Raw genomic sequence first — 57,671 nt, forward strand, 5'->3', positions numbered from 1 at the left:
CGCCCCCGGCCCCCAGCGCCCCCCGGGGCCCCCCCCCCCGCGGCGCCCCCCGCCCCGGGGGGGCGGGGCCGCGACTGGGTGCTGCGGGAGGTCAGCCCTCCTGGGACTCCTCGGCCGGCGCGGAGCCGCCCTCGGCGCCGGCGGTGGCACCGGCCTCGGCGGCCGCCTCGTCCGCCTCGAGGTCCTCGGCGGAGGCGCGCGGGACGGAGATCACGACGACGACGGACTCGGCGTCGTCCTCGATGGAGGCGTCGGCCGGGCGCGGGATGTCGGCGACGCGGACGATCGTGCCGTCCTCCAGCCCGTCGATCGAGATCGTGACGACGTCCGGGATGCGGGTCGCCGGCACCGTGACCGTGAGGGTCTGGAGCTCGATCTGGTGGATGGTGCCGGGGGCCGACTCGCCCTCGATGTGCACGGGCACCTCGACGGTGACGCGCTCGCCCGCGCGCACGATGACGAGGTCCAGGTGCTCGATGTGGCGCTTGACCGGGTCGCGCTGGATGTCCTTGACGAGCGCGGTCTGCTCCTTGCCCTCGATGTCGAGGGTGACCAGCGCGTTCGCGTGGTTCTTCACCGCGAGGAAGGTGTCGTGCGAGGGCAGCGCGAGGTGCTGCGGCTCGGCGCCGTGGCCGTACAGGACGGCGGGGATCAGGCCGGCGCGGCGGGTGCGGCGGGCGGCACCCTTGCCGAACTCGGTGCGCGGGGTAGCGGTCAGCTTGGCGGTGTCGGCCACGGTGTTCTCCTTGGGGGACGGTGCTTCTCAGTGGGCGGTGGGCCTCAGCGTGGGACGTCGTACGGACGGCGCGACTGGGCACCACCGCGTCGATCACGGAAACCGGGGGCGTCGCACGCGTCGGACACGCGCGCCACCCGTGCCGGGCCACCTGGGCCCGTCCGGCGTCCCTCGCCGAGGCAACCTGAGCATCTTAGCCACAACTCCGGTCGAGCGACAGCCCGGCCCCACGACGCATCCCGCACTCGTCGCGCACCGGGCGCCCCCCTTAGACCTCCTGGCGGCACCCCCCTCACTCCCCTCGCGTGGTCCGTCACCCTGGGTACCACCCCGGGCGTTCATCTCGTGTTCGCCCCCCGCGGGCCTGTGTGAACGGAGCGCTGACGCTCTGATGAACGGACTGAGAACGGGCCACCGAGACCGGCAGCAGCCGGGAACCAGGGGGAGAGAACGCCATGAGAGTCGGGATCGTCGGTCTGGGCTACGTGGGCACCGTCACGGCCGCCTGCCTCGCGGAGAGCGGCCACACGGTCGTGGGTGTGGACGTCAGCACCATCAAGGTGGAGCAGATCAACAGCGGCGTGAGCCCGGTCAGCGAGCTCGGGCTGAGCGAGCTCGTCGAGAACAACGTCGACCGCGGAAGACTCAGCGCGACCACTGACGGCCCGGGGACGGTGGCCTCCTCGGACGTCATCCTCGTCACCGTCGGGACGCCGTCGGGCCGGAACGGCGACGTTCACCTCGACGACGTGTTCAAGGTCATCGGCAACATCGGTGCCGCGATGGCCGACGACGACACCTGGCGCCTCGTCCTCATCACCTCGACGGTCCCTCCCGGAACGGTGGAGCGCGACCTCGTGCCGCTGCTCGAGCAGACCTCCGGCAAGCGCGCCGGGCAGGACTTCGGGGTGGCGTTCTCTCCCGAGTTCCTGCGTGAGGGCACCGCCGTCGCCGACTTCCTCTCCCCTCCCAAGACGGTCGTCGGGGCCGACGACGACCGCTCGGCCAAGGTGGCGGCGTCCCTCTACCGGCCGTTCGCGGGCGACGTCACCCGCACGTCCGTCGCCGTCGCCGAGATGGTGAAGTTCTCCGACAACGCCTGGCACGCCCTGAAGGTCGCGTTCGCCAACGAGATCGGGCGCGTCGCGGAGGCCCACGGGGTCGACAGCCACGCCGTGATGGCGATCTTCAAGTCCGACACCCGGCTGAACATCTCCAGCCGCTACCTCACCCCGGGGTTCGCCTTCGGCGGCTCGTGCCTGCCGAAGGACCTCCGCACGCTGACCTACCGCGCCCGCCGCAACGGGGCGAGCGTGCCCGTGCTCGAGTCGATCCTGCCGAGCAACCGGGCGCACCTCGACCTCGCGCTCGGGAAGATCGAGGCGGTCGGCGCGAAGCGGGTGGCCATCCTCGGGCTCGCCTTCAAGGCGGGCACCGACGACCTGCGGGAGAGCCCGTCGCTGGAGCTCGCCGAGCGCCTGCTCGGCAAGGGCTACGACGTGCGCATCCACGACGAGCACGTCAACCTCCGCAAGCTCATCGGCGCCAACCGCGCGTACGTCCTCAGCGTCCTGCCCCACATCGCCGAGCATCTCGACGACGACTTCGACCGGGTCACCGGCGAGGCAGAGGTGATCGTCGTGACGCAGAACAACCCCGCCTACTCGCGGGTCGCCGACGAGTCCCGGGCCGAGCAGACCGTGCTCGACCTGTGCGGCGTCGCGCGCCCGCACAACGGGGCGACGAACTACGTGGGGCTGACGTGGTGAGCCCGCGTCGTGGTCACGTGCCCGATCTGCTCCGGGTTCGCCGCCCGCGGCAGGACGCCGAGCTCCCTCCGCGCGTGCTGATCCTTGTGGAGAACCTGGCGGTGCCGTTCGACAAGCGGGTGTGGCAGGAGGCGCGCACGCTCCGCGACGCCGGCTACGACGTCAACATCATCTGCCCGCGATCGGCGCAGCACCCGGCGGCCCACGAGGTGCTCGAGGGCGTGAACATCTACCGGTACGCGAGCCCCTTCGAGGCGCGGCGCGCGGCGGGGTACCTGCTCGAGTACCCGCTCGCGCTGGCCGCCCAGCTGGCCCTGGCGCTGAAGGTGCACCGGGCCGGGCGCCTGGACCTCATCCAGGCCTGCAACCCGCCGGACCTGCTCTTCCTGGTGGCCCAGCCCTTCCGGCTCCTCTCCGGCACCCGGTTCGTCTTCGACCACCACGACGCGTGCCCCGAGCTGATGATGGCCAAGGGTCGGCGGCCGGGCAGCTTCCTGGTCCGGCTCATGGAGCGCCTGGAGCGGTGGACGTTCTCGACTGCCGAGGTGTCGATCGCCACCAACGAGAGCTACCGGCGGATCGCCGTCGAGCGGGGCGGCATGGCGCCCGAGGACGTGTTCGTGGTCCGGTCCGCCCCGACCGTCAGCCGGTTCGCGTCCGCCCGGGAGGATCCGGCGGTGCGGCGCGGCAAACGTCATCTCGTCGCCTACGTCGGCGTGATGGGGATCCAGGAGGGCATCGACTACCTCCTCGACGCCGCGGACCTCCTCGTGAACCGGCGGGGACGGCGGGACATCCAGTTCTCACTGGCCGGATCCGGGCCGGAGTTCGCCCGCCTCGTGGCCCGCGTCGACGAGCTCGGCCTGCAGGACAACGTGACGTTCCTCGGGCGGATCAGCGACGAGGACCTCGCCACCCTCCTGGCCACGGCTGACGTGTGCGTAAACCCCGACGAGGCCAACGAGATGAACGACATCTCCACGATGAACAAGATCATGGAGTACATGGCGCTCGGGAAGGCCGTCGTGCAGTTCGACCTGACGGAGGGCCGGGTCTCCGCCGGCGATTCGAGCCTGTACGCCCGCCCTAACGACGCGGGGTCCCTGGCCGACTGCATCGCCGAGCTGCTCGACGACCCCTGGCTGCGCGCCGACATGGGCGAGATCGGTCGTCACCGCTTCATGAGCCGGCTCTCGTGGGAGCACTCCGTCCCGCACCTGCTCGCCGCCTACGACCGGGCGTTGGGTCGTCCCGCCAGCCCCGTCCCTGTGCCTGCGCCGGTGCCGGCGATCCCGCTACGCATCGACCGACGGCAGCGGCAGCCCGACCTGCTGCACCAGCGGCCTCTCGCAGGGGTCGTCGAGGAGCGGAGCGCCTGAGCGCCTACCCCTCGCGCGGCGGGGCGAGCCTGGCCTCGAGGGCCTCGCCCGCCCGCTGGAGCGGCGGCAGGGTCCACGGCCGGTAGCGGCGCCGCGGCTGCCCGTAGGTCATGACGCGGTCGAGGTAGACGATCGCGGCCGCCTCGAGCGGACGGAGATCGCCCAGGAGCGCGCGGGCCCGCCCCGCGGTCAGGCCGTCCGTGGTGCCGTCGACGAACGCGAGCAGCGCCTCGGCGAACGTCCCGCGGTACGCGGCCCGGAACTCCTCGGCCGCGGCGAACACGCCGTCGAGCAGCAGCGGGTTGTTCGCCTCGAACCGGTTCCAGTCGACGAGCCGCGGGCCGCCCGTGACGGGGAGCAGGACGTTGCCGGCGTGGAGGTCGCCATGGGTGGGCCCGACCGGGACGGTCGCGTCGGCGCACGTGGCCAGCACGTGCTCGCGCACCGCCCGGGCGCGGGCGCCGGCGGCGTCGGCCTCGCCCCGTGGCGAGACGAGCCGCGCCCAGAACACCGTCTCGCGCAGGAGCGCGTCCTCCCCGCCACCGACCTCCCGGAGGACCTCCTGGAGCGCCGCCCGTGCGGCGTGCAGGTCGGCGGACGGACGAGGCGTCACCACCGGGTACACGGCGTAGGCCACCGCTCCCCAGCGCTCCACGCGCGCGCCGTCCAGCGTGAAGGCACCCAGCGCCGTGCCGGCCGCCTGGTGCGTCTTGCGCACCTCGGCGGCGACCGCCTCCTGCTGCTCCGCGGAGAGCGGCACCTTCAGGAAGTCCCGGGCCCCGTGCACCGCCACCCGGGCGTCGCTCAGCGCCATCGTCACCGGCGCGGGCTGCTCGCTCGTGCCGGCCAGCACCTCGCCGAGGGTCCGTGGCCTGGCTCCCGCGGCTGTCCGGCGCGCCAGGAGGAAGTAGTCGCGCGCCAGCCAGGGGGCGCCACCCGCCGCCGCCGCCAGCCGCACCGCCCGTCGCCTCGGGGACGACGGCTGGAGGTGCGCCCGCAGGTGCTCCCTGAGTCGCTCCTGGGGCACCAACCACCGCCACGCCTCCCGCGTGGGCAGGGCGACGATCACCCGTGCCGTGCGGAGCCCCGCCGCTCGCAGGGCCGTGTCGCCCCACGGCGACCGGAGGGCGGCCCACAGCTCCCGGGCACGCGTCCGCCGCCGGGCCGCGAGACCGCGTGGACCGGCAAGGTCCGACAGGGGGTTGTGCGTGCGAACCACCGCTACGCCGTCGGCCGCGAGCACCCGGCGCACCTCGGTCAGCACGCCACCGAGGACCGCGTCCGCGTCCGAACGATCGCCGAGGAGGCTGCGGACCTCGGCGGTGTCGACGAAGACCGCGTCGAAGGTCTCGTCGGGCCACGGCAGCGGGCGACCGAGGTCGAGGTGCAGCGCGCGGCCCGCGGGCGCGTCGTTCATCAGCGCCTCGAGACGCAGCCGGGCGTAGACCCAGTCGGCGCTGGTCACCTCGGCGCCGAAGGTGCTCAGGGCACGGGCGAGGGTGCTCCACCCGGTGCCGAGGTCGAGGACGGCCGAGCCGGGCGTGAGCGGCACCAGCGTCGCGGCGGCCCCGCCGGCCGGGTGGAGCAGCCGGCGCAGGACGTCGCCCGGCCACGGCTCGTCGCCGTCGACCATCTCCGCGACGAGGGCGTCCGGGCCGGCGGCGCGCAGCGCGGCGTCCCGCACGTACGCGGGGACGTCGTGCCAGGGCTCGTCCCCCTCGGCGAGACGGAGGATGCCCACCTCGTCACCCCACCGGCGCCCGCACGCCGGGCACACGGGGTCCCGGGCCGCCGGGCTCCACCGGCCGCCGCACGGGCACCGCAGGGCGGGCGCGTCCTTGTCGGCCATGGCCGCTCACAGTACCCAGGACGCCGCGGCCCCGGACCGGATCGGAGCCCCCGCCCGGGGGTCCTGCCGGCGGGTCACCCGCGCGCCGGCCTCCAGGTGCCCAGCTCGACGTTGGAGTCGTCCCAGACCACGTTCGGCCCGAGGTTCGCGGCGGCGCCGTAGCGGCTGTCGGTCTGGAACGCGTTGTCGCGGAACTCGCAGGCCGCGCCCTCAGTCCCGCTGCCGCCGCCGTTGACCGTGTAGTTGCCGCCGTTCAGCAGGTTGCCCTCGACGAGGCAGTTCGAGACCGGCCCGGAGTCCTCACCGAACATGAAGGCGGCGTTGCCGTAGCTGCCGGTCTTCGGGTTGAACGCCTGCAGGTTGTTGCCGCGCACCACGATGTTGTCACCCTTCATGACCTGGATGACGTCGGTGTGGTTGTCGCCCCGCTGGACGACGTCGTGAATGTAGGAGTCCTCGATCGTGACATCGTCGCCCGCGACCCGCGGACCCTCGGCGACGTTGTAGATCCGCACGCGGCGCAGCGTGTAGCCGTTGAAGGCGACGGCCGGGTTCGCGCGGCCCTGCCCGTCGATCTCGCTGTCCTCCATGAGGAAGTTGTCGCCCTCCACGCGGATGGCGATCTTGCCCGAGGTCATCACGACGCGGGAGTTGCGGATGACGACGTCGTCGGCCTCGACGACCACGTGGCCGAAGATCTCGAGACCGTCGATCACGGTCCCGTCCTCGGTGATCTTGAGCTTCTCGCTCCGCTCCAGGCTCGTTCCCGCGGGCACGCCGGTGCTCGTCTCGTCGGGGAAGTCGGTCAGCTGCGGCGGCGGGGGCGTCGGGGACGGCGTCGGCGACGGCGCGGCCGTGGGGGGCTCGGTGGGCGCGGGCTCCGGCGGCTCGTCGGAGCACCCGACCACCAGGGAGAGGACGGCCGCGACGACGGCCAGGAGAGTCACCCACGCGCGCGGCCGTCTGCGGGGCGGGGCGCTCGACGTTGCGGACATGAGGCTCCACTCGGACGTTGTTCCTGATCGTCCAGCGTAGGGTCGGGCGGGCCGTCCTGACCTCGGTTCGGGGTGCTCCCCGGCCGGCGGCCGGCGCCGGTGCGCGCGGACCGCCGATCGCCTGTCCGGGCGGGCGGGCGTGGCTACCCTTCGGAGGATGAGCCACACCGTCGTGAGCGTCGTCATCCCGGCGCTGAACGCCGCCGGGACGCTCCCGGCGCAGCTGGAGGCGCTCGCCCGCCAGGACGTCGACGTGCCGTGGGAGGTCGTCGTCGTCGACAACGGCTCGACCGACGGCACGCTCGAGGTCTGCCGGTCCTACGAGGGCCGGGTGCCCGGGCTGCGCACGATCGCGTGCGCCCGGCCCGGGACCAGCGCCGCCCGCAACGCCGGGGCGGCGGCGTCGTCGTCCGAGCTGCTGCTCTTCTGCGACGCGGACGACGAGGTCGCGCCGGGCTGGGTGCGCGCGATGGTGGCCGCGCTGCGCACCTCCGACGCCGTGGGCGGGGCCATCGAGAACGACAAGCTCACGACCGGCCAGGCGCCGTACATGCCGCGGCACCCGGACCACCTGCCGGTGGTGGCCGGGTTCCTGCCGCGGGCGATCACCGCGAACCTGGGCGTGCGCCGCCAGGTCTTCGACGACGTCGGCGGGTTCGCCCCGGACTACGACTACGGGGGGCCGGACACGGAGTTCTGCTGGCGGCTCCAGCTGGCCGGCCACCGGCTCGCCTACGCGCCGGACGCGGTGGTGCACTACCGGCACCGGCACACCCTGCGCTCGGTGGCGGTCAAGGCGTTCCGCACCGGGATCTCGCGCGGTCGGCTCTACCGCGACTACGGCCCCCGCGGGATGCCGCGCCCCCGGCTGGCGGGCGTGGCGGTGCGCTGGGCCGGTCTCGTGCTGGGCGCCCCGGCCGCCGCGGTGTCCCCGGCGCGGCGGTGGCGCTGGGTGGAGCAGGCGGCCGGCGCGGCCGGACGGGTGCGGGGCAGCTGGCGCTTCCGGGTGCTGTACCTCTGACCGGATCCTGACCGGACCCGGTCAGGGGCGCTCCCCCGCCTGCCAGCCGTGGCGCCACTGCGCCCGACGACGCCAGGCGTCCCGCCACGCGTCCACCCCCATGGCGGGGCGGCCGCCGGGGCGGCGCAGCCCGGCGGCGAGCGCCCGCAGCCCGGTGCCGGCCACGAGCAGCTCGCCCGCGACCCGGCCCCACGGCCGCGGCAGGTTCTTGCGGTACGTCGTCACCCGCCCGCGCAGCACCAGGGGCAGCCGGTTCGACCCGGCCGACGACGCGCCGACCCGGTGGCGGAACCGCGCCTCCGGGCACACGCGCGGTGCCCAGCCGGAGCGGCGGGCGCGCAGGCTCAGGTCCGCGTCCTCGCCGTAGAGGAAGAAGTCGCGGTCGAACCCGTCCAGGGCGTCCCACACGTGCCGCTCCACCAGCATCAGCCCGCCGCTGACCACGGCGACCTCCCGCGCCTCGCCCCGCCAGCGGTCGGAGGACTCGGGGTCGAGCAGCCGGGATCCGGGGAAGACGCTCGACAGGCCCGTCGCGAAGCAGACGGCGGACCACAGCGTCGGCCGGCCGAACCAGGACCGCGCGTCGGTGCCGCCCCGGTCGGTCACCGAGCGGCCGCCGACGATGCCCGCCACCGGGTGCCGCTCCGCACAGGCGAGCAGCGCCGCCACCGCGCCGGGGTCCACCACGGCGTCGGGGTTGACGAACAGCAGCCGGCGGGCGTCCGAGCGCGCGGCGCCCGCGTGGCAGCCCGCCGCGAAGCCGTCGTTGACGTCGCGCAGCACGAGCTCCAGCCGGTCGGACACGCCGTCCACCGCCGCGACGAGGTCGTCGCCCGAGCCGTTGTCGACCACGATGATGCGCGCCCCCGGGACGCGGGTCAGCGCGGCGTCCAGGGCCTCGAGGCACTCGCGCACGTAGCCGGCGCTGCGGTAGGTCAGCACGACGACGTCGACCGGGGCGGCCGGGACGGACGGCGGGCGCGAGGCGGCCGGCGGGCGCGAGGCGGCCGGCGAGCCCGAGGTGACGGGCGGGGCTGACGCCGCCGGCGCCGGCGGGGGCGACGGCGACGCGCCTCCACGCCGGTCGTCCCGGCCCCAGGTGACCGTGCCGCGGCGCACCGCGATGCCCGCGGAGACCTTGGCGACGGCGGTCACCACGCTGAAGGTGGCGAGAGCGGGCAACAACGCCGGACGCGCCAGGACCGCGCGGGCGAGACCGGCGATCCGCTCGGACCGGCCGGCGTCGTGCGCCGGGCCGTCCACCAGCTGGTTGGCGGCGTAGACCCGGCGGCGGACCTTGAGCACCTCGCGCACGCGGCCGGGCGGGCGCACCACGACCGGCTCCGGCACGATCACCGCCCGCTCGCGGCGCACCCGGGTGGTGGCGAAGCGGTCGTCGGCGATGCCCTCCGGGAAGGCGCCGAAGGTGTCGCGCGCCTCCCGGCCGAGCGTGTAGGCGCCCCGGCCGGCGAGCTGCTCCTGCACCCAGGGCAGGGACGCCCAGCCCTCGTAGTAGGCCCGGGCGGCCGGGCCGGCGGACGCGGTGTCGAGCACGCGGCGGGGTACGGCCACGGCCGCCCCGTCCCGCACGGCCGCGATCATCGCCCGGGCGGTCGCCGTGGGGCAGCGCACGTCGGCGTCGAGGTAGATGCGCGGGAAGCCCGGGGCGATCTCCTCCGCGGCGCGGATGGCGGCGATCTTGGAGGCCTCCGCGAGCGCCAGCACGGTGACGTCGTGCCCGAGCGCGGCCGCCGCCTCCCTGGCCCGGTCCGCCGTGGCGTCCGTGCACCCGTTGCAGGCGACGACCACGTCGAGCTCACCCGGGTCGGCGTCCGCGAGCAGGGCGCGGAGCCCGTCCGCGACGACCGCCTCCTCGTTGTGGGCCGGGACGATGACGGCGGGTCTCGGCGGGCCGCTCATCGCGTGCCGCCGACCGTGCTGGGGACGCGGCTGCGCGCCCAGGCGCGGTACGCCGTCGCCGCGGTGCGCCGGCCCCTGCGCGCCGCCCGGAGCCCGACCCGCCCGACGCGGCGGACGGGCTCGCTCGAGCCGGTGACCGTCCGGGTCAGTCTGAACGCGCCCCGTCGCAGATGCTGCAGCCAGGCCGGGTCGTGGAGGAGCGCCTCCATCGGCAGGCCGACGTACGGGAGCCAGCGCAGGTCGTAGGAGAGGTCGTCGACGAACGGCAGATCGCCGTCGAAGTCCTCCGGCACGCCCACGAACCCGTACAGGTGCGTGAACTCGGGCGGCTCGCCGTCGTACCGGTGGAGGAACTCGAGGTCGATCAGCCGCAGCCCGTCCGGGTCGAGGAGGAAGTTCTGCGGCTTGGCGTCGATGAGGTCGTACCCGCGGGCGTGGACGCGCCGCAGGACGTCGACCATCCCGCGCGCGGCCCGCAGGGGGACCAGGCGGCCGCCGGGTCGGTCCCCGATGTTCAGCCGGTTCGGGTGGAAGCTCGTGAGGAGCCAGTTCGGGCCGGTCGCGAGCAGCGCGGGCACGGGCACGTGGGGGGCGAGCTCGCGCAGCCCGTGCAGCTCGCGCTCCTGGTGCGCCCGCGCCGGGCGGGCGAAGGTCTTGCGGACGGCGAGCCCGCCGTCGTGCTCGACGACCTCCACCTTGGCGCGGCGGCCGCGGCTCAGCACGGCGACGACCGGGGCGTCCGTGGCGTACTCCTCGCGCCGGCGGCGGACCTCGGCCCTGAGCGCCTCGGCCTCGTCCGGGACCGCCAGCTCGACGTACTCCCACGCCTCCGGCTCGTTGTCCGAGGAGTGCACGGGGTTGAAGCGCTCGCCGTCGACCACCCGGGCGGCGACGAGGTCACGGATCCGCGTCTTCGCCAGGTACACGTCGGTGTTGGACAGCCACGGGTACTGCTCGCGCAGCGCGGGACCCGGTCGCCGGGGGCCGTGGTGGAGCACGACGACGGCGACGGCGGGCCCGCCTCCCGAGCGCGGGAACGGGCCGCGGCTCCAGTTGCCGCCACGCATGGACTCGGCGCACCGCCGGCGCGCGTCGTCGTCGAGCACCCGCTCGAGCACGATCTCGAAGCCGAGGGTGCCGAGCACCCGGCGCACGTCGTCCATGGTCAGGACGTCCAGGGTCCGCTCGCGCACGAGGAACACCGACGGCTCCGGGACCTCGGCGGCGTCCAGGTCCGGCGGGCGGATCCACGGGTTGGTCGCGGCGAGGCGCCGCAGGGTGTCCGGCGGCGGCTGCCAGCCCACGGTCGTGAGGTACTCGTCCACGCCCTCGAGGGTCGGCTCCAGCGCCACCCCGAGGCGGCCGGCGAGGTCCTCGAGCACCGCGGTGTAGTCGTGCTCGGGGTCGGGCTCGCGCCAGGACGTGCCCCGCGAGGCCAGTCCCGAGCTCGGGCCCTTGTGGTACACGGCGTGGTAGGCGAGCGAGTGCAGGTGGTCGAGGGGGGCGGGCACGCGGCAGCCGCTCGGGTGCAGCACCGCACGGCCGAGGAGCTGGCGGGCCAGCGCGGGCGGGTAGTAGGCCATGCCGTGGTAGTCCGTCCCGGTCTGGCCGGACTCGCTGTACAGGTCCACCGGGATGGTCCCGGGCTCCTCGTCGAGGAGGGCCTCCACGGCGGCCAGGTCCTCGTCCGCGACCAGCAGGTCCAGGTCCTCCCCCGGCTCGAGCTCCGGCAGGTTCTCGAACCACCGCAGGGCGGCGTACCGCACGCCGCGCTCCTGGAGCCGCTCGACGAGCCCCGGCACGCCCCAGTACGGGGAGAGATAGCGGCGCGCCCGGCGCCGGCGGGCGCCGGCGAGCTCGAGGACGTCGAACTGCCGCCCGCCGCACGTGAACCGGCCGCGCGGGGTGGCCCGGCCGCGCAGCCGCGGCAGCAGCTCCGCCAGCCGCGCCTCCACGGCGCGGAGACCGGCCCGCCGCTCCACGGCGACCAGACGGGCGTGGCTCAGGTCCCGGAAGGTCCAGAGGTAGGGCGCGAGGTCGGCCCGCAGGATGACGACGTCCGCGCTGCTCCGCGCCACGAGGGCGGGCTCGAGGGCGACGAACCGGCCCGCGAGCTCCCCGGCCCGGGCCCGGACGGCGTCGAGCCTGGCGGGCGGGACGAGCCCGAGGTAGCGCTCACGGCCCGCGGCGGCGAGCGCGGCGGCGACGTCGGCGCCGTCGGCGCCGACATCGATGACCCGGCTGCCGGGCTCCAGCAGCGTGGCGAGCTCCACAGACCGCACTGTAGGCCGCGCTCCGCGCGCGGTGTCCGGATTCACCGGACCGGTTTCGGGCGACCCTGCCGCCCCGGGGAATCACCCTGACCGCGGTTTCCCGGCGGGTGCGAAAGAGCCCGCATTCGCACCCGCCGCACGGTCCGCGCGGCTAGCGTTTGCCGAGCGCGGGCCCCGCCGCCCGGCCGGACGGAGCGAAGGGAGCACTGTGCCGTCGAAAGCAGATGTGCCCCCGCCGAGAGGGCGCTCCAACCCGATCACGGTCGCCCGCAAGGCCCGCGCGGCCTGGCGGCGCCTCGCGCCGTTCTTCCAGACCTCCCGGCTGAAGATGTTCCTCCTCGTGGCCGGGTCCGTGCTCGCCGGTGTGGCCGAGGCGGCGCTGCTCGCGGTCGTCGGCGCCATCGCCGGCGCGCTCAGCAACGGCGTGACCGACGTGACGCTGAAGCTCGGGCCGGTGGGCCTGAGCGAGCCGCTCGACGTCATGTTCGCCGCCGGCGTGGGGCTGGCGGTCGTGCGCGGGGCCCTGCAGATGATGCTGGCCTACCTGCCGGCGAGCATGTCGGCCCACGCCGTGGCGAACCTGCGCCGCCTCCTCTTCGACTCCTTCACCCGGGCCGCCTGGCCGGTCAAGGCGTCGGAGCGCGACGGGCAGTTCCAGTCGCTGATGACCACGCACGTCAACGCGACGAGCTACGCGATCATCACCCTCGGCACCGGCATCTCCGCCGCCCTGGTGTTCGTCACCCTGCTGGTCTCCGCGTTCGTGCTGAGCCTGCCCGCCGCCGTGATGCTCAGCGTCGTCTCCACCGGGATCTTCCTGATGCTGCGACCGGTGTCCAGGCGCCTGCGCCGGCACGCCGCCGCGCTCAGCACGGAGAACATCGAGTACTCCAAGGGCGTCCAGGAGGTCGTCCTGATGGCGGAGGAGACGGAGGTCTTCGGCGCCTCCCCCTCGTACCTCGACGCCTTCCACCACCGGATCGACGGGATCCGCCGGCCGATGCTGCGGACCCGCTTCCTCGCCCAGGGCGTGCCGGCGCTGTACCAGAGCATCGCGCTGCTGCTCCTCGTCCTCGCCCTCGGCGTCATCGCCCTGGTCGGCATGGGAGAGATCGCCAGCCTCGCCGCCGTCGTGCTGATCCTCCTGCGCGCGCTGACCTACGGGCAGCAGGTGCAGACGGCGGTGACCGGCCTGGACGAGCGCGTGCCCTTCATGCACCACCTCGCCGACGCCGTCGAGCGCTACACCGCCAACCCCCGCCAGGACGGACCCCGCCACCTGCCCGAGGTCGTCGAACGCATCGGCATGCGAGGCGTGCGCTTCGGCTACGGCCCGGACACGGAGGTCCTCAAGGGCCTGACGTTCTCGGTGGGGCGGGGCGAGGCCATCGGCATCGCGGGCCCGTCAGGCGCCGGCAAGTCCTCGCTGGTCCAGCTGCTGCTGCGCCTGCGCATCCCCACCGCCGGCGCCCTCGAGGTCAACGGCACCGACGCCCGCGAGTTCCGGCGCGACGAGTGGCAGCGACGCGTCGCGTACGTGCCGCAGACGCCGCAGCTCGTCTGGGGCACCGTGGCGGACAACATCCGGTTCTACCGGCCTCACCTCACGCAGGAGGACATCGAATCGGCCGCGCGCCGGGCCCAGATCCACGACGAGATCATGAGCTGGGAGAACGGCTACGACACGGTGGTGGGCCAGCGGGCCGCGGCGGTCTCGGGCGGCCAGCGCCAGCGGATCTGCCTGGCCCGGGCGCTCGCCGACCGGCCCGAGATCCTCGTCCTCGACGAGCCCACGAGCGCGCTCGACGTGCGCTCGGAGTCCCTGGTGAAGAACTCGCTGCACGAGCTCAAGGGCTCCATCACGCTGTTCATGGTGGGGCACCGGCTCTCGACGCTGTCCTTCTGCGACCGCATCATGGTGGTGGCCGACGGCCGGCTCGAGGCGTTCGCGCCCCCGCACGAGCTGATGGCGACGAACAGCTTCTATCGCGAGGTCACCGAGCTCACCCGCCAGCAGAGCGGGAGCTGAGCCGGCGCCCTGCCCCGCCGCGGGCCGCTGCTGAGTGGTGCCTCGCCGGCGGTCCGGCAGCCGCTACCAGCTCCCGCGCCCCCGGACGAGCTTCTCCAGGCGCCTGCGCGCGCCGCGCCGCTTCGCGCGCCAGCCGGAGTACTCGCGCAGGTCCAGCGACGCCCTCTGTACGGCGACGGCGGACTCGTGCTCCTGGCGCGCCCAGTCGGCCACCGAGGTGATCCCGAGCGCCTGGGCCGTGAGCGGCATGCGTCGCCGGAAGTCCTCGTCGTCCTTGAACAGGGTGTTGGGCGACCGAGGGTCGTCCAGGTTGTCCTCGCGGATGAACGGGTACGCCCAGCCGTTCACGGCGCCGCGGCGCGCGAGGTCGAGGCAGTACTGGGTGAACGACTGGCCCTGCCGCAGCGGGCCCTGCCGGGTCACCATCTCCCGCGGCAGGAGGTAGCCGCTGCCCTGGACCCAGTGGTTGCGCAGCAGCTGGTGGCCGCCGTTGAACGTGGCGATCTTCTTCCCGGCGACGTCGGGGAGGAAGTCCTCCTCCATGAACCGCCAGCAGCCCACCGCGCCGAACTCCGGGTTGGCGTCGTGCGCGTCGCGCAGCCGCTCGATCCACCCGTGCGCCGGCAGGCAGTCGTCGTCCACCTTGGAGACGTAGGTCGCGTCGGACTCGGTCCACAGCCAGTTCGTCGGGGCGGTGAGCCTGACGTTCTCCCGGCTGTGGTGGAACCGGTGCACGCGGGGGTCCTCCGCCAGCTCGGACGTGACGGCGAGCGTCTCCTCGTCGTCGCCGTTGTGCCAGAGCCAGACCCGGGTCCGCTCGTCGCACGTGGACAGCAGGTGCGGCAAGGAGACCCGGACGTGCTGCGGGCTGTTGTAGGTGATCATCAGAACGTCGGTCAGCGCAGCCATGACGGGTCCTCCCTCGACGGGGGCGTCAGCCCCTCGCATGCGTGGGAACGTACCGGACCCGGCCGCCCAGATCCGTCGATTGCGCCTCCTACCAGAAGACCGCGACTGTTCCCCGGCCGAAACGCCGGTGCGACACCAGAAGAACACCTAGCCTTCCAGCACGACCCCTGGAGGACTTCATGGATCTGTTCACGATTCTTGGTGCGACCTTCCGCCGCTGGTACGTGACGGTCCCCGTCATGCTGCTCGCCGGGATCCTCGCCTACCAGTCGTACCAGTCGGTGCCGGCGGTGTACTCGTCCTCCGTGTCGGTGACCGTCCTCGCGCCCGTGGCACCGCCTCCCCCGCCCCCGGACCCGGTCACCGGGGAGGTCATCGAGCCGTACGAGGCCAACCCGTACAGCGGCCCGAACCTCGCGGCCGCCGTGCTGGCGCGCAACCTCAACAGCGCCTCCTTCGAGGACACGCTGGGGCTCGACCCGGAGCGCAACCAGACTATCGAGGCCGACCCGTCGCGCAGCGACCCGATCATCCAGGTGATCGCGACGGCGGAGTCCCCCCAGGCCGTGGTCGCCATCCTCGAGGAGGTGACGGTCCGGGCGGCGACGATCCTCGACGCCTTCCAGGCGGAGGCAGGCGCCACCGACGGCGCCCGCTACAACCTGGCGCCCGCGGTGCCGACCGACGTGGTCGAGGACGTCACCCCGAGCCGCTTCCGCACTGCCGGCGCCATCGTCGTCATCGGGTTCGGCGTCGCGGCCGCTGTGGCCACGCTGCTCGACATGGTCCTCGAACGGCGGCGCACCGCCCGGGCACCCGTCGCGGCCCAGCCCGGGCCGGCCCCCGCCCCCGGGCCTGCCGCCCCAGCCTCCGGGCCGGCCCCCGCCCCCGGGCCCGGCGACCAGCCGGCGTCGGCGACCGCGACCCCGGTGCCCGCACCGAAGCTGACCATGACCGGCCGGCTGACACCGGGGCCGGGTACGGCGAACGACCCGGTGGGCGCACGGAGCCATGAGTCGTCCAGGGCTCGGTGAGCTGACCCGCGCGCCCGGCCCGGGCGCCTGGGGCGACCCTCGCCCCGGCCCGTGGCTGGCGCTGTCCTTCCTCCCGCTGGTGACGCTGGCGATCCCCTCGGCGCTCGTGCTGGCCGGCCCGCTCGCGTCCAACGGCTGGCCCGCCCGCCTGCTCATCTTCGCGATCGCCGGCGCGGTCCTCCTGGGCTGGCTCCGACGTCCGGCCGCCGGCCGCCGCACCTCGCCGGCCGAGGCCGGCTGCTGGATCCTGCTGCTCGGCGTGATGGTCTCCTTCGCCGCCGCCCAGCTGCGGCCGCTCACCGGGGTCGAGTTCGCCGGGTCGGTCCGCGTCGCGCTCGTGATCTTCCCGCTCATCGTCGTGGCGCTGGGCATCGCGTCCCTGGGCGACGCGGTCAAGGCGGACATGCTGTTGACGTACCTACTGGCCGGCGCGGTGCTCAGCACCCTGGTCGCGCTGGCGCAGTTCGTCGTGCCGTTCGACCTGGCCGAGCTCATCCGCCCGCCGGGGTTCGTCGCCCGCGAGGTCGGCGGGATGGGCGACCGCGGCGGGTTCATCCGCGTCAAGGGAACCGCCACCCACCCCATCGAGTACGGCGTCATCTCCGGCGCTCTGACCCCCGTGGCGCTGCACTTCGCCCGCTTCGGCAGCACGGCCCACCGCCGTCGCCTCGCCCTCCTCGTCGCCGGCCTCCTGGCCATGGGCCTGCTGCTGTCGGTGACGCGCTCGGCGGTGCTCACGCTCGTGGTGGCGATCCTCGTCTACGCCGTGAACCTCACGCTGCGCGAGCGGCTCAACCTCCTCGTCGTCGGCCTCGGCGCGCTCGTCCTGGTCCGCGCCACGCTGCCGGGACTCCTGGGCACCATCACCGGCTTCTTCCTCGGCGCGGCCGAGGACGACAGCGTCACCGCCCGGCTCGCGGACTACCCGCTCGTCGACAGGTACTTCGCCGAGGCGCCCTGGATCGGGCGAGGGCTCGGCACGTTCCTGCCGGACGAGTACGTCCTCCTCGACAACCAGTACCTGATGTCGCTCGTGGAGGGCGGTCTCGTGCTCGTCGTGGCGATCATCGCGTTCTTCGCGTTGACGCTGGCGAGCGCCCGGGGCGCGGTCCTGCGGGCCGCCTCGCCCTCCGACGCCTCGCGGGCCCAGGCGGTCACCGCCTCGATCGCCTCCATCGCCGTGTCCGGGCTGCTGTTCGACCTGTTCAGCTTCGCCCAGGTCACGGTGGTGCTGTTCCTGCTCGTCGGCATCGCGGGCGTGCTGTGGCACGACGGGCGCGAGAACGGCCTGGCCATCCCCGAGCCGATCCAACGGTTCCGCACCCCGCCCGCCGAGCAGCGCCGCGCCGCCGAGGTCGCCCGGCGGTAGGGACCGGCGCAGGATGCCCGGCACTGGCGACCCCGCGGCGCCCGCCCGGTGTGCGGAGCGCCGGAGCTCACGGCGCGGGCGCGCACGCCCCCGTCGTCGGGCAGACTCCTACCGAGGCACCGGGGTCCCGGGCCCGTGAGGAGGACGCACCCGCCATGACCGTCACCACCTCCCTCGTCGCCGTCCCCACCCGGGACGGCGACATGCCCGCGCACCTGTGGCTCCCGCCGTCGGGAAGCGGCCCGGGCCTTCTGCTGCTGCAGGAGATCTTCGGGGTCTCGGACTACATCAGGAGCCGCGGGGCGGAGCTCGCCGAGCTGGGCTACGTCGTGCTCGCGCCGGAGATCTACTGGCGGCTGGACGGCTCGGTCGACGAGTCGCGCGCGGACTTCATGGACCGGGCCCTCGGGCTGCTCCAGCAGGTCGACTGGGACCTGGCCGTCTCGGACGCGGTCGCGGCCCTCGACGCCCTGCGGGGCCGCCCGGAGATCTCCGGCGGCGTGGGCGTCCTGGGCTTCTGCTTCGGCGGCGGGCTGGCGTTCAACGTGGCCGCCGTCGCGGACGTCGACGTGCTGGTCGCGTACTACGGCTCGGCGCTACCCCAGCTGCTGCACCTGGCGGACCGGGTGACCGCGCCGAGCCTGCACCACTTCGGCACCGCCGACACGTACATCCCGCTCGAGAAGATCGAGGAGATCCGCTCGGCCGTCGAGGGGCCCGAGGTGGAGTTCTACCTCCACGAGGGCGCCGGGCACGCGTTCGACAACCCGCACCCGATGTTCCTCCACGAGCCGGCGCGGCTGGACGCGTGGCGCCGGACCACCGAGTTCCTCGACCGGCGCCTGCCCGTGGAGTGAGTGCGACGGTTCGCCGGCGCGGCGGCTACGCCACGCCGTCGAAGAGCGAGGTGACCGAACCGTCGTCGAAGACCTCACGGATGGCGCGCCCGAGGAGCGGGGCGATCGGCAGCACGGTCAGCTCCGGGAACCGCTTGTCCGCGGTGATGGGGAGCGTGTCGGTCACGATGACCTCGCGGGCGCCGGACTCGGACAGGCGCTGCGCCGCCGGGTCGGAGAGCACGCCGTGCGTGGCGGCGACGATGACGTCGGACGCCCCCGCGGCCAGGACGACCTTGACCGCCTCGGCGATGGTCCCGCCGGTGTCGATGAGGTCGTCGACGAGGACGGCGGTGCGTCCCTCGACGTCACCGACGACGCGGTTCGCCACGGCCTGGTTCGGCCGGCTGATGTCGCGCGTCTTGTGCACGAACGCCAGCGGCACGCCGCCGAACTTCGCCGCCCACATCTCCGCCACGCGGATGCGGCCGGCGTCCGGGGAGACGACGGAGGTGCGCGCCGGGTCGATGCGGGAGCGGACGTAGTCGGTGAGGATCGGCTGGGCCCACAGGTGGTCCACCGGGCCGTCGAAGAAGCCCTGCGACTGCGCGGCGTGCAGGTCCACGCTCATCAGGCGGTCGGCGCCGGCCGTCTTGAACAGGTCGGCCACCAGGCGGGCGGAGATCGGCTCGCGCCCGCGGTGCTTCTTGTCCTGCCGGGCGTAGGGGTAGAAGGGCGCGACCACGGTGATCCGCTTGGCCGACGCGCGCTTGAGCGCGTCCACCATGATCAGCTGCTCCATGAGCCACTGGTTGATCGGCGTGGTGTGCGACTGCAGGACGAACACGTCCGACCCGCGCACCGACTCGTTGAACCGGACGTAGATCTCACCGTTGGCGAAGTCGTAGGCCGTGGTCGGCAGCAGCTCGATGTCGAGCTCGCTCGCGACGTCCTTGGCCAGCTCGGGGTGGGCCCGGCCGCTGACCAGGACGAGCCGCTTCTCGCCGTGGGTGGTGATCCCCGTCATCGCTGGGTGTCCCCTTCGTCGGTGGTGCCGGGTGCCTGGTGGTCCCGGGGTGTGGTGGTCCCCGCGCTGCCGCCCGCCGTGCGCGCGCGCTCGGCGCGCGCCTGCGCGGAGAGCCCGGCCCCGCCGTCGGCGAGCGCCTTCTCGGCGGCGCGGGCGGCGGCCGTGCCGGGGCGACGGCGGAGGACCCAGCCCTCGATGATGCGCTGGGCGGCGCCGGTGACGGACAGGGCGCCCGGGGGGACGTCCTCGCGGATGGTGGTGCCGGCTCCGGTGTAGGCGCCGTCGCCCACGGTGACGGGGGCGACGAACATGTTGTCCGAGCCGGTGCGGGCGTGGGAGCCGATGACGGTGCGGTGCTTGCTCACGCCGTCGTAGTTGACGAACACGGAGGAGGCGCCGATGTTGGTGCCCTCCCCGATCTCCGCGTCGCCGACGTAGGTCAGGTGCGGCACCTTCGAGCCGGCACCGATCTGGGCGTTCTTGGTCTCGACGAAGGTGCCGATCTTGCCCTTCGGGCCGAGGTGGGTGCCGGGGCGCAGGTAGGCGAACGGGCCGACGGTGGCGCCGTCGTCGAGGACCGCCTCGGAGCCGTGCGTGCGGACCACGCTCACGCCCGCGCCGACGGTGACGTCGGTGAGCGTGGTGTCCGGGCCGACGGTCGAGCCCTCCCCCACCCGGGTGGCGCCGTGGAGCTGGGTACCGGGCAGCACCGTGACGTCACGGGCGAGCTCGACGTCGACGTCGATCCAGGTGGTGGCCGGGTCGACCACGGTGACGCCCTCGCGCATCCAGCTCTCGACGGTGCGGCGGTTGAGCTCGGCGCCGAGCGCGGCCAGCTGCGCGCGGTCGTTGACGCCCTCGACGAGCCAGGAGTCGTCCACGGAGATGGCGCGCACGCTCAGCCCCTGCCGGTGGGCCAGCGCCACGACGTCGGTGAGGTAGACCTCGCCCTGGTCGTTGTCCTGCCCGACGGCGCCCAGCGCCTCGCGCAGCACGGCCGCGTCGAAGACGTAGGTGGAGGTGTTGATCTCGCGGATCTCCCGCTGCTCCGGCGTCGCGTCGCGCTCCTCGACGACGCCGACGACGGCGCCGCCCTCGCGCAGGACGCGGCCGTACCCGTAGGGGTTGTCCACGGTGGTGGTCAGCACGGTGACGGCGTTGCCGTCCTCGGCGTGGGCGCGCAGCAGCTCGGTGAGCGTGCCGGCGTCGAGCAGCGGGGTGTCGCCGGCCATGACGACGACGGCGCCCTCGAGCACCGGGGCGGCGGACTCCCCGGCGTGGCCGGGCTCGGCGTGGACCAGCGACGCGGCGTGCGCGGCGGCGTCGAGCGCGCCGAGGGCGCACTGCACGGCGCGGCCGGTGCCGGGGACCTCGTCCTGGTCGACGACGAGGACGTCGCGGTCGAGCTCGACGGCGTGGGCGGCGACGGCGTCGCGCTCGTGCCGGACGACGACGGCGAGCCGCTGCGGGTCCACCCCGCGGGCGGCGGTGAGGGCGTGGCCGAGGAGGCTTCGTCCGCCGATGCCGTGGAGCACCTTGGGGGTGCGGGACTTCATCCGGGTGCCCTCGCCTGCGGCGAGGACGACGACAGCGGCAGGACGGGTCAGGCTCACGCCGGCTCCCTCTGAGTGGATCACCGCCCGGAGTCGCCCCGGGCGTCGTGCAGGGGTCACTCTAGCGTCGCGAGCGCGGGACCCGCCCCGGCCGTCCGTCCCGCACCGGTCCGGACTCCCCTCCCGGACCGGGGCTCGGCACCGGGCTCCGCCCCCAGGATTCGAACCCGGACCGCAAGGCACCAAAGGCCTGCGTGCTGCCGTTACACCAGGGCGGACCGCGCGACGCGCGCGACCAGTGTGCCAGCAGGCGGGCCGACGGCCGAAACCGCCGGGTGGCGCGGCAGGGCATGATGGGCCGGGTGACGCCCAAGCCGAAGACCTCGCCACGCGTGCGCATGACCGGCAGCGAGCGCCGGGAGCAGCTGGTGACCGTCTCGCGGGCGCTCTTCGCGTCCAAGGGGTTCGAGGGCACGAGCGTGGAGGAGATCGCGGCCCGGGCGAAGGTGTCCAAGCCCGTGGTCTACGAGCACTTCGGCGGCAAGGAGGGCATCTACGCCGTCGTGGTGGACCGGGAGGTGCAGCGCCTCCTCGGCATGCTGACCGACGAGCTCAGCTCCGGCGGTCACCCGAAGGCGGTCGTGGAGCGCGCGGCGCTGGCGCTGCTCGACTACATCGAGGAGAACACGGACGGCTTCCGCATCCTGGTCCGCGACTCCCCCGTGGCGCAGGCCACCGGGACCTTCTCCTCCCTGATCGGCGACGTCGCGAGCCAGGTGGAGCACCTGCTCGCCGAGCAGTTCCGGGCCCGGCGCCTGGACCCCGGTGCGGCCCCGATGTACGCCCAGATGCTGGTGGGGCTCATCGCCCTGACCGGTCAGTGGTGGCTGGAGGCGCGCCACCCCGACAAGCGCGAGGTCGCGGCCCACATCGTCAACCTGGCGTGGAACGGCCTCTCGGGCCTGGAGCGTTCGCCACGCCTGACGACGGTCGGCAAGGGCTGAGCGCTCAGCTCAGCGGCCACCCGGGGATGAGGGCGTCGAGCCCGAAGAACCTGCTCGCCACCACGTGCAGCCCCACGTAGTAGACCCCCGCGGCGAGGTACGTCAGCAGCCCCTCGAGGATCTTGGTCCCCATCAGCGCGAGGAGCAGCAGCAGCGACACGCCCACCGGCACGGCGGTCAGCGCCCACCCGGGGGCGGAGAGCAGCTGCGCCACGACCCCGAGGGTGACGGACGCGAAGCCGATCACGCCGGCCTCGGAGACCCGCAGGCGCCGGAAGAGCGTGCGGTCGCCGAGGAAGCAGCTGAGGCCGGTGAGGGCCACGGCTGCGACGTACACGGCGAGGGGCGGCATGGCGTCATCCTGTCGCCGGCCCCTCAACTCCGCGGGGCGTTGCGCTCAAGATTCGCCCAAGAGTTGGCGGGCGCAACCTCAAGATCTGCTCAAGCTCCGACCCCGTGGAAGGGCATGCCGCGGCCGTGGCGGGCCTCGCGGCTATTTATCTCGATGTCGAGTAATCTCGGAGGATGCACGCAGCGGAGCCGACCGGGGGCGACACCGTCCGGGGGTCCGACGGTCCCCGGGACGAGGTGGACCGCATCGTCGACGCGTGGCAGCGCGAGCGTCCCGACCTCCAGCCGATGCCGCTGCACGTGTTCTCCCGGGTCAGCCGCCTCGCCCGGCACCTGGACCTGACCCGCCGCTCGGCGTTCGCGGAGCACGGGGTCGAGGCGTGGGAGTTCGACGTGCTCTCCGCCCTGCGGCGCGCCGGCGCGCCGTACGAGCTCACGCCCGGCCGCCTGATCGCCGAGACCCTGGTCTCCTCCGGCACCATGACGAACCGGATCGACCGGATGGTCGCCCACGGCCTCGTGGTCCGCGCCGCCGACGCGTCGGACCGTCGCGTGGTCAAGGTGCGGCTGACCCCGGAGGGCAAGCGGCGCGTGGACGCCGCCATGTCCCAGCTCCTCGAGTCGGAGCGGTCGCTGCTGAGCGTCCTGCCCGAGCCGGACCGCCGGCACCTGAGCGACTCCCTGCGCTCGCTGCTGATCCCGTTCGAGTCCTGACGGCCTAGATCTGCGCGATGTACCGCGCCCGGTCCGCGAGCACCCGGCGCGAGACGTCCGCCTGCCCCGCCAGCACCTCGAAGGCGTGCGGCACGCCGGGGTGCACGTGGATCTCCGTCTCCACCCCCGCCCTCCACAGCCGCTGGGCGTACGCGAGGTCCTCGTCCCGGAAGATGTCGAGGCCCCCGACGTCGAGGTACGTCCGCGGGAGGCCGGAGAGGTCCTCGGCCCGGGCGGGAGCGGCGTAGGCGGGCACCTCCTCGCCGCCGGCGAGCGCGCCGAGGTAGGCGGCCCAGCCGGTGACGTTGTCCTCGAACGACCACGTGAGCACGTCCCCGAGGGCGGGGTCGGGGCTGGTGGTGCGGTCGTCGAGCATCGGGTAGACGAGGATCTGCCGCGCCAGGGGCGGGCCCTGCCGGTCGCGGGCGAGCAGCGCGACGCCGGCCGCCAGGCCCCCGCCCGCGCTGTCGCCGGCGACGGCGATCCGGTCGGCGTCGACGCCGATGTCGTCCGCGTTCTCGGCCGCCCAGAGGAGCGCGGCGTAGCAGTCCTCGAGCGGGGTCGGGTAGGGGTGCTCGGGGGCCAGTCGGTACTCCGGGGCCAGGAACGGCACCCCGGCGGCGGCCACGTTCGCCTTGATGATCGCGTCGTAGCTCTCGAGGCTGCCCAGGATCATCCCGCCGCCGTGGAGGTACACCACCAGCGAGCCGGTGGGCGGCCCGACCGGGCGGTACAGGCGCAGCGGCACGTCGGCGCCGTCCGCCGAGGTGGTCCGGAACTCGTGCACGCTGACCCCGGTCTCCGGCACGGAGGCGCTGATCGCCCCGAACAGCGCCTCGGAGTTGGCCCGCCGGGTCGCGACGTCACCCACCGCCGGCGGAGGCGCTCCCGCGCCCGCCTCCAGGAGGGGCTGGAGTGCGTCGAGCACCTCGGTGTTCCAGGGCAGGGCCATATCGTCTCCTTCGACGGCGGACGGGTGGACCTACCCTGCCGGAAACCGACCGCTCCTGTCCCGTACTTCGGGGAAGAAGTGCCGGGTCACTGCTCGGCGACCTCCGCCGCGACCAGCCACTCCTCCTCGAGCGACGCGTGCTCCGCCTCGGCCTCCCGGGACTCGGCGGCCAACCGGGTCAGCCGCTCGACGTCACCCCCGGCGGAGGCCTCGGCGAGCTGGGCGTGGAGCTTCTCGATGCGCGCGGACGCCTTGGCGAGCTGGCGTTCCAGCCGCGCCATCTCCTTGCGCGCCGCCCGCTGCTCCGCGGGGCTGGCCCCGGCCGCGTCGTCCGCCGTCGCGGCCGTCCCGGCGCTTGCCGACGTCGCGGCCGTCCGGGCCATCGACCCGTCCGCCGCGGCCTCGAGCTGGTGGCGCAGCCGCAGGTACTGGTCGATGCCGCCGGGCAGGTCGCGCAGCCGGCCGTCGCCGAGCAGCGCCACCTGGTGGTCCGTGACCCGCTCGAGGAGGTAGCGGTCGTGCGAGACGACGACGAGGGTGCCCGGCCAGCCGTCGAGCAGGTCCTCGACCGCGGCAAGGGTGTCGGTGTCCAGGTCGTTGGTGGGCTCGTCCAGCAGGAGCACGTTCGGCTCGGCGACGAGCAGGCGCAGCAGCTGCAGGCGCCGCCGCTCCCCGCCGGAGAGGTCGGCCACCGGCGTCCAGGCGCGCTCGCGGGTGAAGCCGAGCCGCTCCACCAGCTGCCCGGCCGTGAGCTCCTTGCCGCCGACCTCCACGCGCCCGCGCACCTCCTCGACCGCCTCGATCACCCGCAGGTGGGCGACCTCGTCGAGCTCGCGGGTCTCCTGGGACAGGGTCCGCACGTGCACGGTCTTGCCCCGCCGCACCCGGCCGGCGGTCGGCTGCTGGGTGCCCGCGAGCAGGCGCAGCAGCGTGGACTTGCCGGCGCCGTTGACGCCCACGAGCCCGACCCGCTCCCCCGGCGCCAGCCGCCACGTGACGTCGTCGAGGATGGTGCGGGTCCCGCCGTCGCCGGCGGCGCGGGAGGTGGCTGCGCGGGAGGTGGCTGCACCGCCCTCGCCCGGGCGGAGCGGGTAGGTGACGGTGACGCCCTCGAGGTCGAGGACGTCCTTGCCGAGCCGGGTGGTGGCGAGCCGGGTCAGCTCCAGCGGGTCGCGGGGCGGCGGCTCGTCGGCGATGAGCTCGGCGGCGGCGTCGAGGCGGAACTTCGGCTTGGAGGTGCGGGCGGGCGCGCCGCGGCGCAGCCACGCGAGCTCCTTGCGCAGCAGGTTGTTGCGCTTCTCCTCGGCGAGGGCGTCGGTGCGGGTGCGCTCGGCCCGGGCGAGGACGTAGGCGGCGTACCCGCCGTCGTATGTCTCCACCCGGCCGGGGACCGGCGCGCGGCCGCCGGGGCCGTCGTGGCCGGGGACGACCTCCCACACGCGGGTGCACACGGCGTCGAGGAACCACCGGTCGTGGGTGACCACGACCAGCGCCCCGACGCCGCGGCGGTAGCGCTCCTGGACGTGGTGGGCCAGCCAGTCCACGCCCTCGACGTCGAGGTGGTTGGTGGGCTCGTCGAGGATGAGGACCTCGGCGTCCTCGGTGAGGACGCGGGCGAGCGCCACGCGCCGGCGCTGCCCGCCCGAGAGCGTGGCGACGTCGGCGCCGAGGGAGACGTCGGCGAGGAGGCCGGCGTGGATGTCCCGCACGCTCGACTGCGAGGCCCACACGTGCTCGTCGACCCCGGGGTGGACGACGTCGCGGACGGTGGTGCCCGCCGGGAGCGCGTCGGCCTGGTCCAGGACGGCCACCCGCGTTCCGCCGGCGCGGGTGACCCGGCCGGCGTCCGACGTGGCGGTGCCGCCGAGGATCTTCAGCAGCGTGGACTTCCCGGCACCGTTGCGGCCGAGCACGCCGACGCGCATGCCGTCGTCGAGGCCGAGGGTGACGTCGGCGAAGATCGGGCGCGCCCCGAGGGTGACGCCCATGCCCTCCATGCCGATCAGGTGGGCCACTGACGGCCCCTTGCGGTGGTGAGCGGGAGGCGGGGGTCTGCGAGCACGTCGTCCAGTGTCGCAAACCGTGGGGCCGGGTCGGTACCGCGCCCGGGTCCCGTCGGGCGCCGGCGCCGGCCTCCGTGCCGGTCGGCCGCTACGGGCGGCGCCCGACGTGCTCCAGCACCCGGGCCCCGGGCACCGGCCCGGTGACGGTGAGGATCTCGGCGGCGACGTCCGCACCGCGCATGACCCCCGCCACGCTGGCGGCGTGCGGGGCGTCGAGCGCGAGGGCGGCGACGGTGGGTCCCGAGCCCGAGACGACGACGCCCAGGGCTCCGGCGCGGTCCGCGGCGGCGAGGACGTCGCCCAGCTCCGGGCGGAGGGAGAGCGCCGCCTCCTGGAGGTCGTTGCGCAGCGACCGGGAGAGGACGAGCGGGTCCGCGCTCAGGAGCGCGGAGACGATGCCCTCGTCGAGACGGGGCGCGTCCCCCTCGGCCGCGGCGTCCCCGGCCGCGTCGGTCGGCCCGTGCGGTCCGGCGCGCCGCGCTGCGCCGTCGTCCACCCCGTCCCGGCCGACGGCGGAGCCGGCAGCCGCGACCGGAGCCGGTGCGTAGCCGTTCAGGTCGTCGAAGGCCCGGAAGACGGCGGGCGTGGACAGGCCCTCGGCCTGGACGGCGAGGACCCAGTGGTACTGGCCGCGGCTCATGACCGGGGCGAGCAGGTCCCCGCGCCCGGTGCCCATGGCGGACAGGCCGGTCAGCGCGAACGGCACGTCGGCGCCGAGCTCGGCGGCCAGCTCGCCGAGCTCCTCGCGGCCCAGGCCGGTCCCCCACAGCTGGTCGCACGCGAGGAGGGTGGCGGCGGCGTCGGCGGACCCGCCGGCCATGCCCCCGGCGACCGGCACCTGCTTGGTGAGGGTCAGGTGCACCCCGGCCTCGGTCCCGGACGTCTCGCGCAGCAGCTCGGCGGCGCGCACGGCGAGGTTGCGGCCGTCGGTGGGCAGGTCCGCGCCCCGCCCATGGATCTCGAGGGTGATCTCGTCGGCGGGCCGCGCGACGACGTCCTCGTACAGCGAGACCGCCTGGAAGAGCGTCGCCAGCGGGTGGTAGCCGTCCGGGCGGGGCGGGCCCACGCGTAGCGCGAGGTTGATCTTGCCCGGGGCCCGGACGTGGACGGCGCTCACGCGCCCAGCGTGCCAGACCTGGCGCCGGGCGCACCCGCTGACCCGGCGTGCTGGGCGATCCGGGCGAACTCTGCGATGCCCAGCCGCTCGCCCCGCAGGCTCGGGTCGATCCCGGCGGCCCGCAGCGCCGCCTCGGCGGCCGCCGGGGAGCCCGCCCAGCCGGCCAGCGCGGCCCGCAGCGTCTTGCGGCGCTGGGCGAAGGCGCTGTCGACGACGGCGAAGACCTCCTCGCGGGTCGCCGTCGTCTCCGGGGGCTCGCGGCGAGTGAGGCGCACCAGCGCGGAGTCCACGTTCGGCACCGGCCAGAAGACGCTCCGGGAGATCGTGCCGGCGCGGGCGGCGTCGGCGTACCAGGCGGCCTTCGCCGAGGGGACGCCGTAGGTGCGGGAGCCGGGCGGCGCGGCGATCCGGTCGGCCACCTCGGCCTGGACCATGACGAGGACCTCGCGCAGGCTGGGCAGGTTCTCGAGCAGCGTGAGCAGCACGGGCACGGCGACGTTGTACGGCAGGTTCGCCACCAGCTTGGTGGGGGCGGCGCCGGCCGCTCCCCCGGGCGACGGGAGGGCCTCCGGGCCGGTCACCGTCATGGCGTCGGCGCGCAGGACGGCCAGGCGGTCGGCGGCGTCGGGCATGCGGGTCGCGACCGTGCCCGGCAGGGCCGCCGCGAGCGCGGGATCGATCTCGACGGCCACGACGCGCGCCCCGGTCTCCAGCAGCGCGAGGGTGAGCGACCCCAGCCCGGGGCCGACCTCGAGGACGACGTCCCCGGGCCGGACGGCGGCCGACCGGACGATGCGGCGCACGGTGCCGGCGTCGTGCACGAAGTTCTGGCCGAGAGTCTTGGTCGGCCGCACGCCGAGAGTCTCGGAGAGCCGGCGCACGTCGGCCGGGCCGAGCAGGCCGGCGGGGCCGGGGGGTGCGGTGGGAGGCTCGGCGGTCACTGCGCGAGCCTATCGGCGCCGGACGACGACGGCGCCCCACCCGCGAACGGGTGGGGCGCCGTGGCTGCCGTGGGTCTCCGTCATCCGGATGCCCGAGCAAAAGCTCCGTCGTCCGGATGCCCGAGCAAGAGCTCCTGTGCCGAGCAAGACCGTCTGGAACGGCTTGCTCGGCACGGAACCACTTGCTCGAGCGGGACGCGAGGGCCCTGCGGCAACTTCTGCGTCAGAGGAGGCCCAGCTTGGCCGCGCAGGCGGGCCACTGACCCCAGCCGGACTGGGCCTGGAGCGCCTGGGCGCGCTGGGTCTGCTCGGCGGGCGAGGCCTGGGAGGGGAGGCCGCTGCCGCCCATCGCCTGCCAGGTGCTGATGGAGAACTGGTACAGGCCGTAGTACAGGCCGTTGGCGCTGACGGCGGTGGGGTTGCCGCCGGACTCGCACTGCGCGAGCTGCGCCCAGACGCCGCTGGTCGGGGCTCCGCCGCCGGAGGCGCTGGAGGACGGCGCGCTCCTGGAGGGCGTGGGGGCGGCGGCCGGGGCGGGCGCGGGCGCCGGCTCCGGCTCGGGGGCGGGGCGCTCCTTGGTGCCGACGGCGATGACGCGGTCCACCGGCTCGGTGGTCACCTCGTCGCTGCGCAGCGCGGAGGTGACCTCCTTGCCGCCCACCGTGATGGTGGCGAAGGTGCGGGTGCGCTCGCCGGCGCTGCCCTCCTCGACGACCTTCTTCTGGCCGACGTACAGCGAGTCGTCCTCGCGCTCGACGGTCGAGAACTCCACGGGCTCGGTCTCGGTCCGCTCGCCGGCGACCACACGGGTCACGGTCACCTGGACGGTGCCGTCGTCGGCGGAGCCGATCTCGACGCGGTCGGTGCGGGAGACCTCGACCCCGGCGGCCTCGAGGGCGTCGGCCACGTAGGCCTCCCCCTTCAGCTCGACCCGCTCGGTCTCGCCGTCCGCGACGACGTCGACGGACCCGTCGACCACCAGCGGCAGGCTCAGCGAGGTGCGGTCGAGGGACCGGGAGGCCGCGAGGGTGACCTCACGGCCGGACTGAAACATGCTGGTGACGAGGTCGCCCTGCGTCAGGGCGGTGGTCCAGACGACCTGGGGCTCGCCGTTGACGTCGACCGTGACCTGGCGCGCGGTGCGCACCACGACGTCGGCGCCGTCGCTCAGCGCGGCGTCCGGGCCGGGCGCCAGCAGATCGTGCTCGCCGAGCGAGATGTTCTGCTCCTCGAGGAGCCCCTCGACGGAGCCGGCGAAGGTGGAGAGCGTGTGGGTCTGACCGTTGATCTCGAGGTCGACGCTCTTGTGGGCGTGGGCCGCGACGGCGCCGCCGGCGACGAGCACGGGGGCGATTCCGAGGGCGATCAGGGGAAGGAGGCGGCGGCGCTTCTTGGCCGGGGCGGTCTCGACGCTGGTTGCGGAGTCCGCGGCGTGGGGGTCGGTGGTGGGCTGGAGGGAGTTCGGCGCGCTCACGTTGGATCCTTTGTCGCGCGGCCCGGGCACAGAGCGTGGCGGGCGTGACGTGATCTCGCTCGGCGAGAAACCGTCGTGCCCCTCCTGGGGGCACGGCCCGACGTCGGTCTGATCCGGCTGTCAGGTGCGGGCCATGGGCACCCGCTGCTGCAGTCCGGAAGACCGGACCTGGACGAATGTAATCGAATTGTTATCTGGACGTCCACGTGTCGTTCACCACAGAACGCCGCTCTGTGCCTCGTGCGGGGCGATCTCCGGCGGACCGGAGCGCCCGGCAGGCGGCTCCGGCGGCCGGAGATCAGTACCAGCCGACGCTCTGGGAGTGGCCCCAGGCGCCGCACGGGGTGCCGTAGCGCCCGGCGATGTAGTTGAGGCCCCAGGTGATCTGGGTGGCCGGGTTCGTCGCCCAGTCCGCGCCGGCGGAGGCCATCTTCGACCCGGGCAGCGCCTGCGGGATGCCGTACGCGCTGGACGTCGGGTTGTCCGCGGTCACGCTCCAGTTGGACTCTCTCGTCCAGAGGCTGTCCAGGCAGGAGAACTGGTCGGCCCCCCAGCCGCGGGCGGCGGCGAGCTCCCGGCCGATGGCGCGCGGGTCGCCCGAGTAGCTGGCGACGGGGGCGGCCGCCTGCTCCGCCGGGGCGGCCTCGACGGCCTTCTTGGTGCCGACGAGCACGACCTCGTCGACCTTGGTGCTGGAGACGACGGTCGCCACGAGCTCGCGGCTGACCTCCTCGCCGCCGGCGGTGACGACGCGGTAGGTCTCCGTGGTGACGCCGTCGACGCCCTCGGTCTCGACCTTGCGCTCTCCCTCGGGCAGGGAGTCGTCCTCCTTCTCGACGACGCCGTGCTCCTCGACGGTCTCCTCGGTGACGTGCTCGGAGCTCGCCCGCAGGACCTCGACGGTCTCCCCGGCCGGCACGGCGGCGTTGAGGCCGGCCGTCACGACGTCGTCCCCCCCGACGACGACCCCGGCCTCGGTCAGCGCCTCGCCGAGCGTGGCGGCGGTCGTGGTGATCTCCCGGGTCTCGCCGTCGACGACGAGGGTGAAACTGCGGGCGCCGTCGGCCTCGAGGGCCTGGCGCCCGGCGAGCTGGGAGCGGGAGGCGGCGTCGACGTCGCGCAGCGCGAGCGTGCCGGCCTCGACCGCGGCCAGGTCGGCGCCGTCGGTCACGCCGGGCTCGGCGGAGACCTGCGAGACGGTGAACGCGCCGGTGCCCAGGACGACGGCGCCCAGGACGCCGCCGCGCAGCGCCTTGACCGCGACGCCGGGGATCCCGAGCACGCCGGAGGCCTTCGAGGCCTGCTGCTCGCTCTCGGCGAGCCGAGCCGCGCGACGCGTGCCGGGCTGGGGGACGCCGGTGACGGGCGTCGTGTCGGTGACGGGCGTGGCGGCGCCACGCTCCGCGGTGTGTCGTGCCACGAAGTCTTGTCCTGTCTGGAGGGGAGACGGGCCGAGAGCGACCGTAACCGATTTGTTATCTGATGCAAAGTCGACCGATTCCCCTGTGGGCGTGCGATGCCGCACACAGGGGTCCCCGCAACACCCGCTCCCGGCGCCGAGCTCCGCCCGCGAGGCTCGGAATCCTCGCCCCCGGGCGGGCTACCAGGTGCCGTAGACCGCGTCGGTGTTGGCGGTGAGACGCTCGCAGGCCGCGCCCAGCTCGAGCCCGAGCTGCTCGGCGACGGTGCGCACCGTGATCGGCATGACGTACGAGGCGTTGGGGTGCCCCCGGTACGGCGCGGGCGTGAGGTACGGCGCGTCGGTCTCGACGAGGACCAGCTCCGGCGGGAGCGCGCGGAGGGCGGCACGGAGCGCGTCGTTGCTCCGGAACGTCACGGGGCCCGCGAAGGAGGCGTACCAGCCGTGCTCGGCGCAGGTGCGGGCGAGGTCGACGTCGCCGGAGAAGCAGTGGAAGACGACGCGGTCGGGGGCGCCGTCGGCGAGCAGCGTCTCGACGACCTCGGCATGGGCCTCGCGGTCGTGGATCTGCAGCGCCTTGCCGAGCTCCTTGGCCAGGGCGATGTGCTCGCGGAACGCGCGCACCTGGTGGGCGCGGCCCTCGTCGCCGGTGCGGAAGAAGTCCAGGCCGCTCTCCCCCACCGCCACCACGCGCTCGTCGCGAGCGAGCTCGGCGACCTGCGCGATCGCATCGTCGAGGGAGAGGCCGTGGTGCTCGCGCACGGCCGGGTCGAGACCGTCGGGTGCGATCTCGCGGACGCCGGTGTGCAGGGGTGCCTCGTTGGGGTGGATGGCCAGGGCGGCGGCGATCTCCGGGTGCGTGTGGGCGAGGGCCACCGACCCCGCGAGGGAGGGGACGTCGCAGCCCACGGTGAGGATGCGCCCGACCCCGGTGCGGGCGGCGCGGGCCACCTGCTGCGCCGTCGTCAGCGGCTCCTCTCCCGGCGGGAGGGCGACGTCGAACTCGTCGACGGGTGCGCCGTCGTCGTCCAGGACCGGCAGGTGCGCGTGGTTGTCGACCACCGGAGACGGCAGCGGGTCCGGCTCCTCGGGCCAGCCGCGGCGCTTCTTCTGCTGCTTCTTGCTCACGACGGTCTGGCTCACGCCGGCGCTCACGCCGTGGGCCGGCCGCGCAGCCGGGCGAGCTCGGACTCGACGATCTCGTCGTCGAGCTTGGTGAAGACCGGGGTGGGCTTCGCGACGGGGGTGCCGGGCACGACGGGGCGAGACTCCCAGGCCGCCATGTTCTCGCCGCGCCGGTAGTCGCCGGTGATGACCGGGTACGGGTCGCCGCCGTCGAGGTCCTCGACCTCGTCCAGCCGCGGCATGGGCGCGATGGCGCCGGCGCCGCCGAGGACGCGGTCGACGTCGTTGGCGGAGTGCGGCAGGAACGGGCTGAGCATGACGTTGAGGTCGGCGACGGCCTGGGCGAGCGTGTGCAGCACGGTCGCGAGGCGGGCGCGCTGCTCGGGCGCCTTGAGCTTGAACGGCTCCGTGCGGGTGACGTAGGTGTTCGCCTCCCCGACCAGGCGCATCGCCTCCGCGAGGGCGGCACGCTGGCGGTGGTGGCCGATGAGGTCGCCGACGGCGGTGAAGCCGGCGCGGATCTGGTCGAGCAGCTCGGTGTCGATCGCCTCGAGCTCGCCGGGGGCCGGGATCTCGCCGAAGTTCTTGGCGATCATCGTGGCGGTGCGGTTGACGAGGTTGCCCCAGCCGGCGACGAGCTCGCCGTTGGTCCGGCGGACGAACTCGGCCCAGGTGAAGTCGGCGTCCTGGGTCTCGGGGCCGGCGGCGGAGATGAAGTAGCGCAGCGCGTCGGGCTGGTAGCGCTCGAGGACGTCGCGGACGTAGATGACGACGCCGCGCGAGGAGGAGAACTGCTTGCCCTCCATCGTGAGGAACTCGCTGGAGACCACCTCGGTGGGCAGGTTCAGGGTGCCGTAGGTGCCCGGCGCCCCGCCGCGATCGCCCTCGCCGTTGTTGGCGAGCAGCTCGGCGGGCCAGATCTGGGAGTGGAAGACGATGTTGTCCTTGCCCATGAAGTAGTAGGACAGGGCCTCGGGGTCGTTCCACCACCGGCGCCACGCGTCCGGGTCGCCGGTGCGGCGGGCCCACTCGATGGAGGCGGAGAGGTAGCCGACGACGGCGTCGAACCACACGTACAGGCGCTTGGTGGGCTGGTCCTCCCAGCCGGGGACCGGGATGCCCCAGTCGATGTCCCGCGTCATCGCGCGGGGCTTGATCTCCTCGAGGATGTGCTGGGAGAACTTGATGACGTTGGGGCGCCACGTGCCGGAGGCGGCCCGGTCGTCGAGCCACTTCCCGAGCGCGTCCGCGAGCGCGGGCAGGTCGAGGAAGTAGTGCGTGGTCTCGACGAACTCCGGCGTCTCGCCGTTGATCTTGCTGCGCGGGTCGATGAGGTCCGTGGGGTCGAGCTGGTTGCCGCAGTTGTCGCACTGGTCGCCGCGCGCGTCCTGGTAGCCGCAGATGGGGCATGTGCCCTCGATGTAGCGGTCGGGCAGGGTGCGGCCCGTGGAGGGGCTGATCGCGGACTGGGTGACCTGCTCCACCATGTACCCGTTGTCCCGTACGGTGCGGAACATCTCCTGCACCACCGCGTAGTGGTTGCGGGTGGTGGTGCGGGTGAACAGGTCGTAGCTGAGGCCGAGGGCGACGAGGTCCTCGACGATGACGCGGTTGTTGCGGTCGGCGAACTCCTTGGCGCTGACCCCGGCGGCGTCGGCGGCGACGAGGATCGGCGTGCCGTGCTCGTCCGTGCCCGAGACCATCAGCACCTCGTGGCCGGCCATGCGCATGTAGCGGGAGAAGACGTCGGAGGGCACGCCGAAGCCGGCGACGTGACCGATGTGGCGCGGCCCGTTGGCGTAGGGCCAGGCCACGGCGGAGAGGATGCGCGTCATGGTGGCCAGCCTAGTTGGCGCGGCAGGACCCCCCGGCCGACGGCGGCCCCTCGTGCCGTCGTCGTCCGTGCCCGGCCCCGGGCCCGGTGTCGGCGGGCCGGGCTATCGTCGTTGCCCATGAGTCCGATCGGAGCGCACGTCGACCAGTCAGACCCCGTCGCGGAGGCGTTGGCCCGCGGGGCGGACCTCGCGCAGTTCTTCCTGGGCGACCCGCAGGGCTGGAAGGGGCCGGAGGTGCGCTACCCCGGCGGTGCGGAGGCGCTGCGAGGCGCCGCCGCGGAGGCCGGGATCACGCTGTACGTGCACTCGCCGTACGTGATCAACGTCGCGACGACGAACAACCGGATCCGCATCCCGAGCCGCAAGCTGCTCCAGCAGCACCTCAACCTGGCCGCAGAGGTGGGGGCGGCCGGGCTCGTGGTGCACGGTGGGCACGTCCTCAAGGACGACGACCCGGCCAAGGGCTTCGACAACTGGCGCAAGTGCATCGACGGCCTGGAGATGCCGGTGCCGTTGCTGATCGAGAACACCGCGGGCGGCAACCGAGCCATGGCCCGTGGGCTCGAGCGGCTCGAGCAGCTGTGGGGGGCGGTGCTCGAGGCGGACGGCGGCGACACGGTCGGGTTCTGCCTCGACACGTGCCACGCCTTCGCCGGCGGGGAGCCGCTGGCGGGCATCGTCGAGCGGGCGCGAGACATCACCGGCCGGATCGACCTGGTCCACGCCAACGACAGCCGGGACGCGTTCGACTCCGGCGCCGACCGGCACGCCAACCTCGGCCAGGGCAGCCTCGACGCCGGTGAGCTCGCCGACGTGGTGCGGGCCGCGGGGGCCCCGGTGGTCGTCGAGACGCCGGGTGGCGCCGCCGAGCAGGGCGCCGACATCGCCTGGCTGCGGGAGCGCCTGGCCTGATCAGCCGACCGGTCCCCACGAGAGCAGAGGCAGGACGGGCGGCTCCGCGCCCTGCTCCTGCGGCACGGGCGCGAACGGCGTGACGTCCTGCCGGCAGGTGGCACCGTCGCGCGCCTGCAGGTCCACGAGGTAGGTGGCGATCGCGAGGTTCGCACAGCTGCTCGGGACGAGGGTGGTGTGCCCGTACCCCTCCACGGTCATCACGCGCGCGTCCGGCCAGAGCTCCGCGAAGGGCGCCGTGGTCACGTACGGGGTGGCGGGGTCGAACCTCGTGCCGATCACCAGCACCGGCTCGTCCGCGGTCTGCTCCCAGGGGCCGGTGTAGGCGTCCTCGTCGGCGACCGGGACGAACGCGCACGGCAGGGTCGCCCACGCGCGCATCCGCCCGAAGTGCGGAGCCTCCCGGTCGGCCGCGTCGGCCTGGTCCGGGAAGCCGAGCGGCCCGACCGGGTCCTCGGTGTCCACGCAGACGCTGGCGAGCGACCCGCCGACCGACGGGTAGTCCTCGATCACGCCCAGGCGGCGCAGCAGGTCGCCGAGCATGCCCGGGTCCGGGCCGGCTCCCGCCGACTGCGCGGTCAGCGGCTGCGGTGCCAGTGACGCAAGGGTCACGGCGAGCGGGCCCCACGCCTGCGGTGCGTACATCGACAAAAGATGAGGGAGACGGCGTCGTCGTAGCCGAGCTCCGTCGTCGTCCCGTCCCCGATGTCGAACGTGGCGGGCTGGGTGCGCAGCCGGGTCAGGAGGCCCTCGACCACCTCCGCCGGGTCGCCGAGCGCGGCGAGAGCGCACCCGTTCGACCCCGCCTCCCGGCACAGCCGCAGGAACTCGCCGTAGGCCTGTGCCGCTGCGACGTGCTGCCCGAGGCGTCGCCCGAGCACCCGGTCGTCCCCCTCGCCGACCCACAGCCTCGGCAGCACGGTGCCGTCGAGCACCAGGGCGCGCACCCGGTCGGGGAAGAGCGCCGCGTAGGTGGCGCCGAGGAACGTGCCGTAGGAGTAGCCGAGGTAGGTGAGCTCCTCGTCGCCGACGGCCTCGCGGAGCAGGTCCAGGTCGCGGGCGACGTTGGCGGTGGACGCGGCGGCGATGCGGGTCCCGGAGAGCACGGTGCAGGAGATCCCGAGTGCGGCGGCCGAGGCGGTGAAGCGGGCCTCCTCGTCCTCGACCGGGAAAGCGGGAAGCGTCCGGATGAAGGCCTGCTCCTGCTCGGCGTCGCGGAAGCAGGTGGCGGGGTCCGACCGGCCGACCGCACGGGGGTCGAACCCGACGACGTCGAAGCGCGCCCGCACCGTCGGGTGCAGGAACTCGCCGCCGAGCATGTGAAGGACCTCCACCCCGGGCCCGCCGGGACCGCCGAAGTTGAGGAACAGGCTGCCCAGGCGCTGGTCGGGCGCGGTCGCCGGGAGGCGCGTCAGCGCGATGGTGGTGGTGCCGGCCGCCGGATCGTCATGGTCGGTGGGCACCTCCGCCGTCGCGCACTGAAACGCCTCGAGCCCCGCCCCGCAGCCCTCCCAGGCGAGGGCCGGGACACCGCGCTCGTCCCGAGGATCGACGTCACTGGGAGAGGCTCCTGCCGTGACCGCACCGATCACGAGCAGCAGTGCCGCGACGGTGACGACGGAGAGCCGTCGTCCCAGGTCCACGCCGACCTTGAGCATGTGTCCTGTCGTAGTCCCGGCCGCGGGTCGGGGTCAATGGGACGAGGACCCGATCTCCTCCGGACGCCGGACGAAGAACGCCGCGACGACTGCCAGGAGGGAGAGCACGGCGCCGCACAGGAAGGCTGTGCGGATGCCACCCGCCAGGGCGGCCTCCGGTGCCAGTCCGTCGGCGGTAAGTCCCGCCGCCCGCGTCACCATGACGACGACGAACAGGGCCGTGCCGGCAGCACCCGCGAGCTGCTGGACGGTGCCCACAAGGGCGCTGCCGTGCGAGTACAGCTCCGGCCGGACGGAGCCGAGCGAGGTGGTGAACAGCGGGGTGAACATCAGGCCCAGACCTGCGCTCAGGACGACGTGGACGCCGAGCACGAAGATCGACGGGGTGGTCTCGCCGAGGAGCGTCAGCGCCCACAGCGAGATGCTGACGAGCAGCGCACCGGGGACGACGAGCACCCGCGGCCCGCGACGGTCGTAGACACGCCCGACCACCGGACCGAGAAGCCCCATGAGCAGCCCGCCCGGCAGCAGGAGGAGGCCCGTGGCGAGGGGGTCCAGGCCCAGCACGTCCTGGGTGTAGATCGGCAGCAGGATGATCGTGCCGAACAGGGCCGCCATGAGGACGAACATCAGGGCGACGCCGATCGTGAACATCGGGGCGACGAAGGTTCGTAGATCGAGGAGCGCACGGTCGGACCGCTGCAGCGCGAGCTGACGGACCACGAAGGCGGCGAGCGCGATCATTCCCGTGGCCACCGGCATCCAGGGCGGGACCGTCGCGACTCCGTGCGCGGCGGAGCCCACGGCGCTCAGCCCGTAGATGAGCCCGCCGAACGCGACGGCCGAGAGCAGCACGGAGAGGACGTCGATCGAGCCGGGTCGGGTGGTGGAGACGTTCTGGACCCTGGCGGCGCCGAGACCGAGGGCGAACAGGGCGATCGGCAGCACCAGCCAGAACAGCCAGCGCCAGTCCAGCACGCTCAGGACGAGCCCGGAGAGGGTGGGGCCGAGGGCCGGCGCCACCGACATCACGATCGAGATGTTGCCCATCGTTCGCCCACGCAGGTGGGGCGGGACCAGGGTCATGATCGTCGTCATCAGGAGCGGCATCATGATCGCGGTGCCGCTGGCCTGGACGACCCGGCCGACGACGAGCGCGCCGAAGCTGGGCGAGAGCGCGCACAGCAGCGTGCCGAGGCTGAACAGGGTCATGGCGGCGAGGAACACCGGACGGGTGTTGAACCGCTGGAGCAGGAAGCCGGAGATCGGGATGACCACCGCCATCGTGAGCATGAACGCGGTGGTGAGCCACTGCGCCGAGCTCGCCGGGACACCGAGGCCGTCCATGATCCGAGGCAGCGCCACACCCATGACCGTCTCGTTGAGGATGACCACGAAGGAGGAGACGAGCAGCAGGGAGATGACCAGCCGGGCCGACGGCTCGAGCCGGTCCGTCTGGTCGGCGGCGCCCTGACGGGCAGGCGCGACGTCGCTCACGACCTCGGTGGCGAGGCGGTTGTCTGTCATGTGTCCTCCGGTCCGCGCACTGCGGACGGCTGGCTGGGTCCGGTGCTGGTTGTGCCGTCGGGTGTGCGCGACCACGGGTCGGCACGCGCGAGCCCTCGCCAGGTCAGCGGCGCAGGTTGCGACGTGGCGTGTGCGGCCCGGCCATTGTGGGCGCCGCGGCGGCCCGCGGTGAAGCGAATATTCCGTCGCCCGGCGTCGGGTCGTCTCTTGGGGTCCACGCGCGCGCCGGGAGAGAATGAGCGGAGAAGGTCCGCCCCCTCGGCGGGCCGGGATCCGGAGGTAGCCGTGAACCAGAACGTCGGACAGGGCGGACGTGCCCTCATCCTCGTGGACGTCCAGCCCACGTTCTGCGAAGGCGGCGCCCTGCCGTCCCCGGGGGCGAACGCCGTCTCCGAGCGGGTCGCGCGCTACACCGCGGAGCACCGTGACGAGTACGCCGCCGTGGTGACGACGCAGGACTGGCACATCGATCCGGGCGAGCACTTCTCCGACGAACCAGACTTCGTGGACACGTGGCCGCCGCACGGCGTCGCCGGGACGGCCGAGGCCGAGCTCCACCCCGCATTGGCGGGCCTGACGTTCGACGCCTCGGTCAAGAAGGGCCAGTACGCCGCCGCGTACTCCGGGTTCGAAGGCACGGACGAGCAGGGCCGCACGCTTGCGCAGATCCTCCGCGACGCCGACATCACCTCGGTGGACGTCGTCGGGCTCGTGGAGTCGCACTGCGTCAAGGAGACGGCGCTGGACGCGAAGAAGCTAGGTCTGCATACGCGCGTTCTCACCGATCTCACCGTCCCGGTCAGCCCCGAGCTCGGCGCCCTCGCACGCCAGCAGATGGCTGCCGCCGGCGTCGCACTCGAGGAGTCGGGGCTCGCCTCCGAGTCCTGATCGTTGCTCCTGATTCCGCGGTCCACGCGCGTCCTCCACCGCCTCCCGTGTCAGTTCGTTCAACGTCAGAAGGGTGGTTCGGGGTCTGCCTCCCACCCCTCGCGAGGCAGGGTGGTGACGCGCCCGTCGGGCGTGCGGCGGTAGCGGTGGCCGCTGGGCGTGGTCCAGACGAATTCCCCGGGCGCGGGTTGCTCCACCGTGAAGGCACCGCACGACTTCAACGGGTGGTCCCGCTCGCAGAGCGGCCCGAGGTTCCACTCGGCGGTGGGCCCGCCGTTGGCCCAGCTCACCGTGTGGTCGAGCTGGCAGGACGTGGCCGGGACGGAGCAGCCCGGGGCGACGCAGGTGCCGTCACGCTCACGGACCAGACGGGCCAGGTCAGCGGGTGGACGGTAGGTGGTGCGCCCGACGTCCAGGACGGTCCCTGAGAACGGATCGAGCACGACCCGCCGCCAGGTTCCGCCCGCCGCGAGAGCGCGGGCGACCTCCGGGGTGATCGCCCCGACGCCGTCCATCATGGCCACCGGCCCGTCGGGCTCGTCCCCGTAGGTGTCCATGGGGCTCGGCGCCCGCCCGGGGGGCTCCGCACCCGGTCCGCCTCCCGCCCGGGTCGGCTCCGAGCCGGCTCCTGGGGCTTCCTCGCCGACGGTGCGAGTTTCGGTGCCGGCGCCCGCGAGAGCCCTCACGCCGGTGGAGGCACCGCAGCAGGTCGTCCTCAACCCGGTGTGGTCGAGCTCGGGTGGCAGGGCCACCGACAGTGGCACGGTCACCGTGATCTTGATCCGGTCGGACAGGTCGAACACACCGGTCGGGCCCGAGGGTCCCGAGGCAGGGCCGATCCGTCCGGCGGCCAGGGCTGCTGCGGACATGGCAACCAATGCGTCCGCGCGCAGCTGGTCCGTTGACCGGGAGTCGCCGGCCGCACGTGCCCCGACCGCGGCGGCCTGCAGCGCAGCGTCGACGACGACCAGCTCGTGAGCGGGGGCCACCACCCTGAGCGAGGCCATTCCGTCCAGCCCGGGCTCCAGGTGCGTCACGTGCCGCTCCCTCGCCGCCCGCTGCCCTCGATCATGGGCGTCCTCGGGGCCGGACTGGACCAGCGCCTTGTTGATGTCACGCTGGAGCTGGGGATGCGTCCGGCGACCGGCCTCCGGCAGCACCGCCGCCTGCACGCCCCAGGCGACCGGGCCCGCCCGGCCGGAGAGCGCGGAGACGATGATGCCGGCCTTGCGCGCGTCGATCTCCCCGCGCGCGAGCGCCTCTCCCGTCTCGGCCAGCACTCCGGTGAAGGCCTCGCCAAGGTCCACAACCTTGCGTGCCTCGCCCCGCGTCATGCCCAGCCGCATTGCCAGCTCGTCCGCTGCGAAGTCGAGCTCGCGCACCGCCCGCCGCGTCGGCAGCTGCCCGTGCATGGAGTCCCGACCTGCCAGCGCTGCAGCAGCCCGGGCCGCCGCGGCCGCCGCTGCAGCTTCGACCCGCTTGAACGCCGCGACGACCTCCACGGCCGCGTAGTCGTCGACCTCGTCCGGTTCCACGGCCAGCAGCAGGTCGAACAGCTCCCCGTCCGGTGCAGCCTCCGCGAGCAGCCCGGCAGTCTCCTCCTCGCGGCTCAGCGCCGCTCCCACCGGGCTCTCCTGAGATACCGCAGGACGTCGGTGCCGGGTACAGCCCGCACCCAGATGGCACCGCAGGCATCGCTCGGGCGGTGGGCCTGCGTCAGCCTCGTGCCCGCCCGGATCGAGGCCACCAGCATCGGGTCTACCGACATCTTCGTCCATGTGTTCGAACGTAGTGCTCGGCACCGACATCAACTCTCGGCCCGACCCTGCCTGTGGACGAGCGCGCGCCGCGCGCGCCTGTGGAACGGGCCGAACGACCTCAGCGCAATCAACCCTGGCCCGGCCGGGCGCAGCCCAGCCACTGCTCCGGCCAGACGCCTATAGGGTCGTACGGCTCGCTCGCCAGGCCGGGTCAGCGCCGCGCTTCCAGAAGCGGCTCCGTACGGCTCGCTCGCCAGGCCGGGTCAGCGCCGCGCCTCCAGAGCGGCCTCGTACAGCTCGCGCTTGCCCAGCCCGGTCTCCTGGGCCACGGTCGCTGCCGCGTCCTTGAGGCGAGCCCCGGCGTCGCTGAGCGCCAGGACACGTCCTACGTGGTCGGCCACCTCGGGGACAGACGGCTCCGCGCCCGCCACGACGACGGTGATCTCCCCCTTGACACCGTTCTCCGCCCAGGTGGCGAGGCGGGCCAACGGCTCCCGGCGGACCTCCTCGTAGGTCTTCGTCAGCTCCCGGCACACGGCGGCCGGCCGGTCGGCGCCGAAGATCGCGGCCATGTCCGCGAGCGTGCCGGCGAGGCGGTGCGGGGACTCGAAGAAGACCATCGTCCGCGGCTCGGCGGCGAGTGCCCGCAGGGCCCGGGCCCTGTCCCCCGCCTTACGCGGCACGAACCCTTCGAAGCAGAACCGGTCTGTCGCCAGCCCCGAGATGGCGAGCGCCGTCAGCACGGCCGACGGCCCGGGTGCGACGCGCACGCGCACACCGGCCTCGGCCGCCACCTTCACGAGCCGGTAACCCGGGTCGGAGACGGACGGCATGCCGGCGTCGGAGACGACGAGCACGCGCGAGCCCGCCTGCGCCGCACGGACGAGCTCCGGGGCCCGCTGGTTCTCGTTGTGCTCCTGGTAGCTCACCACCCGCCCCGTCACCTGGACGCCGAGGCGACCCGCGAGCGCACGCAGCCGTCGCGTGTCCTCCGCGGCGACGATGTCGGCCTCCGACAGTGCCCGCCGGAGCCGGGGCGGCGCATCCGCCGCATCGCCGATGGGAGTCGCAGCCAGCAGGATGACGCCGGGTTCCATGGCGGGCGCACGCCCCTGCTCCAGGACCGGCGCACGGCCCGGCTCCATGGCGGGCGTCCCGCCCTGCTCCATGGCGGGCGTCCCGTCCTGCTCCATGGCGGACGCCTCCCCCGGCTCGAGGGCGAACGGCTCGCGCGCGGCCACGTCGGGGGTCGCCGCGGCGGGGTCGGGGACAGCGGCTTCACTCACGCTCCCAGTCTCCCCCATCCCCCTACACTCGCCGGGTGACCACGCCTGACCGGACGCCCCACCTGGGCGGCACCACCGAGTCGGACGAGTCACCGCGCGGTGCACCCAGCCCCGATCCGGCGCACCGCCCCGGCGAGGCGCACCGCCCCGGCGAGGCTGACCGGGTCGGCGACGCGCCCCGCGCCGGCGACGCGCCCACCCCCGACGTGCACAGCCTCAGTGACCCGCAGACCCAGGGCCCGCAGACCCAGGGCCCGGCGGCGCCCGGCCACGGCGAGCCGGCCCGACAGCACCCCACCACCACCGGGCCGGCGCCGATCCGCTCGCCCCACGAGGGGGAGCACCTCACCGACGACGACCGTCAGCGGCTCGCTCGCACGGTCATGCGCCGCGGCTTCCGCGAGCGCCGCTCGGGGACCGCGGAGCCCGGCGTCGCCACGCGCCCCAGGTCCGCCGTCGAGATCGAGGACGACCTCCGCGGGCGGCTGGGTCTCGGGGCCCTGGGCGACCGGCTCGACCCCACCGCGCGCCTGTGGGGGTGGCTCGGCCCGCTCGTGGTCACGGCGCTGGCCGCGGTGATGCGTCTCGTCAACCTCAACCATCCCTCGCGCCTGATCTTCGACGAGACGTACTACGTCAAGCAGGCGTACTCGATGCTGACCCTCGGCTACGAGGGCGACTGGCCCGCCGACGACGCCAACGACCGCTTCGTCCGCGGAGACTTCTCCGACCTGTCCACGACGGCGGACTACGTCGTCCACCCCTCCGTCGGGAAGTGGATGATCGCCGTCGGCCTGCGGCTCTTCGGGGCCGACAACGGGGCGGGGTGGCGTTTCGGGGCGGCGGTCGTCGGCACGATCTCGGTGCTGCTCCTCGCCCGCATCGCCACCCGGATGTTCGGCTCGGCGCTGCTGGGGACGGTCGCGGGGCTGCTGCTGGCGGTCGACGGGATGCACCTCACCGAGTCGCGCACCTCGCTGCTCGACATCTTCCTCATGTTCTGGGTGCTCGTAGGCCTCTGGTTCGTCCTGCGGGACCGCGAGTGCACCCGCGCGCTCCTCGCCCGGCGCAGCGCGGCGCTGCTCGCCGCCGAGGACGAGCGGTCCGGCGGCCGGGCGGCACTGCCGGAGAGGTTCGCCCCGCGGGTGGGGCCGCGGTGGTGGCTCGTGGGGGCCGGCGTTGCCCTCGGCCTGGCGTGCGGGGTCAAGTGGTCCGGCATCTACGCCGTCGCCGTCCTCGGCGTCATGGTCTTCGTCTGGGACACGTGCGCCCGCCGGGCCGTCGGCGCCCGCTCCTGGCTGGCCGGGGGTGTGCTGCGCGGCGGCGTCCCGGCCTTCCTCGCCCTCGTCCCGACGGCGGCGCTGACGTACGTGGGGACGTGGCTCTCCTGGTTCACGCACGCCGGCGCCTACCGCCGGCAGTGGGCCGTAGACCTGCGGGCGCGCGGCGAGCCGGTGCCCCGCTCGTGGCTCCCGGACACGGTCAACTCCTGGTGGGAGTACCACCTGGTGATGTGGGACTTCCACAACAACCTCAGCCCCGAGCACGCCTACGCCGCCCACCCCGCCGGCTGGCTGATCCAGTGGCGGCCGACCTCGTTCTACTGGCCCGACCCCGCCCCGCCGCCCGAGGCCTGCGGCGCCGAGCGGTGCGTGCAGGCGATCACCTCGCTCGGCAACCCCGTGCTGTGGTGGCTCGGCGCGGTCGCGCTGGTGGCCCTGGTCTACACGGCCGTGCGGCGCCGGGACTGGCGCGCCTGGGCGATCCTCTCCGGCTACGCGGCCATGTACCTGCCGTGGTTCGCCTACGCCCACCGCACGATCTTCACGTTCTACGCGGTGGCGTTCGTGCCCTTCGTGGTGCTCTGCCTGACCTTCGCGCTCGCCTGGGTCACCGGCCTGCTCCGCCCGCCGCACCGCGAGCCTGCCGTGGCCGGGACGACGGCGGAGCTGGCCCCGACGCCCGGCGCGCCCGCTGCCGCGTGGCCGGGGCCGGGGCAGGGGCCGGGGCAGGGGCCGACGCCGCGGCCGTCGCCCCTCGCCCTGCTCCTCACCGACGACGGCTCGGTCCGGCTGACCGCCCGCTCCTGGGCGGTCCTGGGCGTCGTCGTCGGCCTGGTGGTGGCCGCCGCGGTCTTCTGGTGGCCGATCTGGACCGGCGCGACGGTCTCCTACGACTTCTGGCGCTGGCACATGTGGCTGCCGAGCTGGATCTGAGCGCGACCCCGTTAGGTTGGGGACCGTGCCCGAGGACTTCCTGGTCGCGCGCAACCCCGAGGAGGGCACGACCCTGCCCTACCTGCTCCGGATCCCGCTCGGCGCGAACGGCATCGTGCTGAAGGCCCGCGAGAAGTGGCCGCGCACCAGCAAGGTGTACTGCCACCGTGCCGTGGGCTGGCCCGCCGACCCGGAGATCCTCGAGGCCGTCCCCGTGCGCTCCTGCGTACGCCGGGGCGCCGCGATCGATCTCGTGCTCGACCGGGGCCGGGAGAACCGCTCGCAGTTCGTGCTCACCCGGGTGCGCGGCGGGCGCGAGGCGATCTTCTGGCAGACCGCACGCACCGCCAGGCAGGCCCGGCCGCGAGTCTCCGTGCCGACGGCCCGCGCCTCCGGCGTCGCCGAGCTGGCCATCCTGGTCGACAGCCGTGAGCGTTACGCCTGGAAGTTCAGCCAGCAGCAGGCGAGCACGACCAGGCGGGCGCTGCCGGCAGGCGACTACGCCGTCGAGCGGGACGGCGCTGTCGTGGCGGCGGTCGAGCGCAAGAGCCTCGCCGATCTCGTCGCCACCCTCACCTCCGGGCGCATGCGGTACCTCCTGGCGGAGCTGGCCGAGCTGCCCCGTGCCGCCGTCGTCGTCGAGGACCGCTACTCCCGGGTGTTCGCGCTCGAGCACGTCCGGCCCGCCGTCGTCGCGGACGCCCTGGCCGAGTGCCAGGCACGGTTCCCGCAGGTGCCGATCATCTTCTGCGAGACCCGGGCCCTGGCGCAGGAGTGGACCTACCGCTTCCTCGCCGCAGCTCTGCGGGAGGTCGGCGACGAGGCCGGCGGGGACCTGCGCATGGCGGAGCTGGCGCCGGCCACGGCGCCGTCCTCGGCGGAGATCCGCACCTGGGCCCGGGCGAACGGGCATGCCGTCTCCGACCGGGGCAGGATCCCGGCGGCCGTGCTGGCCGCCTTCGACCGCCGGAACACGTGAGGAGCGGGATCCGCGACCGGCACCTGCGAGGATGGCGTCCCGACCCCGAGGAGCATCTGTGAGCCGTACCGTCCGCCGTGCCCGTGTCCTGATCACCGGCGCCACCCGTGGCATGGGCCGCCTCTTCGCCGAGCGCGCCGCCGACGAGGGAGCCGACCAGCTGATCCTGTGGGGCCGGGACGCCGACGCCCTCGCGCGCGCGTCGGAGGAGCTCGCCCGCCCGGGCCTGCGGATCCGCACCGACGTGGTGGACCTGACCGAGCCGACCCAGGTCGACGACGCGGCCGCCAGCCTCCTCGCCGACGGCGTCGTGCCCGACGTGCTCGTCAACAACGCGGGCGTGATCACCGGAAACGCCTACTTCTGGGAGCTCACGCCCGAGGACACCGTCCGCACGCTGCGGGTCAACACCCTCGCCCCCATGCGCCTGGTCGGCCACCTCCTGCCGGCGATGATCGCCGACGGCGGACGGGCCAAGCGGGTCCTCAACGTCGCCTCGGCGGCCGGGATCGTGCCGAACCCGCGCATGTCGGTGTACGCGGCGTCGAAGGCGGCGCTGCTGAGCTGGTCCGACACGCTCCGCCTCGAGCTGGCCCAGGCGGGGCACGACCACGTGGCGGTCACGACGTTCAGCCCGTCCTACGTGGCGACGGAGATGTTCACCGGCACCAGGGCGGTGGCGCTGACGCCGGTGCTCACCCCGGAGCGCGCCGTGGACCAGGCGTGGCGGGCCATGCTCGCCGGGCGGGCGCACATCATCACCCCGCCCACGGTCCTCGTCGCCCGGGCGGCGCGGGGGCTGCTGCCGTCGCGCGCCTGGGACGCGATGGCCTCAGCGTTCGGCGTCCACCGCTCGATGGAGACGTTCGACGGCCGCGAGAGCTGAGCTTCGGCGGCCCGCCGTCGAGCACCGGGACTCAGTCCCGCACGACCCACACCGACTCGGCGGCGGTCAGCCCCACCTCGACGGACCCCGGCCGGCCGGCGACCTGGAGAGTCAGCGTCCCGGCGAAGTCGCGCCGGTCCACCACGTGCAGCTCGGTGTCCAGGGCGACGCCCAGGTCGTCGAAGTACCGCAGCACCTGGGGGTCGGTGTCCGAGATCCGGGCCACGCGCACCCGCGCCCCGCCCGGCACGAGGTGGAGCTGGCCGGCCGGCGGGCTGGGCACCGCGCCGTCGCGGCTCGGGATGGGGTCGCCGTGCGGGTCCCGGTCCGGGTGGCCCAGCCGGGCGTCCAGGGCGTCGACGAGACGGTCGGACACGGCGTGCTCGAGCACCTCGGCCTCGTCGTGGACCTCGTCCCAGCCGTAGCCGAGCTCGGCCACGAGGAACGTCTCGAGGATCCGGTGCCGGCGGACGACGGCGAGCGCCGCGCGCCGTCCGTCCTCGGTGAGCTCGATCGCGCCGTAGCGGGCGTGGCGGAGCAGGCCCTGCGTCGTGAGCTTCTTGACCGCCTCGGAGACGGTCGACGGCGAGAACCCCATCCGTCGCGCGAGCAGCGTGGTGGTGACCGGGTCGTCCGACCACTCCTGCACCGACCAGATGACCTTGAGGTAGTCCTGGTTGGCGGCGGTCAGCTCCTCGATCACGGCGCTCAGGCTACGCGAGCCCGGGCCGGGCGCCGCCGGCGGAGCAGGCCGGCGCGCGGGGCGAGGAGGTAGGCGAGGACGAACGCGGTCCCCTGCGCCAGCACGACCATCGGACCGGAGGCGGTGTCGAGGTAGTAGCTGGCGTAGATGCCGACGACGGCGCACACCGCCGCGAGCGAGGGTGCGAGGAGGAGCATCCGGGAGATCCGGTCGGTCAGCAGGCGGGCGGTGGCACCGGGCACGATGAGCATCGCCACCACGAGCACCACGCCCACCGCCTGGAGGGCGACGACGACCGTGAGGGCGAGCAGGGCCAGCAGCATCGCCCCGAGCCGCCGGGGGTTCAGGCCGATGGCCTGGGCGTGGGTGGGGTCGAAGGCGTAGAGGGTGAGGTCGCGCCGCTTGATCACGAGCACCGCAAGGGTGATCGCGCCGAGCGCGAGGACCTGGGCGAGGTCCGCCGTGGAGACGCCGAGGAGGTTGCCGAACAGGATGTGGTTGAGGTCGGTCTGGCTCGGCACGACCGAGACGAGCACCAGCCCGAGGGCGAACAGCACGGTGAAGACCACGCCGATGGCCGCGTCCTCCCTCAGCACCGACCTGTCCCGCACCACCCCGATCAGCCCGACGGCGAGGAGGCCGAAGACGAGCGCGCCGACGGCGAACGGCGCGCCCAGGAGGTAGGCGAGGACCACGCCGGGCAGGACGGCGTGGGAGACGGCGTCGCCCATGAGGGACCAGCCGATGAGGACCAGCCAGCAGCTCAGCACCCCGCACACCACGGCGGCGACGATCGAGACGACGAACGCGCGCTGCATGAACCCGTAGGCCAGCGGCTCGGCGAGGAGCTCGATCACGACGCCGCCTCCGCAGGGTCGACGCCGAACGCGCGGGCCAGGTTCTCCGGCCGGAGGATCTCCGCGGGCGGGGCGTGCAGGAGCACGCGGCGCTGCAGCAGCACGGCGTCGTCGCAGAGCTCGTCGAGGCTCTGCAGGTCGTGGGTGGAGACCAGGACGGTGCGCCCGTCGGCGGCGAGCTCGCGCAGCAGCGCGGTCAGGGTCGCCTCGGTGCGCCGGTCGACCCCGGCGAACGGCTCGTCGAGCAGCAGCACCCCGGCCTCCTGCGCGAGGCCGCGGGCGACGAACGCCCGCTTGCGCTGCCCGCCGGAGAGCGCGCCGATCTGCCGGTCGGCCAGGTCTGTCAGGTCCACCCGGGCGAGGGCGGCGTCGACGGCGTCGTGGTCGGCCCGGCGGGGGCGGCGCGCGAGGCCGAGGCGGCCGTAGCGGCCCATGAGCACGACGTCGCGCACGGCCACCGGGAACGTCCAGTCGACGTCCTCCGTCTGCGGGACGTACGCCACGACGCCGCGGCGGCGCGCCTGCTCGGTGCTCAGGCCCTGCACGCGGACGTGGCCGGCGTCGGGCCGCACCAGGCCCATGACGGCCTTGAAGAGGGTGGACTTGCCGGAGCCGTTCATGCCGACCAGACCCGTGACGCGGCCGGTGCGAAGGCTGAAGGTGGCGCCGTCGAGGGCGGTCACCGCGCCGTAGCGCACGGTGAGGTCCCGGACCTCCAGGGCGGCGCCGACGACGGCGCGCGGCGGGTCGAGGATCACGGCAGCTCCTCCCCGGTGAGCCCGGCGACGATGGTCACGGCGTCGTGGCGCAGCAGGTCCAGGTAGGTGGGCACCGGGCCGTCCGGCCGGGAGAGAGAGTCGACGTACAGCGTCCCGCCGTAGCGGGCGCCCGTCTCCGCGGCCACCTGCAGCTGGGCGTCCGCGTTGACGGTGGACTCGCAGAAGACCGCCGGCACGTCGTCCTCGCGCACCTGGTCGATGACGGCGGCGACCTGCCGCGGCGTGGACTGGCGCTCCGCGTTGACCGGCCAGAGGTAGGCCTCCTCCAGGCCGGCGTCGCGGGCGAGGTAGGAGAAGGCGCCCTCGCAGGTCACGAGCACCCGGTGCTCCTCGGGCAGCGTGCCCAGCGCCGCGACCAGCCCCTGGCGCACCTCCTCCAGCTCGGCCGCGTACGCGCGCCCGTTCGCCGCGTAGTCCTCGGCGTGCGCCGGGTCGAGGTCGCGCAGCGCGTCCACGATGTTCTCCACGTACACCTGCCCCGCCGCCGGGGACATCCACGCGTGCGGGTTCGTGGTGTCCTCCCGCCCGGCGATCGGGATCGGGTCCACGCCCTCGCTGAGCACCACGCGCTCGGCGTCGACGTCCGCCATGAACTGGTCGAACCACGCCTCGAGACCGAGCCCGTTGTCGAGCACGAGGTCGGCCCCCTGGCCGCGGGTGAGGTCCTCCGGCGTCGGCTCGTAGCCGTGGATCTCCGCGCCGACGTCGGTCACGGACTCCACCCGCACGTGCTCGCCGCCGACGTTGCGCACCATGTCCGCCAGCACCGTGAACGTGGTCAGGACCAGGGGTCGCTCGTCCGCGCCTCCGGCACCGTCCGCCTCGCTCCCGCCGTCCTGCCCGACGGCGGAGCTGCCGTCCGAGGCCGGCTCGCCGACGGCGGAGCCTCCGGCGTCGGGGCCCCGGTCGCCGAGCCCGTAGCCACGGTCACCGCCGCCGTCGCCCGCCGAGCAGCCCGCGAGGGCGCAGGCCCCTGCCAGCAGCGCGGCGACCGCCGACTGTCGGCTACCCGCGGGCGGAAGTTTCGGCATGCCGAAATACTAGGAGCGCCCGGTGGTGCGGACAAGGGTCGCGCGACGTCAGCCGCGGTCGACGGCGTCGGCCTCCACGTCCGCCGGCTCCACGTCCGCCGGCTTGACGTCCGCTGTCTCCACCGCCGGGTCCGCGTCCGCCCAGTCCACCTCGTCGGAGGCGTAGAACGCCCACCCCTGCTCCCGCCACAGGGGGACCTGGGCCGCGAGCCGGCGGGCGAAGTCGTCGAACCCGCCGCCGTCGCGCACGTCCTGCGGGGTCCACGCCACCTCGGCGGCGGCGACCAGCCGGGGCAGCAGCATCGTGAAGAGGTCCTCGCGCGTGGCGACGGTCTCCGTCCACAGCGGGGCCTCCACGCCGCGCACCCGCTCCGGGTCGATCCCGTCGACGTGGGTGTCCGGGTCCCACTCCCAGGACCGGCGCACGTCGACGTACCCGGACCAGTCCAGCCCGAGCGGGAAGTCCGGCGCGTACTTCATGTCGAGGTAGACGTGGTTCGACGGCGACATGATCACGTCGTGCCCGCGGCCGGCCGCCTCCCGCACGCCCGCGGGGTCCAGGGTCGAGGCCCACAGCTGCACGACGGTCCCCTCGGGCAGGTCCGCCCCGGCTGCCTCCTGCCAGACCACGAGGGTCTTGCCCGTGCCGGCGACCACCTGGCCGAGGGCGCCGACGAAGTCCGCGTAGTCCTCCTCGGTGATGGTGTCGACCTCGTCGCCGCCGCCGTGCACGTACGGCCCGGGCGTCAGCTCCGCGAGCTCGGTGAACACGTCGCGCACGAAGGGCAGGGTGGCGGGCTCGTTGAGGGTGACCTTGGAGAACCCGACGTGGGCGCCGGTGAAGGCCGGGGTCGGCTCGCCCGACGGCGTGAGCTCGCCGTAGGCGTGCAGGGCCGCGTTGACGTGGCCGGGGACGTCGATCTCCGGCACGAGGGTGACGCGGCGGTCGGCGGCGTGCTCCAGGAGGTCCTCCCAGTCGGCGCGGGTCAGGAACCCGGCCGCGCCGCCGCCCACCTGCCCGGTGCCCGACAGCTCGGTGAGCAGCGGCCGGGACGCCAGCTCGAGCCGCCACGCCTGGTCGTCGGTCAGGTGCAGGTGCACGGCGTTGAGCTTGTAGACCGCGGCGAGGTCGATGACCTCCTTGAGGACGTCGACGTCGAAGAAGTGGCGGACCACGTCGATCATCACGCCGCGCCAGGCGTAGCGCGGTGCGTCCTCGACGTGCAGCGCGGGCAGCACGGGCGGCTCGCCTCCGCCGGCCCGCTCGGCGGCGGCGCGGAGCAGCTGGACCAGCGTCGTCGCGCCGCGGTAGAGGCCCACGGGCCGGGCGGCACGCAGGAGCACGCGGTCGGCGTCGATGTGCAGCGTGTACGCCTCCTCGGCGGCCGCCTCCCGGGTGAGCGGCCGGGGCCGGGGTGCGGGCGCCGCGCCGTCGCCCGATCCCGAGCCGTCGCGGGAGGCTCCCCCGTCGGCCAGCTCCAGCACGACCGCGGGCCCGTCGCCCGCCGGGCCGTGGACGAGCAGGCTCGGTCCCCCGGACGCCGCGCCCAGGAGGTCCGCGAGACCAGCGAGCGCCGACGCGTCCAGCCGTGCGGCGTCGGGCACCACCAGCCGGACCGGCGCGACGAGACGGAACCCCGGCTCGTCGAGCGGACGCAGGTGGGCTGGGGCGGGGACGAGCGGGAGCATCGGGGACCTCCGTGGACCGGTGCGCGGACGGCGTGCCGCCGACCGGGCGGCCGCCGACGTGCGCCAACGCTACTGGCGCGCCAGGGACGCCCGGCCCACCGGCGCGCGTGGGGCCCGCGCCCGCTCGGCCCGCAGCGCCTCGACCCGGGCCTGGTCCGCCCGCTCCTCCCGGCCCGGGCGCGAGGCGAGCAGGGCCCACAGGATGCAGGTCAGGTCCACGACCTCCTGCATCCACGCCCCGACGATGGCAGGCAGCAGGCCGGCCGCGGCCACGAGCATGAGCGCCACGGAGAACCCGACGCCGATGCCGATGGCCTGCCACGCCACCCGCATGGTGCGCCGGCCGATCTGCACGGCGCGCACGGTCCGGTAGAGGTCGTCGAGGAGGACGACGACGTCGGCGGACTCGCTGGCCGCCGTGGAACCCTTCGCCCCCATCGCCACCCCCACGTCGGCGACGGCGAGAACGGGGGCGTCGTTGACGCCGTCGCCCACCATCATCACGGGGCGCGAGGTGACCGCCCGGAGGGCGTCGACCTTGTGCTCGGGCAGCAGGCCGGCGCGGACGTCGTCGATCCCGATCTCGGCCGCGATGTGTCGTGCGGTCGGCTCGGCGTCACCGGTCAGCATCATGGTGGTGCCCACGCCGGCCCGGTGCAGGCCCGCGAGCGTCTCCACGGTCTCGGCGCGGATCTCGTCGGCGAGGGCGACGACGCCGGCGTAGCAGCCGGCCACGCCCACGTGGACGCCGGTCTGCCCCGGCGGGAGCGCGACGTCCCGCACGCCGCTGACCTCGCCGGCGACGAAGGTGGCCTTGCCGACGACGACGGTGCGCCCACCCACGACGGCGCGCACACCGTGGGCGGTCACCTCCTCGACGTCGGAGGCGGCCTGGACGGGCAGCCGTCGACGGCGCGCCGCCGCCACGATGGCGGCCGCCAGCGGGTGCGACGAGTACTGCTCGACGGCTGCGGCCAGCGAGAGGACCTCGTCCGGGCTGAGGCCGTCGGCGACCTCGACGCGGGCGACGCGGGGGGTGCCGTAGGTGAGGGTGCCGGTCTTGTCGAAGGCGACGGTGCGCACCCGCGCCAGCTGCTCGAGGGTTCCCCCGCCCTTGACGATCACGCCGTTGCTCGCGGAGCGCGACATGCCGGCCATGAAGGCGACCGGCGCGGCGATGATCAGCGGGCACGGGGTGGCGACCACGAGCACCTCGGCGAAGCGGGTCGGATCCCCGGAGAGCGCCCAGGCGAGGCCGGCGATGAGGAACGCGACGGCGGTGAAGGGCACGGCGACGCGGTCGGCGAGACGGACGAACGGGGCCTTGGAGTCCTGCGCCTCGCGGACCAGCTCGACGATGCGCTGGTACTGCGAGTCGGCGGCGGCCGCGGTGACCCGCACGCGCACGGCCTCGCCGCCGTTGACGGAGCCCGAGAGGAGGTCGTCACCGCGGCGGCGGTCGACGGGGAGGGACTCGCCCGTGAGCGAGGACTCGTCGAAGGTGGCGTCGTCGGAGAGGAGGACGCCGTCGACCGGGACGAGCTCGTGCGGCTTGACGAGCACCTCCTCGCCCACGACGAGCTCGGTGACGGCGACGTCGTCGACCGTGCCGTCCGGGAGAAGGCGGTGGCCCACCTGCGGGGCCCGCTCCAGCAGCGCGGACAGCTCGCGTCGCGCCCGCCCGGCGGCGTAGTCCTCGAGGGCCTCGCCGCCGGAGAGCATGAGGCAGACCACGAGCGCCGCCCAGTACTCACCGACGAGCACCGTGGAGACGATGGCCGTGACGGCGAGGATGTCGACGCCGTAGGTGCCGGCGCGCAGGTCCGCGACCATGCCGCGCGCCTGGAGCGCCGCGACGGCGAGCGCGAAGATCGAGACGGCCCACCGGGCGGCGTCGGCCAGGCCGGCGAGCTCGAGCGCACCACCGAGGAGACCCACGAGCAGCGTGGCTGTGACGACCCGGTGGTCGCGGAGGAACCCTACGACGACGGCCATACCTCAGTTGTAGGCCCGATCGGGCCGTCTGTACAGCAAGGTTAGGCTGCCCTGACCCGCAGGATCCTGCGGTTCTCGGGGCGTCGGACAGCGTCCGAGTCACGATCCAGGGCTTGGTCGTCACCATGTCCGCTCCCCCGCTCGCACAGCCCTTCCCACGTCCGCGTCCGATCCTGGCCCGGGGACATGAGAGATCGGAGATCCGAGGATGAGAGGGCTCGCATCGGGCCTCGCCCGGACGGCGTCTCGCGTCCCCCGTCCGGCCGACGACGTCGGGCCGCACCGGGTGTCGCTACGGTGGGCGGGCGACGCCGCCGCCTCCCCCGGCGCGGTCGTCCCCCTCGACCTCCTGGAGCAGATGAATTGAGCAGCTTCGCCCGTCCCTCGAGCCGGCTGCCCGTGTGGCTGCTGCTCGCGGGGATCCTCCTCGTGGCGCTCAACCTCCGCCCGGTGATCACGGCGGTGGGCCCGGTGCTGCCGGTCATCGGCGACGACGCCGGGCTCGGCAGCTCGGCCCTGGGGGTGCTGGCGGCGGTCCCCATCGTCGCGTTCGCCGTCGTCTCTCCCCTGGTGCACCCCCTGGCGCGGCGCTTCGGCGTGGAGCGCACGGTCCTGGTGTCGCTGCTGGTCCTCGCCCTCGGCACGCTGCTGCGGTCCGCCCCCGGGCCGGCCACGAACCTCTGGATCGGGACCGCGCTGGTGGGCGCCACGGTCGCGGTCGGGAACGTGCTGCTGCCGGTGGTGGTGAAGAAGGACTTCCCGCTGCGCGTCCCCGCCACGACCGCGTGGTACGTGGCGACCCAGAGCGTGTTCGCGGCCATCGCCTCCGGGGTCGCCGTCCCGCTGGCGGCCGTGGGGGGCTGGGAGCTGGCGCTGGGGGTGTGGGCCGCGCCGGTGGCGCTCGCCCTCGCCGTGTGGCTGCCCCGGCTGCGCGCGTCCGGGAGAGCCAGGACGAGTGCGCCGGTGCCGGCCGCACACCCGACGGCGGAGGGGGCACCGACGGCGGAGCGGGCGCCGACGGCGGAGGGGGCACCGACGACGGAGCGGGCCTCGACGGCGGACCCCGCGGGGAGCGGCGACCGCAGCGGTCCTGGTGCGGCCCCCGCTCCCCGTGCCCGGCGCGACTCGGTCTACCGGCACCGGCTGGCGTGGCTGGTCGCGGCCTACATGGGACTGCAGTCGACGGTGTTCTACACCCTCCTCAACTGGCTGCCGAGCGTCGAGCAGGACCTCGGCGTGGACGCGGTGACCGCGGGCTGGCACCTCTTCGCGTTCCAGGCCGTGGCCATCGTCGGCAACCTCGCCGTGCCGGCGCTGATGCGCGTGGGCGGGGACCAGCGCGTCGCCACCACCGTCGTCCCGGGACTGGTGATCGTGGCGATGGCGGGCGTGTGGCTGGCGCCGGGCCTGCTGTGGGTATGGATCGTCCTCATCGGCCTGGGCACGGGGTCGGCGTTCGTCGTCGCGCTCTCGCTCGTCGGGCTGCGCGCGGCGGACCCGGCCACGGCGAGCCAGCTCTCGGCCATGTCGCAGGCGCTGGGTTACGGGCTCGCCGCCGCGGGTCTCGTGCTGGCCGGGGTGCTGCGCGACGTCACCGGCCCGGGAGCGACCGTCCTGCTCGTGGTCGGCGTCGTCGCCGTGGCCCAGGTGCTCGTCGGCCTGCGCGTGGGCAGGGCACGGACTCTCCACGTCTGAGCGCGCGCGGTGATACCCCCGGGGCTGTGGCGTCCGCAACGGCGTCCGGCGTACCGTCGTAAGAGCCAGGAATCACCGGTCAGCGACGAAGGCGGGCGAACTGTGATGAGCATGATGGCGGACATGATGAAGTCCATGCACATGCCGGACATGACGGGCATGGACATGACGACGATGCAGGAGTGCATCGAGGCGTGCTCGGCGGCGTCGATGGCCGCGACGATGTGTGCCGACGCGTGCAGCAATGAGAACATGGGGCGTTGCGCCTCCATGTGTATGAACACCGCCGACGTCGCGACGGCGATGATGCGCATGATGATGCGGCCCGGCGGCTACGACACGAGCACCATGACGTCGATGATGTCGGCCTGCATGGCCATGGGCGAGGCGTGCGCGGCGGAGTGCGACATGCACGCCGAGATGTCGGAGCACTGCCGGATCTGCGCCATGGCATGCCGCGCCATGGTGGACGCCTGCTCGAAGGCGATGTCCGGGATGAGGACCGCCTAGCTCGCCCCGCCGTCGGCGCCGACCAGGGGCCGCGCCGAGTACCAGGTGCCTCCGACCGCGACCACCTCGGCGACGGGGTGGATCGCGACGGGCTCGCCGACCTCGGGCGTGGCCCCGGTGACCAGCGTGCCCTCCTGGCCGTCCAGCAGCATGACGGTCAGCGCGCCCGGCCCCTGGGACACGACGAGGCCGTCGCGCCAGGCGCTCGGCGAGGCGTTGGCGACGACCTCCTGGATGGGCAGGACGTCAAAGAGGGTTCGGTTCAGCACGTTGGTTTCCTCGGCTTCGAAGCTCAGTCGGGTCTGGGGCCGACGCCGGGCGCTGGCTGTCGCCAGCTGGAAGCGGTGTCGGATGTGCCACCACGCAGCGGGTGGGGTCGGCGCGCCGCGGTCCAGGCTCTCGCCTGCGGGTGCGCTCGTCAGAGCTGCGGCTGGGTCAGCGACACATTCGACACAGGCGCCGGCGCGTCGACAGCAGGTCGACGGAGCCCGCGGAGTGCGGGCCCACTGGCACTGGCCGGGCCGTGAACATGGGGACGAGTCTGCGGGACGGTCCGGATCGTGTCAATGGATCTCTCGTATGGCGGACACCGGCTCGGTGGGCACCAGTAGCCCCTGCACGCCTCGCGGGGAGAACTGTGACGCTACGGGACGATCTTGACCCCCTCGCCCCGGAGGCTGGCACGGAACCCGTCGTCCTCGACGGCGACGTCCTGGAGCACGAGCCCCTCGGGCAGACCCTCGATATCGTGCTCGATGGTCACGAGCCCACGCACGACGTCGGCGATGGCTCTCGAGAGGAAGTCTGGCCCGCCGAGGTCGATGGAGCGTGGCTCGACAACGAGCCTGCCGGCCTCGACCTCGACCGTGCCGGTGGCGATGACGCGCAGCTCGCGGCCCAGGGCCTCGACGGTGCGGACCACCATGGCCTGGCCGCCGTCGGCGGCGCGCACCACGGTCCCGTCACCGAGCTCGTCGGCGACGACCTCGAACGGCACGGTCGCCTCCACGCTCAGCCGTGCAGCCACGAGACCGTCCGGCCGCGTGACCACGTCCTGCCCGACAGCCCTGACGTCGCGGAGCACCGAGCGAGCGGTCACCACTGTCCCGGCGTCCAGCGCCAGGTCGGCGAGCCACACCTCGTCCTCGCGCAGGTCGGCGGGTGGCTCTGCGCCCGGCGATCGTCCGGCCTCCACCGTCGGCGATGACTCCTTAGCCCCGCCCGCGCCGCCAGGGTCGCTCATCACCCACCAGAGGATCGCGACCGCGACCCCCAGAACCAGGACCATCCCGACGGCACCGATCAGCCAGTCCTTCGCACGTGTCCGATCCATCAGGACAGTCTGACGGCTCGTCGGCTGCGCGCGTGATCCAGACCTGGCGCACGCCGCGCAAAGGTGGCCGCACGAACCCGTCCGCCGTCGCGCAGGTGAGCCGCTCACGTCCGATCGCACGACCGGGATGCGCTGACAGACGACGGTTCTCCCGCATCTGCGGAGAGTGTGTGGGGGGTCAAGGAAGCGTCGCCGCTGCCTCCAGCAGCGCGCGGGTGAAGGAGGCGGTCGGGTGGCGCCACACCCACTCGACCGGGCCTCGTTCGACGATCCGCCCGTCGTGCATGACGGCGACCGTCTCGCAGACCTGCCGGACGACCGCGAGGTCGTGGGAGATGACCACCAGCGCCGTCCCGGTGCGCTCCTGCAGCTCGACGAGCAGGTCCAGGATCGCCGCCTGGACCGTGACGTCGAGCGCGGAGACCGGCTCGTCCAGCACGAGGACGGCCGGCTCGACGGCCAGAGCCCGTGCGATCGCGAGCCGCTGGCGCTGCCCGCCCGACAGCGACCGGGGCCGCCGGCCCAGGACCGACGCCGGCAGCCGCACGAGCTCCAGCAGCTCCGTCGGCGTTCGGCCGCTGCCCGAGGCCCGCAGCGCCGTCCGCAGGATCCGCCCCGCGTCCCAGCGCGGGTCGAAAGAGCCCAGCGGGTCCTGCGGGACGAGGCGGACGAGGTGACGGCGGGTCCGACGGCGCCGCTCGGGCAGCTCGCTCCACGGCGCGCCGGCGAGCTCGACGCTGCCCGCGTCGGGCCGCTCGGCGGCCACGAGCATCCGCGCCAGGGTGGACTTCCCGCTCCCGGACTCCCCCACCACCCCCAGCGCCTCCCCGCGGCGCACGACCAGGTCGACGCCGTCCAGCGCGTTCGCCGTCCCGCCGCCGGGCAGCGGGTAACGGCGGTGCAGCCCGGTCGCGCGCAGCACCTCCGGCTCGCTCGCCGGCACGGGCGGGCGGCGGCGCGCCCCGCGCGGGACGGCGGCCAGCAGGGCCCGGGTGACGTCGTGACCGGGGCTGCCCAGGACGTCGTCGACGCGCCCGGCCTCGACCACGCGACCGCCGTCGAGGACGACGACGTCGTCGGCCAGCCGCGCCACGGCACCGAGGTCGTGGGTCACCAGGAGCACCGCCGTCCCCGCGTCGCGCAGCCGCCCGAGCAGCTCGAGCACGCCGCGGGCCACGGTCGCGTCCAGGGCGGTGGTCGGCTCGTCGGCCACCAGCAACGAGGGTCCGGAGACGATCGCCGAGGCGATGAGGGCCCGCTGGCGCATCCCAC

48 protein-coding genes and 1 tRNA gene (1 of these 49 cut by a window edge) are annotated in these 57,671 nt (G+C 74.2%); 17 read left to right on the top strand and 32 right to left on the bottom strand.

From position 1 onward, the window contains the following. Positions 1-91 precede the first annotated feature (91 nt). Complete coding sequence (locus KZX45_RS10665) at positions 92-736, bottom strand: 50S ribosomal protein L25/general stress protein Ctc (RefSeq protein WP_248257711.1); 645 nt, start codon at positions 734-736, stop codon at positions 92-94. Positions 737-1,191: 455 nt separating this feature from the next. On the opposite strand from KZX45_RS10665, the gene KZX45_RS10670 reads away from it, so the two are divergent. Then, complete coding sequence (locus tag KZX45_RS10670; protein ID WP_248257712.1) at positions 1,192-2,505, top strand: nucleotide sugar dehydrogenase; 1,314 nt, start codon at positions 1,192-1,194, stop codon at positions 2,503-2,505. A gap of 74 nt (positions 2,506-2,579) precedes the next feature. Next, positions 2,580-3,884, top strand: coding sequence for a glycosyltransferase family 4 protein (locus KZX45_RS10675; protein ID WP_248257713.1), 1,305 nt, complete (start codon positions 2,580-2,582; stop codon positions 3,882-3,884). 4 nt (positions 3,885-3,888) lie between these two features. Here KZX45_RS10675 and KZX45_RS10680 read toward each other — a convergent pair whose 3' ends face one another. After that, complete coding sequence (locus KZX45_RS10680; protein ID WP_248257714.1) at positions 3,889-5,733, bottom strand: class I SAM-dependent methyltransferase; 1,845 nt, start codon at positions 5,731-5,733, stop codon at positions 3,889-3,891. Between the two features lie 74 nt (positions 5,734-5,807). Then, positions 5,808-6,728 carry a hypothetical protein gene (locus KZX45_RS10685; protein ID WP_248257715.1) on the bottom strand — a complete coding sequence of 307 codons (921 nt, stop codon included), beginning with the start codon at positions 6,726-6,728 and terminating at the stop codon, positions 5,808-5,810. A gap of 157 nt (positions 6,729-6,885) precedes the next feature. Here KZX45_RS10685 and KZX45_RS10690 point away from each other — a divergent pair, with 157 nt between their 5' ends. Beyond that, a complete protein-coding gene (locus KZX45_RS10690; protein ID WP_248257716.1) occupies positions 6,886-7,749 on the top strand; it encodes a glycosyltransferase family 2 protein in 864 nt (287 codons plus the stop codon). 21 nt (positions 7,750-7,770) lie between these two features. Here KZX45_RS10690 and KZX45_RS10695 read toward each other — a convergent pair whose 3' ends face one another. Together KZX45_RS10695 and KZX45_RS10700 are read right to left on the bottom strand one after the other, a co-directional pair. Further along, positions 7,771-9,669, bottom strand: coding sequence for a glycosyltransferase family 2 protein (locus KZX45_RS10695; RefSeq protein WP_248257717.1), 1,899 nt, complete (start codon positions 9,667-9,669; stop codon positions 7,771-7,773). Further along, positions 9,666-11,942, bottom strand: coding sequence for a hypothetical protein (locus tag KZX45_RS10700; RefSeq protein WP_248257718.1), 2,277 nt, complete (start codon positions 11,940-11,942; stop codon positions 9,666-9,668). The genes KZX45_RS10695 and KZX45_RS10700 overlap by 4 nt, the downstream gene beginning before the upstream one ends. Before the next feature lie 226 nt (positions 11,943-12,168). Here KZX45_RS10700 and KZX45_RS20260 point away from each other — a divergent pair, with 226 nt between their 5' ends. Then, a complete protein-coding gene (locus KZX45_RS20260) occupies positions 12,169-13,971 on the top strand; it encodes an ABC transporter ATP-binding protein (RefSeq protein ID WP_248257719.1) in 1,803 nt (600 codons plus the stop codon). A gap of 63 nt (positions 13,972-14,034) precedes the next feature. Here KZX45_RS20260 and KZX45_RS10710 read toward each other — a convergent pair whose 3' ends face one another. Further along, the gene (locus KZX45_RS10710; RefSeq protein ID WP_248257720.1) at positions 14,035-14,880 is read right to left on the bottom strand and encodes a glycosyltransferase family A protein; all 846 of its coding nucleotides are present in this window, start codon (positions 14,878-14,880) and stop codon (positions 14,035-14,037) included. A gap of 179 nt (positions 14,881-15,059) precedes the next feature. On the opposite strand from KZX45_RS10710, the gene KZX45_RS10715 reads away from it, so the two are divergent. From KZX45_RS10715 to KZX45_RS10725, 3 genes are all read left to right on the top strand, one after another. Next, positions 15,060-15,914 carry a hypothetical protein gene (locus KZX45_RS10715; RefSeq protein ID WP_248257721.1) on the top strand — a complete coding sequence of 285 codons (855 nt, stop codon included), beginning with the start codon at positions 15,060-15,062 and terminating at the stop codon, positions 15,912-15,914. Continuing rightward, on the top strand, positions 15,892-17,283 hold the full coding sequence (locus KZX45_RS10720) for an O-antigen ligase (RefSeq protein ID WP_248257722.1): 1,392 nt from the start codon (positions 15,892-15,894) through the stop codon (positions 17,281-17,283). Before KZX45_RS10715 ends, KZX45_RS10720 begins: the two co-directional genes overlap by 23 nt. 155 nt (positions 17,284-17,438) lie before the next feature. Then, positions 17,439-18,140 carry a dienelactone hydrolase family protein gene (locus KZX45_RS10725; protein ID WP_248257723.1) on the top strand — a complete coding sequence of 234 codons (702 nt, stop codon included), beginning with the start codon at positions 17,439-17,441 and terminating at the stop codon, positions 18,138-18,140. Between the two features lie 25 nt (positions 18,141-18,165). On the opposite strand, the gene KZX45_RS10730 is transcribed toward KZX45_RS10725, so the two are convergent. From KZX45_RS10730 to KZX45_RS10740, 3 genes are all read right to left on the bottom strand, one after another. Continuing rightward, positions 18,166-19,146: a ribose-phosphate diphosphokinase gene (locus KZX45_RS10730; protein WP_248257724.1), complete on the bottom strand. Its 981-nt coding sequence runs from the start codon at positions 19,144-19,146 to the stop codon at positions 18,166-18,168. Then, positions 19,143-20,759, bottom strand: a complete 1,617-nt coding sequence (gene glmU, locus KZX45_RS10735) for a bifunctional UDP-N-acetylglucosamine diphosphorylase/glucosamine-1-phosphate N-acetyltransferase GlmU (RefSeq protein WP_248257725.1) — start codon at positions 20,757-20,759, stop codon at positions 19,143-19,145. Before glmU ends, KZX45_RS10730 begins: the two co-directional genes overlap by 4 nt. A 146-nt stretch (positions 20,760-20,905) precedes the next feature. Then, positions 20,906-20,977 (bottom strand) — tRNA-Gln (locus KZX45_RS10740). Positions 20,978-21,097: 120 nt separating this feature from the next. Here KZX45_RS10740 and KZX45_RS10745 point away from each other — a divergent pair. Then, positions 21,098-21,703, top strand: a complete 606-nt coding sequence (locus KZX45_RS10745; protein ID WP_248257827.1) for a TetR/AcrR family transcriptional regulator — start codon at positions 21,098-21,100, stop codon at positions 21,701-21,703. 4 nt (positions 21,704-21,707) lie between these two features. Here the strand turns inward: KZX45_RS10745 and KZX45_RS10750 are convergent, their stop codons facing one another. After that, positions 21,708-22,055 (bottom strand): hypothetical protein, encoded by a 348-nt coding sequence (locus tag KZX45_RS10750; protein ID WP_248257726.1) that lies wholly within the window; start codon positions 22,053-22,055, stop codon positions 21,708-21,710. Positions 22,056-22,228: 173 nt separating this feature from the next. On the opposite strand from KZX45_RS10750, the gene KZX45_RS10755 reads away from it, so the two are divergent. Continuing rightward, the gene (locus KZX45_RS10755) at positions 22,229-22,768 is read left to right on the top strand and encodes a MarR family winged helix-turn-helix transcriptional regulator (protein ID WP_248257727.1); all 540 of its coding nucleotides are present in this window, start codon (positions 22,229-22,231) and stop codon (positions 22,766-22,768) included. Positions 22,769-22,772: 4 nt separating this feature from the next. On the opposite strand, the gene KZX45_RS10760 is transcribed toward KZX45_RS10755, so the two are convergent. The 8 genes from KZX45_RS10760 to metG all read right to left on the bottom strand — a co-directional run bounded on the left by KZX45_RS10760 (position 22,773) and on the right by metG (position 33,695). After that, entirely contained in the window at positions 22,773-23,720 is a 948-nt protein-coding gene (locus KZX45_RS10760) for an alpha/beta hydrolase (RefSeq protein ID WP_248257728.1), read from the bottom strand. Between the two features lie 86 nt (positions 23,721-23,806). Next, positions 23,807-25,735: an ABC-F family ATP-binding cassette domain-containing protein gene (locus tag KZX45_RS10765; RefSeq protein WP_248257729.1), complete on the bottom strand. Its 1,929-nt coding sequence runs from the start codon at positions 25,733-25,735 to the stop codon at positions 23,807-23,809. Positions 25,736-25,871: 136 nt separating this feature from the next. Further along, the gene (gene ispE / locus KZX45_RS10770) at positions 25,872-26,900 is read right to left on the bottom strand and encodes a 4-(cytidine 5'-diphospho)-2-C-methyl-D-erythritol kinase (RefSeq protein ID WP_248257730.1); all 1,029 of its coding nucleotides are present in this window, start codon (positions 26,898-26,900) and stop codon (positions 25,872-25,874) included. Further along, a complete protein-coding gene (rsmA, locus tag KZX45_RS10775) occupies positions 26,897-27,841 on the bottom strand; it encodes a 16S rRNA (adenine(1518)-N(6)/adenine(1519)-N(6))-dimethyltransferase RsmA (protein WP_248257731.1) in 945 nt (314 codons plus the stop codon). Before rsmA ends, ispE begins: the two co-directional genes overlap by 4 nt. 223 nt (positions 27,842-28,064) lie before the next feature. Further along, positions 28,065-29,315, bottom strand: coding sequence for a resuscitation-promoting factor (locus KZX45_RS10780; RefSeq protein WP_248257732.1), 1,251 nt, complete (start codon positions 29,313-29,315; stop codon positions 28,065-28,067). Between the two features lie 298 nt (positions 29,316-29,613). Next, the gene (locus KZX45_RS10785; protein ID WP_308221729.1) at positions 29,614-30,735 is read right to left on the bottom strand and encodes a G5 domain-containing protein; all 1,122 of its coding nucleotides are present in this window, start codon (positions 30,733-30,735) and stop codon (positions 29,614-29,616) included. A 180-nt stretch (positions 30,736-30,915) separates the two neighbouring features. Then, entirely contained in the window at positions 30,916-31,878 is a 963-nt protein-coding gene (locus KZX45_RS10795) for a TatD family hydrolase (protein WP_248257733.1), read from the bottom strand. An 8-nt stretch (positions 31,879-31,886) separates the two neighbouring features. Beyond that, on the bottom strand, positions 31,887-33,695 hold the full coding sequence (gene metG / locus KZX45_RS10800; RefSeq protein WP_248257734.1) for a methionine--tRNA ligase: 1,809 nt from the start codon (positions 33,693-33,695) through the stop codon (positions 31,887-31,889). Between the two features lie 117 nt (positions 33,696-33,812). Here metG and KZX45_RS10805 point away from each other — a divergent pair, with 117 nt between their 5' ends. Next, complete coding sequence (locus tag KZX45_RS10805; protein WP_248257735.1) at positions 33,813-34,607, top strand: deoxyribonuclease IV; 795 nt, start codon at positions 33,813-33,815, stop codon at positions 34,605-34,607. Here the strand turns inward: KZX45_RS10805 and KZX45_RS10810 are convergent, their stop codons facing one another. Genes KZX45_RS10810 through KZX45_RS10820 form a run of 3 tightly spaced genes read right to left on the bottom strand, consistent with a single transcriptional unit; the run spans position 34,608 to position 37,792 of the window. Next, positions 34,608-35,252, bottom strand: coding sequence for an alpha/beta hydrolase (locus KZX45_RS10810; RefSeq protein WP_248257736.1), 645 nt, complete (start codon positions 35,250-35,252; stop codon positions 34,608-34,610). After that, positions 35,216-36,265, bottom strand: a complete 1,050-nt coding sequence (locus tag KZX45_RS10815) for an alpha/beta fold hydrolase (RefSeq protein ID WP_248257737.1) — start codon at positions 36,263-36,265, stop codon at positions 35,216-35,218. The genes KZX45_RS10810 and KZX45_RS10815 overlap by 37 nt, the downstream gene beginning before the upstream one ends. A 33-nt stretch (positions 36,266-36,298) precedes the next feature. Continuing rightward, a complete protein-coding gene (locus tag KZX45_RS10820; RefSeq protein ID WP_248257738.1) occupies positions 36,299-37,792 on the bottom strand; it encodes a DHA2 family efflux MFS transporter permease subunit in 1,494 nt (497 codons plus the stop codon). 285 nt (positions 37,793-38,077) lie between these two features. On the opposite strand from KZX45_RS10820, the gene KZX45_RS10825 reads away from it, so the two are divergent. After that, positions 38,078-38,680, top strand: a complete 603-nt coding sequence (locus KZX45_RS10825; RefSeq protein ID WP_248257739.1) for an isochorismatase family protein — start codon at positions 38,078-38,080, stop codon at positions 38,678-38,680. A 65-nt stretch (positions 38,681-38,745) separates the two neighbouring features. Here KZX45_RS10825 and KZX45_RS10830 read toward each other — a convergent pair whose 3' ends face one another. Together KZX45_RS10830 and rsmI are read right to left on the bottom strand one after the other, a co-directional pair. After that, positions 38,746-40,305 carry an HNH endonuclease signature motif containing protein gene (locus KZX45_RS10830; RefSeq protein WP_248257740.1) on the bottom strand — a complete coding sequence of 520 codons (1,560 nt, stop codon included), beginning with the start codon at positions 40,303-40,305 and terminating at the stop codon, positions 38,746-38,748. Positions 40,306-40,703: 398 nt separating this feature from the next. Further along, positions 40,704-41,537 (bottom strand): 16S rRNA (cytidine(1402)-2'-O)-methyltransferase, encoded by an 834-nt coding sequence (gene rsmI, locus KZX45_RS10835; protein WP_248257829.1) that lies wholly within the window; start codon positions 41,535-41,537, stop codon positions 40,704-40,706. 224 nt (positions 41,538-41,761) lie between these two features. Between rsmI and KZX45_RS10840 the strand changes: the two genes are divergently transcribed. The 3 genes from KZX45_RS10840 to KZX45_RS10850 are packed head-to-tail and all read left to right on the top strand — an operon-like array spanning position 41,762 to position 45,807. After that, positions 41,762-43,942: a phospholipid carrier-dependent glycosyltransferase gene (locus KZX45_RS10840; RefSeq protein ID WP_248257741.1), complete on the top strand. Its 2,181-nt coding sequence runs from the start codon at positions 41,762-41,764 to the stop codon at positions 43,940-43,942. A gap of 25 nt (positions 43,943-43,967) precedes the next feature. Beyond that, positions 43,968-44,921, top strand: coding sequence for a histone-like nucleoid-structuring protein Lsr2 (locus KZX45_RS10845; RefSeq protein ID WP_248257742.1), 954 nt, complete (start codon positions 43,968-43,970; stop codon positions 44,919-44,921). A 58-nt stretch (positions 44,922-44,979) separates the two neighbouring features. Further along, a complete protein-coding gene (locus KZX45_RS10850; protein ID WP_248257743.1) occupies positions 44,980-45,807 on the top strand; it encodes an SDR family oxidoreductase in 828 nt (275 codons plus the stop codon). Positions 45,808-45,838: 31 nt separating this feature from the next. Here KZX45_RS10850 and KZX45_RS10855 read toward each other — a convergent pair whose 3' ends face one another. The 6 genes from KZX45_RS10855 to KZX45_RS10880 form a co-directional block, all read right to left on the bottom strand. Continuing rightward, complete coding sequence (locus tag KZX45_RS10855) at positions 45,839-46,519, bottom strand: metal-dependent transcriptional regulator (RefSeq protein ID WP_248257830.1); 681 nt, start codon at positions 46,517-46,519, stop codon at positions 45,839-45,841. Continuing rightward, the gene (locus tag KZX45_RS10860; RefSeq protein ID WP_248257831.1) at positions 46,516-47,364 is read right to left on the bottom strand and encodes a metal ABC transporter permease; all 849 of its coding nucleotides are present in this window, start codon (positions 47,362-47,364) and stop codon (positions 46,516-46,518) included. The genes KZX45_RS10855 and KZX45_RS10860 overlap by 4 nt, the downstream gene beginning before the upstream one ends. Then, complete coding sequence (locus KZX45_RS10865; RefSeq protein WP_248257744.1) at positions 47,364-48,125, bottom strand: metal ABC transporter ATP-binding protein; 762 nt, start codon at positions 48,123-48,125, stop codon at positions 47,364-47,366. The genes KZX45_RS10860 and KZX45_RS10865 overlap by 1 nt, the downstream gene beginning before the upstream one ends. Next, positions 48,122-49,177 (bottom strand): metal ABC transporter substrate-binding protein, encoded by a 1,056-nt coding sequence (locus KZX45_RS10870; protein ID WP_248257745.1) that lies wholly within the window; start codon positions 49,175-49,177, stop codon positions 48,122-48,124. Before KZX45_RS10870 ends, KZX45_RS10865 begins: the two co-directional genes overlap by 4 nt. Positions 49,178-49,225: 48 nt before the next feature. Further along, entirely contained in the window at positions 49,226-50,866 is a 1,641-nt protein-coding gene (locus tag KZX45_RS10875) for a family 20 glycosylhydrolase (RefSeq protein ID WP_248257746.1), read from the bottom strand. Positions 50,867-50,935: 69 nt separating this feature from the next. Next, entirely contained in the window at positions 50,936-52,861 is a 1,926-nt protein-coding gene (locus KZX45_RS10880) for a heavy metal translocating P-type ATPase (protein ID WP_248257747.1), read from the bottom strand. Between the two features lie 208 nt (positions 52,862-53,069). Between KZX45_RS10880 and KZX45_RS10885 the strand changes: the two genes are divergently transcribed. The 3 genes from KZX45_RS10885 to KZX45_RS10895 all read left to right on the top strand — a co-directional run bounded on the left by KZX45_RS10885 (position 53,070) and on the right by KZX45_RS10895 (position 55,066). Beyond that, positions 53,070-53,228 (top strand): hypothetical protein, encoded by a 159-nt coding sequence (locus tag KZX45_RS10885; protein ID WP_248257748.1) that lies wholly within the window; start codon positions 53,070-53,072, stop codon positions 53,226-53,228. Continuing rightward, positions 53,225-54,556 carry an MFS transporter gene (locus KZX45_RS10890; RefSeq protein ID WP_248257749.1) on the top strand — a complete coding sequence of 444 codons (1,332 nt, stop codon included), beginning with the start codon at positions 53,225-53,227 and terminating at the stop codon, positions 54,554-54,556. Before KZX45_RS10885 ends, KZX45_RS10890 begins: the two co-directional genes overlap by 4 nt. A 105-nt stretch (positions 54,557-54,661) precedes the next feature. Beyond that, on the top strand, positions 54,662-55,066 hold the full coding sequence (locus KZX45_RS10895) for an aldehyde dehydrogenase (RefSeq protein ID WP_248257750.1): 405 nt from the start codon (positions 54,662-54,664) through the stop codon (positions 55,064-55,066). Here KZX45_RS10895 and KZX45_RS10900 read toward each other — a convergent pair. The 3 genes from KZX45_RS10900 to KZX45_RS10910 all read right to left on the bottom strand — a co-directional run. After that, positions 55,063-55,335, bottom strand: coding sequence for a nuclease (locus KZX45_RS10900; RefSeq protein WP_248257751.1), 273 nt, complete (start codon positions 55,333-55,335; stop codon positions 55,063-55,065). The genes KZX45_RS10895 and KZX45_RS10900 overlap by 4 nt on opposite strands. A gap of 374 nt (positions 55,336-55,709) precedes the next feature. Then, entirely contained in the window at positions 55,710-56,399 is a 690-nt protein-coding gene (locus KZX45_RS10905) for an LmeA family phospholipid-binding protein (RefSeq protein WP_248257752.1), read from the bottom strand. A 178-nt stretch (positions 56,400-56,577) separates the two neighbouring features. Then, positions 56,578-57,671 carry the 3' portion of an ABC transporter ATP-binding protein gene (locus KZX45_RS10910; protein ID WP_248257753.1) on the bottom strand. Its footprint extends 466 nt past the window's final position, so only the last 1,094 of its 1,560 coding nucleotides appear in the window; its start codon lies beyond the right edge, outside the window; its stop codon occupies positions 56,578-56,580.

Origin of the sequence: Georgenia sp. EYE_87, from assembly GCF_023148685.1 — a bacterium.
Classification (GTDB): Bacteria; Actinomycetota; Actinomycetes; order Actinomycetales; family Actinomycetaceae; genus Georgenia.

Coding starts and splice junctions, on each gene's coding strand:
- KZX45_RS10745 (WP_248257827.1), top strand. CDS start 21,098: ATGACCGGCAGCGAGCGCCGGGAGCAGCTGGTGACCGTCTCGCGGGCG.
- KZX45_RS10710 (WP_248257720.1), bottom strand. CDS start 14,880: ATGGCTGCGCTGACCGACGTTCTGATGATCACCTACAACAGCCCGCAG.
- KZX45_RS10670 (WP_248257712.1), top strand. CDS start 1,192: ATGAGAGTCGGGATCGTCGGTCTGGGCTACGTGGGCACCGTCACGGCC.
- metG (WP_248257734.1), bottom strand. CDS start 33,695: ATGACGCGCATCCTCTCCGCCGTGGCCTGGCCCTACGCCAACGGGCCG.
- rsmI (WP_248257829.1), bottom strand. CDS start 41,537: ATGGAACCCGGCGTCATCCTGCTGGCTGCGACTCCCATCGGCGATGCG.
- KZX45_RS10695 (WP_248257717.1), bottom strand. CDS start 9,669: ATGAGCGGCCCGCCGAGACCCGCCGTCATCGTCCCGGCCCACAACGAG.
- KZX45_RS10720 (WP_248257722.1), top strand. CDS start 15,892: ATGAGTCGTCCAGGGCTCGGTGAGCTGACCCGCGCGCCCGGCCCGGGC.
- KZX45_RS10895 (WP_248257750.1), top strand. CDS start 54,662: ATGAGCATGATGGCGGACATGATGAAGTCCATGCACATGCCGGACATG.
- KZX45_RS10690 (WP_248257716.1), top strand. CDS start 6,886: ATGAGCCACACCGTCGTGAGCGTCGTCATCCCGGCGCTGAACGCCGCC.
- KZX45_RS10680 (WP_248257714.1), bottom strand. CDS start 5,733: ATGGCCGACAAGGACGCGCCCGCCCTGCGGTGCCCGTGCGGCGGCCGG.
- KZX45_RS10905 (WP_248257752.1), bottom strand. CDS start 56,399: ATGGATCGGACACGTGCGAAGGACTGGCTGATCGGTGCCGTCGGGATG.
- KZX45_RS10820 (WP_248257738.1), bottom strand. CDS start 37,792: ATGACAGACAACCGCCTCGCCACCGAGGTCGTGAGCGACGTCGCGCCT.
- KZX45_RS10885 (WP_248257748.1), top strand. CDS start 53,070: ATGAGAGGGCTCGCATCGGGCCTCGCCCGGACGGCGTCTCGCGTCCCC.
- KZX45_RS10870 (WP_248257745.1), bottom strand. CDS start 49,177: ATGCCGAAACTTCCGCCCGCGGGTAGCCGACAGTCGGCGGTCGCCGCG.
- KZX45_RS10760 (WP_248257728.1), bottom strand. CDS start 23,720: ATGGCCCTGCCCTGGAACACCGAGGTGCTCGACGCACTCCAGCCCCTC.
- KZX45_RS10810 (WP_248257736.1), bottom strand. CDS start 35,252: ATGTACGCACCGCAGGCGTGGGGCCCGCTCGCCGTGACCCTTGCGTCA.
- KZX45_RS10875 (WP_248257746.1), bottom strand. CDS start 50,866: ATGCTCCCGCTCGTCCCCGCCCCAGCCCACCTGCGTCCGCTCGACGAG.
- KZX45_RS10755 (WP_248257727.1), top strand. CDS start 22,229: ATGCACGCAGCGGAGCCGACCGGGGGCGACACCGTCCGGGGGTCCGAC.
- KZX45_RS10725 (WP_248257723.1), top strand. CDS start 17,439: ATGACCGTCACCACCTCCCTCGTCGCCGTCCCCACCCGGGACGGCGAC.
- KZX45_RS10730 (WP_248257724.1), bottom strand. CDS start 19,146: ATGACGGGGATCACCACCCACGGCGAGAAGCGGCTCGTCCTGGTCAGC.
- KZX45_RS10880 (WP_248257747.1), bottom strand. CDS start 52,861: ATGGCCGTCGTCGTAGGGTTCCTCCGCGACCACCGGGTCGTCACAGCC.
- KZX45_RS10685 (WP_248257715.1), bottom strand. CDS start 6,728: ATGTCCGCAACGTCGAGCGCCCCGCCCCGCAGACGGCCGCGCGCGTGG.
- KZX45_RS10715 (WP_248257721.1), top strand. CDS start 15,060: ATGGATCTGTTCACGATTCTTGGTGCGACCTTCCGCCGCTGGTACGTG.
- KZX45_RS10805 (WP_248257735.1), top strand. CDS start 33,813: ATGAGTCCGATCGGAGCGCACGTCGACCAGTCAGACCCCGTCGCGGAG.
- KZX45_RS10750 (WP_248257726.1), bottom strand. CDS start 22,055: ATGCCGCCCCTCGCCGTGTACGTCGCAGCCGTGGCCCTCACCGGCCTC.
- KZX45_RS10815 (WP_248257737.1), bottom strand. CDS start 36,265: ATGCTCAAGGTCGGCGTGGACCTGGGACGACGGCTCTCCGTCGTCACC.